The sequence below is a fragment of the Campylobacter rectus genome, assembly GCF_004803795.1.
In the GTDB taxonomy this organism is placed as follows: Bacteria; Campylobacterota; Campylobacteria; order Campylobacterales; family Campylobacteraceae; genus Campylobacter_A; species Campylobacter_A rectus.
Genome location: NZ_CP012543.1, coordinates 1 through 57508, shown reverse-complemented (window position 1 = coordinate 57508; position 57508 = coordinate 1). Strand labels below are relative to the sequence as shown.

53 protein-coding genes, 5 tRNA genes, 1 other RNA gene and 3 pseudogenes are annotated in these 57508 nt (G+C 43.2%); 35 read left to right on the top strand and 27 right to left on the bottom strand.

Annotated features, from left to right (window positions below):
- Nucleotides 1–154 precede the first annotated feature (154 nt).
- From CRECT_RS00305 to CRECT_RS00295, 3 genes and pseudogenes are all read right to left on the bottom strand, one after another.
- Nucleotides 155–358 (bottom strand): annotated as a pseudogene (locus tag CRECT_RS00305) (CRISPR-associated endonuclease Cas1); the annotation flags it as partial.
- Between the two features lie 3 nt (nucleotides 359–361).
- Entirely contained in the window at nucleotides 362–1546 is a 1185-nt protein-coding gene (locus tag CRECT_RS00300; RefSeq protein WP_002943301.1) for a replication-associated recombination protein A, read from the bottom strand.
- Between the two features lie 316 nt (nucleotides 1547–1862).
- A complete protein-coding gene (locus CRECT_RS00295; RefSeq protein ID WP_002943074.1) occupies nucleotides 1863–4010 on the bottom strand; it encodes a TonB-dependent receptor domain-containing protein in 2148 nt (715 codons plus the stop codon).
- Between the two features lie 157 nt (nucleotides 4011–4167).
- Here CRECT_RS00295 and CRECT_RS00290 point away from each other — a divergent pair, with 157 nt between their 5' ends.
- Nucleotides 4168–4437 (top strand): DUF5339 family protein, encoded by a 270-nt coding sequence (locus tag CRECT_RS00290; protein ID WP_002943553.1) that lies wholly within the window; start codon nucleotides 4168–4170, stop codon nucleotides 4435–4437.
- Between the two features lie 675 nt (nucleotides 4438–5112).
- Here the strand turns inward: CRECT_RS00290 and CRECT_RS00285 are convergent.
- The gene (locus CRECT_RS00285) at nucleotides 5113–5631 is read right to left on the bottom strand and encodes a pyridoxamine 5'-phosphate oxidase family protein (protein WP_002943507.1); all 519 of its coding nucleotides are present in this window, start codon (nucleotides 5629–5631) and stop codon (nucleotides 5113–5115) included.
- A 79-nt stretch (nucleotides 5632–5710) separates the two neighbouring features.
- Here CRECT_RS00285 and CRECT_RS00280 point away from each other — a divergent pair, with 79 nt between their 5' ends.
- Nucleotides 5711–6016, top strand: coding sequence for a hypothetical protein (locus CRECT_RS00280; RefSeq protein ID WP_002943140.1), 306 nt, complete (start codon nucleotides 5711–5713; stop codon nucleotides 6014–6016).
- A gap of 172 nt (nucleotides 6017–6188) precedes the next feature.
- Here CRECT_RS00280 and ung read toward each other — a convergent pair whose 3' ends face one another.
- Entirely contained in the window at nucleotides 6189–6875 is a 687-nt protein-coding gene (gene ung, locus CRECT_RS00275; protein WP_002943069.1) for a uracil-DNA glycosylase, read from the bottom strand.
- 469 nt (nucleotides 6876–7344) lie between these two features.
- On the opposite strand from ung, the gene CRECT_RS00270 reads away from it, so the two are divergent.
- From CRECT_RS00270 to CRECT_RS00265, 3 genes and pseudogenes are all read left to right on the top strand, one after another.
- Nucleotides 7345–7833, top strand: coding sequence for a YbaK/prolyl-tRNA synthetase associated domain-containing protein (locus CRECT_RS00270; RefSeq protein WP_002943474.1), 489 nt, complete (start codon nucleotides 7345–7347; stop codon nucleotides 7831–7833).
- A 26-nt stretch (nucleotides 7834–7859) separates the two neighbouring features.
- Nucleotides 7860–8300 (top strand): annotated as a pseudogene (locus CRECT_RS13295) (DUF7380 domain-containing protein); the annotation flags it as partial.
- Nucleotides 8301–8468: 168 nt separating this feature from the next.
- The gene (locus tag CRECT_RS00265; protein WP_171992653.1) at nucleotides 8469–9638 is read left to right on the top strand and encodes a DUF4209 domain-containing protein; all 1170 of its coding nucleotides are present in this window, start codon (nucleotides 8469–8471) and stop codon (nucleotides 9636–9638) included.
- A 132-nt stretch (nucleotides 9639–9770) separates the two neighbouring features.
- On the opposite strand, the gene CRECT_RS00260 is transcribed toward CRECT_RS00265, so the two are convergent.
- The 5 genes from CRECT_RS00260 to CRECT_RS00240 all read right to left on the bottom strand — a co-directional run bounded on the left by CRECT_RS00260 (nucleotide 9771) and on the right by CRECT_RS00240 (nucleotide 10331).
- Nucleotides 9771–9860: transfer RNA gene (locus CRECT_RS00260), tRNA-Ser, on the bottom strand.
- A 29-nt stretch (nucleotides 9861–9889) separates the two neighbouring features.
- On the bottom strand, nucleotides 9890–10045 hold the full coding sequence (locus CRECT_RS00255; RefSeq protein WP_002943534.1) for a hypothetical protein: 156 nt from the start codon (nucleotides 10043–10045) through the stop codon (nucleotides 9890–9892).
- Between the two features lie 17 nt (nucleotides 10046–10062).
- Nucleotides 10063–10136 (bottom strand) — tRNA-Cys (locus tag CRECT_RS00250).
- Nucleotides 10137–10146: 10 nt separating this feature from the next.
- A tRNA-Leu gene (locus tag CRECT_RS00245) sits at nucleotides 10147–10233 on the bottom strand.
- Nucleotides 10234–10256: 23 nt separating this feature from the next.
- Nucleotides 10257–10331, bottom strand: a tRNA-Gly gene (locus CRECT_RS00240).
- 116 nt (nucleotides 10332–10447) lie between these two features.
- Here CRECT_RS00240 and CRECT_RS00235 point away from each other — a divergent pair.
- From CRECT_RS00235 to CRECT_RS00150, 18 genes and pseudogenes are all read left to right on the top strand, one after another.
- Nucleotides 10448–10523: transfer RNA gene (locus tag CRECT_RS00235), tRNA-Ala, on the top strand.
- 211 nt (nucleotides 10524–10734) lie between these two features.
- Entirely contained in the window at nucleotides 10735–11430 is a 696-nt protein-coding gene (locus CRECT_RS00230) for a response regulator transcription factor (protein ID WP_039887700.1), read from the top strand.
- Nucleotides 11414–12838 carry an ATP-binding protein gene (locus tag CRECT_RS00225; RefSeq protein ID WP_002943441.1) on the top strand — a complete coding sequence of 475 codons (1425 nt, stop codon included), beginning with the start codon at nucleotides 11414–11416 and terminating at the stop codon, nucleotides 12836–12838. The genes CRECT_RS00230 and CRECT_RS00225 overlap by 17 nt, the downstream gene beginning before the upstream one ends.
- Before the next feature lie 95 nt (nucleotides 12839–12933).
- Nucleotides 12934–15000 (top strand): cytochrome c3 family protein, encoded by a 2067-nt coding sequence (locus CRECT_RS00220; RefSeq protein WP_039887669.1) that lies wholly within the window; start codon nucleotides 12934–12936, stop codon nucleotides 14998–15000.
- A 56-nt stretch (nucleotides 15001–15056) separates the two neighbouring features.
- Nucleotides 15057–15869 carry an FKBP-type peptidyl-prolyl cis-trans isomerase N-terminal domain-containing protein gene (locus tag CRECT_RS00215; RefSeq protein WP_002943470.1) on the top strand — a complete coding sequence of 271 codons (813 nt, stop codon included), beginning with the start codon at nucleotides 15057–15059 and terminating at the stop codon, nucleotides 15867–15869.
- A gap of 30 nt (nucleotides 15870–15899) precedes the next feature.
- On the top strand, nucleotides 15900–16586 hold the full coding sequence (locus CRECT_RS00210) for a 4Fe-4S dicluster domain-containing protein (protein WP_002943255.1): 687 nt from the start codon (nucleotides 15900–15902) through the stop codon (nucleotides 16584–16586).
- Nucleotide 16587: 1 nt separating this feature from the next.
- A complete protein-coding gene (gene nrfD, locus CRECT_RS00205; RefSeq protein ID WP_002943552.1) occupies nucleotides 16588–17559 on the top strand; it encodes an NrfD/PsrC family molybdoenzyme membrane anchor subunit in 972 nt (323 codons plus the stop codon).
- Nucleotides 17560–17574: 15 nt separating this feature from the next.
- Nucleotides 17575–20274, top strand: a complete 2700-nt coding sequence (gene ccsA / locus CRECT_RS00200; RefSeq protein WP_002943250.1) for a cytochrome c biogenesis protein CcsA — start codon at nucleotides 17575–17577, stop codon at nucleotides 20272–20274.
- Nucleotides 20275–20285: 11 nt separating this feature from the next.
- Entirely contained in the window at nucleotides 20286–21161 is an 876-nt protein-coding gene (locus tag CRECT_RS00195) for a tetratricopeptide repeat protein (protein ID WP_002943405.1), read from the top strand.
- A 36-nt stretch (nucleotides 21162–21197) separates the two neighbouring features.
- A complete protein-coding gene (locus tag CRECT_RS00190) occupies nucleotides 21198–22334 on the top strand; it encodes a nitrous oxide reductase accessory protein NosL (protein ID WP_002943058.1) in 1137 nt (378 codons plus the stop codon).
- Nucleotides 22331–22519, top strand: a complete 189-nt coding sequence (locus tag CRECT_RS00185) for a hypothetical protein (protein ID WP_002943236.1) — start codon at nucleotides 22331–22333, stop codon at nucleotides 22517–22519. Before CRECT_RS00190 ends, CRECT_RS00185 begins: the two co-directional genes overlap by 4 nt.
- On the top strand, nucleotides 22509–23618 hold the full coding sequence (locus tag CRECT_RS00180) for an ABC transporter permease (protein ID WP_002943555.1): 1110 nt from the start codon (nucleotides 22509–22511) through the stop codon (nucleotides 23616–23618). The genes CRECT_RS00185 and CRECT_RS00180 overlap by 11 nt, the downstream gene beginning before the upstream one ends.
- Nucleotides 23615–24289, top strand: coding sequence for an ABC transporter ATP-binding protein (locus tag CRECT_RS00175; RefSeq protein ID WP_002943282.1), 675 nt, complete (start codon nucleotides 23615–23617; stop codon nucleotides 24287–24289). Before CRECT_RS00180 ends, CRECT_RS00175 begins: the two co-directional genes overlap by 4 nt.
- On the top strand, nucleotides 24286–25239 hold the full coding sequence (locus tag CRECT_RS00170) for a hypothetical protein (protein WP_002943360.1): 954 nt from the start codon (nucleotides 24286–24288) through the stop codon (nucleotides 25237–25239). Before CRECT_RS00175 ends, CRECT_RS00170 begins: the two co-directional genes overlap by 4 nt.
- Complete coding sequence (locus CRECT_RS00165; RefSeq protein WP_002943414.1) at nucleotides 25236–25745, top strand: hypothetical protein; 510 nt, start codon at nucleotides 25236–25238, stop codon at nucleotides 25743–25745. Before CRECT_RS00170 ends, CRECT_RS00165 begins: the two co-directional genes overlap by 4 nt.
- Nucleotides 25746–25951: 206 nt before the next feature.
- The gene (locus tag CRECT_RS00160) at nucleotides 25952–26188 is read left to right on the top strand and encodes a helix-turn-helix domain-containing protein (RefSeq protein WP_002943114.1); all 237 of its coding nucleotides are present in this window, start codon (nucleotides 25952–25954) and stop codon (nucleotides 26186–26188) included.
- 194 nt (nucleotides 26189–26382) lie between these two features.
- On the top strand, nucleotides 26383–26565 hold the full coding sequence (locus CRECT_RS00155) for a hypothetical protein (protein WP_002943363.1): 183 nt from the start codon (nucleotides 26383–26385) through the stop codon (nucleotides 26563–26565).
- A gap of 168 nt (nucleotides 26566–26733) precedes the next feature.
- Nucleotides 26734–27457 (top strand): annotated as a pseudogene (locus CRECT_RS00150) (IS1595 family transposase).
- Nucleotides 27458–27617: 160 nt separating this feature from the next.
- On the opposite strand, the gene CRECT_RS00145 reads toward CRECT_RS00150, so the two are convergent.
- From CRECT_RS00145 to rsmA, 5 genes are all read right to left on the bottom strand, one after another.
- The gene (locus tag CRECT_RS00145) at nucleotides 27618–27818 is read right to left on the bottom strand and encodes a hypothetical protein (RefSeq protein WP_002943371.1); all 201 of its coding nucleotides are present in this window, start codon (nucleotides 27816–27818) and stop codon (nucleotides 27618–27620) included.
- Nucleotides 27819–27900: 82 nt separating this feature from the next.
- The gene (locus CRECT_RS00140; protein WP_002943582.1) at nucleotides 27901–28674 is read right to left on the bottom strand and encodes a pseudouridine synthase; all 774 of its coding nucleotides are present in this window, start codon (nucleotides 28672–28674) and stop codon (nucleotides 27901–27903) included.
- Between the two features lies 1 nt (nucleotide 28675).
- Nucleotides 28676–29635, bottom strand: a complete 960-nt coding sequence (locus CRECT_RS00135) for a KpsF/GutQ family sugar-phosphate isomerase (RefSeq protein WP_002943141.1) — start codon at nucleotides 29633–29635, stop codon at nucleotides 28676–28678.
- Between the two features lie 9 nt (nucleotides 29636–29644).
- On the bottom strand, nucleotides 29645–31795 hold the full coding sequence (locus CRECT_RS00130; protein ID WP_171992652.1) for a ribonuclease J: 2151 nt from the start codon (nucleotides 31793–31795) through the stop codon (nucleotides 29645–29647).
- A complete protein-coding gene (gene rsmA / locus CRECT_RS00125) occupies nucleotides 31743–32606 on the bottom strand; it encodes a 16S rRNA (adenine(1518)-N(6)/adenine(1519)-N(6))-dimethyltransferase RsmA (RefSeq protein WP_002943425.1) in 864 nt (287 codons plus the stop codon). Before rsmA ends, CRECT_RS00130 begins: the two co-directional genes overlap by 53 nt.
- 259 nt (nucleotides 32607–32865) lie before the next feature.
- Here rsmA and hisF point away from each other — a divergent pair, with 259 nt between their 5' ends.
- From hisF to CRECT_RS00105, 4 genes are all read left to right on the top strand, one after another.
- On the top strand, nucleotides 32866–33741 hold the full coding sequence (gene hisF, locus CRECT_RS00120; RefSeq protein ID WP_002943329.1) for an imidazole glycerol phosphate synthase subunit HisF: 876 nt from the start codon (nucleotides 32866–32868) through the stop codon (nucleotides 33739–33741).
- Between the two features lie 37 nt (nucleotides 33742–33778).
- Nucleotides 33779–34528 (top strand): nucleoside phosphorylase-I family protein, encoded by a 750-nt coding sequence (locus tag CRECT_RS00115; RefSeq protein ID WP_002943157.1) that lies wholly within the window; start codon nucleotides 33779–33781, stop codon nucleotides 34526–34528.
- On the top strand, nucleotides 34525–35775 hold the full coding sequence (gene rlmN, locus CRECT_RS00110; protein WP_002943050.1) for a dual-specificity RNA methyltransferase RlmN: 1251 nt from the start codon (nucleotides 34525–34527) through the stop codon (nucleotides 35773–35775). Before CRECT_RS00115 ends, rlmN begins: the two co-directional genes overlap by 4 nt.
- Before the next feature lie 405 nt (nucleotides 35776–36180).
- The gene (locus tag CRECT_RS00105) at nucleotides 36181–37080 is read left to right on the top strand and encodes a DUF6985 domain-containing protein (RefSeq protein ID WP_002943495.1); all 900 of its coding nucleotides are present in this window, start codon (nucleotides 36181–36183) and stop codon (nucleotides 37078–37080) included.
- A gap of 44 nt (nucleotides 37081–37124) precedes the next feature.
- On the opposite strand, the gene CRECT_RS00100 is transcribed toward CRECT_RS00105, so the two are convergent.
- The 3 genes from CRECT_RS00100 to CRECT_RS00090 all read right to left on the bottom strand — a co-directional run bounded on the left by CRECT_RS00100 (nucleotide 37125) and on the right by CRECT_RS00090 (nucleotide 38530).
- Nucleotides 37125–37328 carry a hypothetical protein gene (locus tag CRECT_RS00100; RefSeq protein ID WP_227932308.1) on the bottom strand — a complete coding sequence of 68 codons (204 nt, stop codon included), beginning with the start codon at nucleotides 37326–37328 and terminating at the stop codon, nucleotides 37125–37127.
- A 14-nt stretch (nucleotides 37329–37342) separates the two neighbouring features.
- Nucleotides 37343–37486, bottom strand: coding sequence for a hypothetical protein (locus tag CRECT_RS00095; RefSeq protein ID WP_171992650.1), 144 nt, complete (start codon nucleotides 37484–37486; stop codon nucleotides 37343–37345).
- Between the two features lie 132 nt (nucleotides 37487–37618).
- Nucleotides 37619–38530 (bottom strand): pseudouridine synthase family protein, encoded by a 912-nt coding sequence (locus CRECT_RS00090; RefSeq protein ID WP_002943044.1) that lies wholly within the window; start codon nucleotides 38528–38530, stop codon nucleotides 37619–37621.
- Nucleotides 38531–38656: 126 nt separating this feature from the next.
- On the opposite strand from CRECT_RS00090, the gene purB reads away from it, so the two are divergent.
- Genes purB through CRECT_RS00065 form a run of 5 tightly spaced genes read left to right on the top strand, consistent with a single transcriptional unit; the run spans nucleotide 38657 to nucleotide 45957 of the window.
- Nucleotides 38657–39988, top strand: coding sequence for an adenylosuccinate lyase (purB, locus tag CRECT_RS00085; RefSeq protein ID WP_171992651.1), 1332 nt, complete (start codon nucleotides 38657–38659; stop codon nucleotides 39986–39988).
- Between the two features lie 17 nt (nucleotides 39989–40005).
- The gene (locus tag CRECT_RS00080; RefSeq protein ID WP_002943461.1) at nucleotides 40006–40569 is read left to right on the top strand and encodes a hypothetical protein; all 564 of its coding nucleotides are present in this window, start codon (nucleotides 40006–40008) and stop codon (nucleotides 40567–40569) included.
- Nucleotides 40570–40590: 21 nt separating this feature from the next.
- Nucleotides 40591–42966 carry a ribonucleoside-diphosphate reductase subunit alpha gene (locus tag CRECT_RS00075; protein ID WP_002943163.1) on the top strand — a complete coding sequence of 792 codons (2376 nt, stop codon included), beginning with the start codon at nucleotides 40591–40593 and terminating at the stop codon, nucleotides 42964–42966.
- Between the two features lie 5 nt (nucleotides 42967–42971).
- Entirely contained in the window at nucleotides 42972–43910 is a 939-nt protein-coding gene (locus CRECT_RS00070) for a HamA C-terminal domain-containing protein (RefSeq protein WP_050771466.1), read from the top strand.
- Nucleotides 43903–45957, top strand: a complete 2055-nt coding sequence (locus CRECT_RS00065) for a DEAD/DEAH box helicase (protein ID WP_002943564.1) — start codon at nucleotides 43903–43905, stop codon at nucleotides 45955–45957. Before CRECT_RS00070 ends, CRECT_RS00065 begins: the two co-directional genes overlap by 8 nt.
- A gap of 140 nt (nucleotides 45958–46097) precedes the next feature.
- Here CRECT_RS00065 and tpx read toward each other — a convergent pair whose 3' ends face one another.
- Entirely contained in the window at nucleotides 46098–46622 is a 525-nt protein-coding gene (gene tpx, locus CRECT_RS00060; protein WP_002943364.1) for a thiol peroxidase, read from the bottom strand.
- 148 nt (nucleotides 46623–46770) lie between these two features.
- On the opposite strand from tpx, the gene nrdD reads away from it, so the two are divergent.
- Nucleotides 46771–46932 carry an anaerobic ribonucleoside-triphosphate reductase gene (gene nrdD, locus CRECT_RS00055; RefSeq protein WP_002943222.1) on the top strand — a complete coding sequence of 54 codons (162 nt, stop codon included), beginning with the start codon at nucleotides 46771–46773 and terminating at the stop codon, nucleotides 46930–46932.
- A gap of 17 nt (nucleotides 46933–46949) precedes the next feature.
- Nucleotides 46950–47636 (top strand): anaerobic ribonucleoside-triphosphate reductase activating protein, encoded by a 687-nt coding sequence (locus CRECT_RS00050; RefSeq protein ID WP_002943320.1) that lies wholly within the window; start codon nucleotides 46950–46952, stop codon nucleotides 47634–47636.
- Nucleotides 47637–48427: 791 nt separating this feature from the next.
- Here CRECT_RS00050 and CRECT_RS12290 read toward each other — a convergent pair.
- On the bottom strand, nucleotides 48428–48622 hold the full coding sequence (locus CRECT_RS12290) for a hypothetical protein (RefSeq protein ID WP_198400766.1): 195 nt from the start codon (nucleotides 48620–48622) through the stop codon (nucleotides 48428–48430).
- A gap of 117 nt (nucleotides 48623–48739) precedes the next feature.
- Nucleotides 48740–49174: a hypothetical protein gene (locus CRECT_RS00040; protein ID WP_002943126.1), complete on the bottom strand. Its 435-nt coding sequence runs from the start codon at nucleotides 49172–49174 to the stop codon at nucleotides 48740–48742.
- 53 nt (nucleotides 49175–49227) lie between these two features.
- On the opposite strand from CRECT_RS00040, the gene ffs reads away from it, so the two are divergent.
- Nucleotides 49228–49325: signal recognition particle sRNA small type (gene ffs / locus CRECT_RS00035), an RNA gene on the top strand.
- Nucleotides 49326–49329: 4 nt separating this feature from the next.
- Here the strand turns inward: ffs and CRECT_RS00030 are convergent.
- The 6 genes from CRECT_RS00030 to dnaA form a co-directional block, all read right to left on the bottom strand.
- A complete protein-coding gene (locus CRECT_RS00030; protein WP_002943300.1) occupies nucleotides 49330–50559 on the bottom strand; it encodes an HD domain-containing protein in 1230 nt (409 codons plus the stop codon).
- On the bottom strand, nucleotides 50556–51263 hold the full coding sequence (queF, locus tag CRECT_RS00025) for a preQ(1) synthase (protein WP_002943227.1): 708 nt from the start codon (nucleotides 51261–51263) through the stop codon (nucleotides 50556–50558). Before queF ends, CRECT_RS00030 begins: the two co-directional genes overlap by 4 nt.
- A gap of 9 nt (nucleotides 51264–51272) precedes the next feature.
- The gene (locus tag CRECT_RS00020; protein ID WP_002943068.1) at nucleotides 51273–52664 is read right to left on the bottom strand and encodes an EAL domain-containing protein; all 1392 of its coding nucleotides are present in this window, start codon (nucleotides 52662–52664) and stop codon (nucleotides 51273–51275) included.
- Nucleotide 52665: 1 nt separating this feature from the next.
- Nucleotides 52666–54975: a DNA topoisomerase (ATP-hydrolyzing) subunit B gene (gyrB, locus tag CRECT_RS00015; RefSeq protein WP_002943456.1), complete on the bottom strand. Its 2310-nt coding sequence runs from the start codon at nucleotides 54973–54975 to the stop codon at nucleotides 52666–52668.
- A gap of 16 nt (nucleotides 54976–54991) precedes the next feature.
- A complete protein-coding gene (gene dnaN, locus CRECT_RS00010) occupies nucleotides 54992–56059 on the bottom strand; it encodes a DNA polymerase III subunit beta (RefSeq protein WP_002943479.1) in 1068 nt (355 codons plus the stop codon).
- A 138-nt stretch (nucleotides 56060–56197) separates the two neighbouring features.
- Nucleotides 56198–57508, bottom strand: coding sequence for a chromosomal replication initiator protein DnaA (dnaA, locus tag CRECT_RS00005; RefSeq protein ID WP_002943473.1), 1311 nt, complete (start codon nucleotides 57506–57508; stop codon nucleotides 56198–56200).

Sequence of the window (57508 nt, the reverse complement as noted above, 5' to 3'; positions counted from 1 at the left end):
AAAACCAATACCGCAGCCAAAGGCGCATAGGTCAAATTTGACCGTAAATGCGTAGCGGTTTTTATGCCACATTTTAATGAAGTCAAGGCGCTAAAATCAAATCATCAAAATGCAACCAAGATACTTGCTGCCTCTTACAGACAAAATATCAAATTTATCCCCACCTAAATCCCTCATAAGGCGCATCTTCGCAGATACATTTTTTGATCTGATTAGCCTCGCGGCGGATCACCTGCCGCCACGTGAGGTTTTGCCCGTTTAGCAAGACCGTTTCGCCAAGCCTCGCGATCATTTTTAGCTCGATCTTTTGCACGGCGTCGTTGCTAAATTTTATCCGACCGGCGTCAAATTTAAGCTCATTTTACCTTTTAGACTTTATCTTTGCCAGCCACTCGTCCAGCGTTTTTTCAAAGCCGATACCGTTGCTCTCGTAAAATTTAAGCGGCCTTTCGAGGTATTTTTGCTCTACCCAGCCGCCGAAGCTATGCGGATACAGATAGTCCTTGGCCTCGGGTGCGGTGTTGATGAGATATGGCGGGATGGCTAGCGGCTGCTCGGTTTTTACGTAGGCTAGCGCGGCGTTTATGGCTTTGTAGCTGGAATTTGACTTTGGCGAGTGAGCCAGATACATCGCGCATTGAGCGAGGATTATGCGCGCCTCGGGGAAGCCGATCTTGCTAACGGCGGCAAGCGCGTTAGCGGCTAAATTTAACGCGTTAGGGTTAGCGTTACCGATGTCCTCGCTGGCAAATATCGCCATCCTTCGCGCGATAAAATCAGCGCTCTCGCCAGCGTCGATAAGCCGCGCTAGATAGTATATGACGGCATTTTCGTCACTTCCCCGCAGGCTTTTTATAAATGCACTCGCCAGCCCGTAATGCACGTCGTCCTCGCTAACTCCTTCGCTAACGGCGTTAGCTCGCAGTGTTTTTAAATTCGCTAACGTTATTTCTTCGCCCAGACTCACGGCAAATTCGAGCAAATTTAACAGCCCGCGCGCGTCTCCGCCGCTACTTTTTATGAGATAGGCCTTGGCTTCGTCTGAGATGTCAAATTTAACCTCGCCCCTCACGCGCTCAAGCAGTTTTTCAAAATCCTCGCTCGCAAGCGGTTTAAACTCAAATAGCATCGAACGACTGCGGATACCCGAGCTTAGCGTGAAATATGGATTTTCCGTGCTGGCTCCGATGATGGCGGCGCGGTAGTTTTCCATCGGTATCAGCAGGGCTTCTTGCTGCGTTTTGCTGAGGCGGTGGATCTCGTCGATGAAAAATAGCGGCTTAGAAAGCGCATTTTCGTGATTTTTTAGGATTTTGCGAAACTCCTCGATCTTGAGATTTCCGCCGTCAAATTCGTAAAAATCATACTCCATCGACCGCGCGACGACGCGAGCGAAGCTCGTCTTGCCACAGCCTGCAGGCCCGTAAAATATACTGTGCGGGATTTTTTTATTTTCGATAAATTTTTTAAAAACGCCCACCAGCTCGCGCTGTCCGCAGATCTCGTCTAAACTGCGCGGGCGAAATTTCAAGGCGAAATTTTGCAAATTTGCTCCTTTTAAATTTTAAAGTATTATAGTCAAATTTAAATTAAGAAGCGGATTGCGAGAGCGGGCTGGTCAAATTTGAGCCGGCAAGAAAAAGCAAATGCGGGATAAAATTTGACGCCCTAGCACCGCCTATAGCAAACGAAAAATTTAAACAAAACAGTAGTCAATTTAATGTCGTTGCGATTTGATACCCGCACAAACGAGTATCTAAAAATAGTAAAATTTGCCCTAAATTTAGGGCAAATTTAAAGGCGGATACGAACCGAATTTAAGCTAAATTTAGCTTGATTTTAGCTCGCCTACCATAATAAACTTAAAACGTCTTTTCAAAATCTACGTAGAAGTTTCTGCCTTTGCCAACTCTGCTAGTTTTCTTAAGTCCGTTTGCGAATATATATTCTTTGTTAAAGATGTTATTCACACCAAAGCTGATTTTAAGCCCTTTGTTTAGCAAATAGCTGTCGAAATTTTTAGGTTCCCATTTACCCTTGAAATTTACAATGGTAAAGGTCTCGTCTACATTTTCGTATTTTTTACCGCGTACGATGAAATATTTCTCATCGTTATTAGGCTTAAACCAATGCGTCATATCACCTCCAAGGCTCAGCCCCCATGGCTCATATCTATACATAGCACCCAAAGTTAGCTTGTCTGCATAGACGGTGAGTATTTTTTTAGTCGCTTTGTCGTAAATTTTCGTGTGGTCGTATCCGAGCGAAAACGTAAGATTGTTTATAGCGTATTTGGATTCGATCTCGATACCTCTACGCTTTGCGTTATCTACGTTTTCATACATTCCGTAGCGCCTAAATTTCGCATCCGGATCAAATGGCGGATTACTCGGCTTCGCTTTTAAATTTATCATATCCTTGACATTACCGTCGTAGTAGGTGGCCTTAAAGTATAGCTCGTCATTACCCGCAAGACCTTGTTTGTCGATAGAAAAGCCTACCTCGTACTCTTTGGCTATCTCAGGCTTTAGGCTTGGATTTGGGATATACCAGTAGTGCGGATTTAGCGGACCTGCCGACGAGGTTTCGTTCGGAGTAGGCCCTCTAAAGGTTTCGGCATATCCTGCGAGCAAATTTATACCATCAAAGATTTCATATGCAAGGCCCAGTTTCGGAGAAAATCTCGACTCGGAGTAGGAGTTACGGTCGCCGACTTTAATCCCACGTTTAAATTTATCAAATCTACCGCCGAGAGTAAATTCGAATCTGCCTATGTTAAATACGTCTTGTGTATAGATGCCGAGGTCTTTATAAAAATTCGGAAACGAACCGAAATCGTTAAGCTTGCCGTTAAACCAAAATATCGCATCCTCTTTTCTATGCTCATAGTCGATACCAGTAACTAGTCTATGCTCCAGCCAACCCGTGTTAAATAGACTTTCATTTTTAAGCCTGACGCCCCATCTGTCATCTTTGTTTTTATAGTCGATATAGACTGGAGTGCCTCTATCAAAGCCAGTTCTAATCCTATGATTTAGCGCTTTAGCGTTGTAATACTGAGCGGAAAGATTTATCCATCTGTTATTGAGCGGAGTATATTTATACGTTATGCTGTAATCTCGCTGTTTTAGCCGTCCTGAAGTAGGCAACTCTTCATCCTCACTCCAGTAAAGCGACTGCCAAGGAAAAGAGGAGAATTTTTCGTGATAATTAAATACACTGGCCTCCAAAGCGTGTTCGTCGGTTATCGCCCACTCTGTCTTAGCGAAGACGGTGTTTATCTGCTCGTCATTCGCTGCATATTTCACACCCGAACGCTTGCCGTCTTTAGCCATCTTTATTTTGCCGAAGTCCGCGTGCTTACCGTAAAGCAAAATTCCGAAATTTTCTACCGGCTTGGCTGCAATAGCAGCACGATTTGAGCTCATATGGTTGCTCTCTTGACGATGGCCGATCGTAACGCCATAGTTGCTGCCGGAGTTTATAAAGTCACTCACATCTTTAGTCCTCATGCTCACGATACCGCCAACTGCGCCGCTACCGTGCAAAACCGAGCTAGCGCCCTTTACGACCTCGACACGCTTTAGCAGGTCGTTATCCACGCGAAAGCTTGAAATTTGATTTGAAAAAAGCGAAGGCGAGCGCTTGATGCCATCTTGTTCGATGATGACGCGCGCTTCGCTTTGGTAGCCGAAACCGCGGATGTTGTAGTATTGGCCAACTTGCCTGCCGTAGTCGTTTCCAAGCATAACACCGGGCACAGAGCCCAGAGCGTCGATGACAGACGGCGATTTTATCAAGTCGCTTTGATTTAAAACACTAACCTGGCCGGCGTATTTAGCGACGTCGGTTTCGCTCCTGTTTGCCGTGACCGAAACCATATCGAGCTTTACAGATTCGGTCGCATTGCTATCGGTGCGCTTAAACTTGGCGCCCGAATCTCCCGTTTGCGCGAGAGCCGAGCACGCTCCAAACAAAACCGCAGCTGCGATAACACTAAATTTACTCATGACTTATCCTTTACATTAAGATAGAAATATTGATAGTTGGTATAATTTTAGCACTTTTTATTTAATTTAAGTTTTATTTTTAACAAAATTTTTAAATTTTACTTACAGATAAAGAAAAAATGTTATAATGCGACTCCATTTCATCTAAGGAGAACATATGAAAAAGTCATTGTTAGTAGTTGCCGCTCTTGGCATAATGGGCGTTAGCGCATCTGCGGCAGATCTTGCGCCCGCTTGCGAGGAGTATTTCAAGCTAGTTGATCAATTTGTCGAAAAAACAAAAGACAACCCGCAAATGGCAGCTATGAAATCTACTTACGAGAGCCAAAAAGCTCAGTTTGCCCAGCTTCCAAAAGATGCTCAAGAGGCGGCTTGCAAACCCGCTCTTGAACAAATGAAACAAGTTATAGCTACATTACCTAAGTGATTTTTCCCTCCTTTTGGAGGGGTTTTGTTTTTAATATACATAAATTTTCCTATTTTATTTAAATTTCAATTTTATTTGTAAATTCGGCGGTTTGACGTCTGTAAATTTGCCGCAAGCGAGATAGTCGAGCTATACGCCGCCAAAGACGCGAACCTGTTAACCGCGACTCCGTGGAAGAGACGTGAAAGCATCTGTTGCCTGGCGCAAACTCATAGGTTTATTTGGCGTATGGCCTCGCCTGAACTTATAGGTCCGTTTTTAAACCACATAATGGCGACAAATTCGCTAAAATTTGCTTGGACAATTTTAGTGGTAATTTAAGATAAATTTGAGAGGCAAAATTTCAGATATTTAAATTTGGCTCGTAAAGCCTCTGTTTTTCGCAACCATTCTCCGTGCGAATTATTAACTAAAAGCATTAACGTTAAAGCCGTTAAAATACCCCCACAAATCGCCTCGCCGGCTAAATAATGGCTATCCATCAGCTTAAGATTTAAAGATTTAATAAATTTTTAAAATTGGCTTAAAATTTTGCCCGCTCGCGCCCGGATCGATTTTTAAAATTTTAATGTCAAATTTGGCGCCGCAAGCCGTCCTGCTAAGCTAAATTTGATGCCGTAAAGCCGGCTTGCAAGTCAAATTTAACGCAGCGATGCCGTCTCATAAACGCAAAATTCAGTCCCGAATGATTTTTGCTTTCGCCGTTATGCTTTCGATTTTTAGCTCGTAGATATTCGTCGCTTTTAGTCCATGAGCCGCCGCGACGTCAAATGCGCTCATATACGCCGGCGTGTATTTTTCGCAAAGCAGCCTCAGCGCGTGCAGCCGCGCTACCTCGTCCGTCACGAGATAAGCCTTTACTTTGGCGACGGCGGATTTGTATTCGGTCGTGAAAACTTTCGCAGCAAGCGCCTTGCCGTCATCCTTGATCGCGTCCAGCTGCTCGTCCGTTAGAACCGGCACCCGCGCATAGCTAACGCAAACCAGCGTCGCCTCTTTGCCACCGTTTAGCAGCTTTGCCTTGGTGCCTGCGGGTGCGCCGTGTAAAAATAGGCTCGCGCCCTCGCGCACGACCGAAACGGGTACGCTAAATATCTCGCCGTCATCCGCGATACAAGAGATCGTGCCGTATTCGCTCGCATCGATGATCGCAAGCCCGTCTTGCGCGCTTAATTCTCTATCTTTTCGTCTCATTTTTCACCTTTAAATTTTTGAAAATTATAAAATTTAAACCCTAAAAAAGTGTATAATTTTGCAAATTTAAAGGACGACGATGAGAAAAATATTGACATTTTACGCACTCAGCGCGCTGGCTTTAGGCGCTCAAAACGCATGCGAGGAGTACGTGAATCAAAGCAAAATTTACCTAAACGAGCTTTACGAAATAAAATCTAAGCAGCTAAAAGACGATCCGCAGGCCTTTAGGCTCTTTGAGCTTAAATTTAGCGAGCTACAAAAAGCGCAGGATGGCCAAGCGGCGTTAATTATACAAAGCGGCGACGAGAAATTTTGCGAGCGCGAATCGGCCAAGATAAAATCTATGCTAGACGAGATGAGGGCGGAGAAAGCGCAAAAGTAGGCCTGCTTTATAGAAAATTTGAGCCGCTTTTGCCAAGTAAAGCTAAAAAGCTCTACGGGCAAATTTTAAATCCGCCAGAGCTAGTTTGACGAGCTTTTTATTGCAAATTTGACGTAGCCTATTTAGCCCAAATCACAAAAATGCGCTTTATCGTAGCCAAATTCAAACCATCCTAAACCGCATTGTTTAGATCCCAGTCTATCGGCGCTTTGCCGTGCTCGGCGAGATATAAATTCGCCTTTGAAAAGTGCCTGCAACCAAAAAACGCGCCGCGCGCTAACGGGCTTGGATGAGCCGCCGTTAGTACGAGATGTTTGTTGGCGTCAATGAGAGGGATTTTGGCCTTAGCGGGGTTGCCCCAGAGCATGAAAACGACGTTCTCGGCGCATTCGCTAAGCCTCCTGATAGCAGCGTCCGTGAACTCCTGCCAACCGAAATTCGAGTGCGAGTTGGCCTGCCCCGCGCTAACGCTTAGCGTCGCGTTTAGTAGTAGCACGCCCTGCCTCGCCCAGTAGCTCAGATCGCCCGAGTTTGGCTCCGCGATACCCAGATCGTCGCGGATCTCCTTATAGATGTTGGCCAGGCTCGGCGGGATTTTGACGCCGCGCGGCACGGAAAAGCTTAGCCCCATCGCCTGCCCCGCACCGTGGTATGGGTCTTGGCCCAGGATCACGACCTTGACGGCGCTAAACGGCGTGAGATTAAAGGCGTTAAATATCAGCGCATTTGGCGGATAGACCTCGCCCGCAGCCTTTGCTCGCAGGAAATTTTCCTTCACGCGGGCGAAATTTTCGCTCAAAAACTCCTCTTTTAGCGCCTCTTTCCAGCCGGCTTCGATTTGGATTTTATCGATTTGCATTTGCATGTTTTTCCTTTGTTAAATTTTGCCGATTTTGTTTGGCCGACTCTATTTTTGCCGCGCCTTTAGGCTCCAATGGCATAAATAAGTCGCCGTAAATTTGCGTTCGCAAGCCGATAAAATCAGCTAAATTTATATTTACTCGGCGGCTTAGATCCGTTTACACGGATGCGACAAACCTGCTCAAATTTGACGCTAAACCGGGGCGGCGGCGTTCCCGGCCGTTTTGTTTCAAATTTACCGCCTTGCTTAGCTTATTTTAAGACAAATTTGAGAAATAATAGCCAAAAAATATTTAAAATTTAGGGCGTTAAGATACGGTAAAAAATTTAGGGCGCACTACCCAAGCGTTTTTTGCGCAAAAACGGCTACGAATTTTAAATTTGCAAAAAGGACGAGTGCGGTAAAAAGGCGAACATTTTAAAATTTGCTGTATAATTTAAACTAAATTTTAAATAAAAGGAAAGCGATGTCGGAGCAAATTTTCGAGAAATTAAAAGAGCTGCTAAGCACGCAAAATGCGGACTTCCGCGCGGTATCTCACGCTAGCGCTAAAACCTCGGCCGAGGTCGCCGTAGCGCGCGGAACGGAGCTAGGGCAGGGGGCTAAGGCGCTCGTTTGCGTCGTAAAAGGCGGGGTCGCTAAACGATATGTTTTAGCCGTACTGCCGGCGGATTACAAGGCTGATTTACAGCTCATCGCACAGGCGCTTGGCGGCACTAGAGCAAGCCTAGCAAGCCCCGATGAGGTCATACGACTAACCGACTGCATCTTTGGTAGCGTTCCGCCGTTTAGCTTTCATGAGGAGCTAGAGCTGATCGCCGATCCGAGCCTGTTTGTGCGCTATGCAGAGCTCGCCTTTAATGCAGGCTTACTGGATCGCTCTATCATTTTAAACACGAAAGATTATGAACGCATCGCACGGCCGAGATTGGTCAAATTTGCAACGACGGAGTGAAAAATTTTGTTTAAAAAGGCTGAAATTTGATCGAAGAAATACGGCAAACAACGATAACCAAAGATGATTTTTCGAGCATAAATTTGACGGAAATACTCAAAGATACAAAATATTTTCATGATTACAGTTCTAAATTCGCGGACTTGTGCAAGGAAAATTTTAGCAATGGAAATTTAAAAGCTAGCAAAGTGTTTTATTTACTAAGAAATGCTTACTCTATGGCTTTAAAACCGGGAAGCTTAAACGAACCATATGAAGCTGGATACATCTGGGGCAATAGCAGATCAGCGATATTAGAGGATTTTACCGAGCAAGATTTGGAATTTTTCGAGAGTATTTTGGATGAAATAACCGATTGCAGATTAAAATCAAGGATGGCGGATATTTTATGGATTTTAAAAATTCCCAAAAATATAAAATTTTTAGAGATCGCCATAAATGAATACTCGAAAATATCTCTAGAGCCAAAGTCGCTAAACCAATTTAATATAGATGCGTTTGAAAGGGCTATCAGGCTATCGCTATTATCCAAAATCACAAAAAATCAATACGCCGAAATACTAAATAAAATTTTAGAATGTTTTAATAAGGCGGAGCCGACCGATCAATACTACTGCTTAAGGATGTCGTATTTATTGGATATCGCGGAGCTGAACAGAAAACTGCAACCAAGCGTAGCTGAAAAATTAGAAAATTTTGCCGATACTTTTGCCAAAGGGGAAGAATTTATAGCGGCGATAGACTATTATCAAGAGTCGCAAAAATGGTATAAGAAGCTCAAAAATAGCCCCAAAATAGCCGAAACTGCACTTAAAATAGCTAATATCTTAATAGAAAAAGCAAAAGAAAGCGGCGCTATATCGTCAAAAATATACCTAGAGCAAGCACTAAAAGAGCTCAGAAGTATTCCTGCAAAAGATAGAAATGAGCTCGGAATCGATCAAAAAATAGACGAGATACGCAAGCTGATAGAGCAAAATAACCAAGATATTAGAAGCGAAATGAGCTTGATTGCTGTCGATAAGATCGATATTTCGCGTTATCAAAATAATGCAAAGCTAGCAGTAAAAGGCAAGCAACTATCTGAAGCGGTATTATGCCTAGCTAATATCACAGCAAATCCACTATATGAAGATATCAAAAAGTCATCCGAGAACCTGCTAAAGAAACCCCCGCTTTCAAATTTTATTACTCAAACTTACGTAGATGCCGACGGAAGAAAATTGTCGCAAATAACTACAAAAGATGACCGATTAAAACATGAAATGTACCAGCAATACCATGTATATGTCGAGTTGGCGGTAGACTGCAGGATACTGCCTGCATTTTGGCAAATTTTAGAGGAACATAGAGTGTCTATGTCCTGCATTTATAATATTTGCAGAAATTCTAGCGTAGTTCCTGCTGACAGGGCAGATATCTGGGCGCAAGGTTTGTATTACGGTTTTGATAGAAACTTTTTGGTTTCAAGCCATTTGTTGATACCTCAAATAGAGCATTTGGCGAGAATTTTATTGCAACAAGAAAAAATCCCTACGACTACTATCGATAAAAACGGCGTAGAATCGGAAAAAAGCATAAACTCGCTTTTGCAAGAATCAAAAATATATGAATTGCTCGGGAGAGATTTGACGGAAGAGCTAAAATTTTTACTAACGGAGCCGATAGGCCTAAACTACAGAAATAAAATATGTCACGGACTGGTCGGCGGATCTCCAAGCGATGCCGATATTTATATTTGGTGGCTTTGTCTTAAACTGGTGGTTAATAACTGCGTTTTATTTGGAGACACTTGCCGGAATTAATCGCCTTAGCTTGCGGATAAATACGTAATAAATTTTATAATTAAGCAAAATAGTCCCAAATTTGAAACAAAAATATGGCTAAAAAATATTTAAAACATTGAAAAATGGATAATTTGAAAGGTGTTTAGATAGTGGCCGGGAGATAGGGATTCGAACCCCAGGAGGCTTTCACACCTCAACGGTTTTCAAGACCGCCGCTTTCGACCGCTCAGCCATCTCCCGTAAAAATATGCGGCTAATTATAGCCAAATTTATTCGGTTTTTTCCTTAATATAAGAAGCGCCTTTATTGACTTTTTCCTTTGACCACTCGACGGCGTTGTTTGTGTCCTCTTTGACGCCGTGCCAAGTGTTTGAGCAGCCGACCACAAAAAAAGCAGTAGATAATAGCATTAATAAATAACGCATTTTCTCTCCTTAAATTTTGGAGGCGACACCCGGATTCGAACCGGGGATCAAAGCTTTGCAGGCTCATGCCTTACCACTTGGCTATGTCGCCTAAAAGTCAATGGTGCCCGAAACCGGACTTGAACCGGTACGGTAAAAAATACCGAGGGATTTTAAGTCCCTTGCGTCTACCATTCCGCCACCCGGGCAAATTCCCTAAATTTAAAACCGATGGAGCGGGAAACGAGATTCGAACTCGCGACCCCAACCTTGGCAAGGTTGTGCTCTACCCCTGAGCTATTCCCGCATTTTTTGAAAAAGATGATTTTAGCCGATTTTTGCTTAAAATTTTATTTTATTTTATCAAATTTCAAAATTTCGTAAGATAAAAATGATATAATTCCAAAATCTTTTTCGACGATTGGGGTTATAGCTCAGCTGGGAGAGCGCTTGAATGGCATTCAAGAGGTCGGCGGTTCGATCCCGCTTAACTCCACCATTTATTTTTCCCGTTGATTTTACAGCCGAGTCGTCAAAAAACACTGATACGCCGCTCTCAGACGAATTTGCAAATTTCGATCAAATTTAGAAATTGTAATTAATATTATAACCTTCAAAACGATACTTCATACTATTTTATATAAATTTATAATAATTTCATTTTAAGCTTGCTTGTGATAGTATCGATAAAATTTAGCACGAGAAATAAAATGCAAGACTACTCCGTTTTAGACGTTTTATCCAACAAAAAAGTCCTTTGCTTGGAGGATGAGCCTTACATATTAAAAAATATGATAGACTCTCTCGAGCTGTTTTTCGCCGAAGTAAAAGGCGTAAAAGACGGTCTAGAAGCACTCGATGAAGCTATGAGCGGCTCGTACGACGCGCTCATCCTAGACGTCAGCGTCCCGCACGTGGACGGTCTTGAAGTAGCTAAAAAAATCCGCTCTACAAACCGAAAAATCCCTATCATCATCATCTCAAGCCACACCGAACAAGAGTATTTGTGGCGAGCGGTCGAGCTAAAGATCACGAGATACCTCTCAAAGCCTTACGACAAAAACGCATTTATAGAGGCGCTCAAAGACGTTGCGCTAGAGCTCATCGACCACACGCCAGTGTTTAACATAAACGATGAACTAAAATACGACTTTAGTAAAAAAATCATATATATAAAAGATGAGGCCTGTCACCTCTCCAAAAGCGAGAGCAAGCTTTTAGAGTATTTTTTAAACAACAAAAACCAAACCGTAACCTACGAGCAGTTATTTGACTATATGTGGGAATTTGAGCAACCCACTAAAGAAGCCATCAAAACCATCGTAAAAGAGCTACGCCGAAAGATCGGCAAGGGCACTATCAGAAATTTATACGGCGTAGGATATCTATGTGAAGTCCAAATTTAAATTTATCGTCCTGCTGCTAGTCGTTTTATACGCCGCCGTGACGGTTTTAGTGTTTAACTTTTACCGAGATCTCGCACTAAAAGACGCCAGACAGGAGGCCTTTTACGTGCTTGATGCTATGAACGGCGTGCGCGACTACGTCTCAACGATCCAGCGCCCGCTCATAGAAGAGCTAAAAGAAGAGGGTGCGATAGACAAAGACCTTTTTGATCCCAGACTGATGTCCTCATCCTATATCACGCGTCAAATTTACAAAATCCAGCTCGCTAAAAAAAACATAAACTACGACTACAAGCTGATCGCAACCGATCCTCTAAATCCCGAGCACGAAGGCACGGAGTTTGAAAACGAAATTTTAGAAGGGTTTAAAGAGGGCAAATATGAAGTTTACTCCGACGTCATCGAGGATGAAAACGCCTCGTATTTTTTCGTCGGCCTTCCTATAAAAAATTCTCAGCCCTCTTGCATCGAGTGTCACAACATAAACAGCGCGCCCAAAAAAATGCTCGAACAATACGGAAATTTGAGCGATTTTAGAGGCAAGGTCGGCGACACGATAGCGATGATTAGCTTTAAAATTCCTATAAAAAGTATTTTACTTTATCATAAACAAGAATTTATCGTTAGCGGTATCGCGATCACGGCGATATTTGCGGCTTTTTTATTTTTCGTTTATAAAATTCACAAAAGTAACGAAAAAACCAAATTTCAAACCGAGCTTTTGATGATAAATCAAAGCCGCCTAGCCTCTATGGGCGAGATGATCGGCAATATCTCGCACCAGTGGCGCCAACCTCTAGCGCAGATTAGCTCGGCTCTAGTAAATTTAGAGCTTTATTCCGAGCGAGGAAAGCTAAGTCCCGAAAAGCTAAAAGAGGCCATCGAAGAAGCGGGTGAGCAAGTCAAATTTATGTCCGGCACGATCGAAGATTTTAAAAATTTCTTTAATCCGAATATGCCAAAGAGCGAATTTACCGCGTGTCAAGCGATCGATCAGGCTTATAAAATTTTAAACGCTTCTCTTAAAAAGCATGTCATAGATATAAAGGTAGAGATAAAAGAAAATTTCGTGCTTTACGGAAATATAAACGAGCTTATTCAAATTTTAATAAACATCATAAATAACGCCAAAGAGGCCTTTTTGGGCGCGCCCAAAGAAAATAGGCGAATTTTGATCACGGCGTTTAAGCAAGGCGGCGAGCAAGCGATCACCCTAGAAAACAACGCCGGGAACATCGACGAAGCACTCATCGCCAAAATTTTTGAGCCGCATTTTACGACGAAAAAATCGGGTAGCGGCCTTGGGCTATATATGAGCAAGATCATAGCCGAAAAAAACAATGCGACGATAAAAGCCAAAAACATAAATCAAGGTGTAATATTTACAATTAGTTTCAAAAATTCATAATTTATTAATTTTCCCCTTTTTTTGCCCTTTTTTCTCGGTAATATTCTCAATACGAAATCGTTTTGATTTTAGACCCACATTTTAAAGGAGGACACATGAGAAATTTCAGTAATGTCTTACTCGGTTTACTCATGGGCGTTAGCATCTTCGCATCGCAAGCCTGTTGTGAAGAGCATAACATGCAGATGTCCCAAAGCGCGCGAGATGTAATCGCGAACCCCAAGGGCACACTGCAAAGCAGAGGCGTCATATCCTTGCAAGACTATATCTTGGAAGAGCAAGAGATGTATGACTGGTTATTTAAAAACCACCCTATTTTTACAAAATACGGCGGTAAAACGGTCGGTAAGCTTAGCGTTCACGACCGCGGACTGGAGTGGCTTGCCGAAGGACATGGCTTTGATATGTCAAAGGCCAGTAAAAGAGAGGGCGGTAAAGGCCTCAGCTCTATGATGTATAGGATACCTGCAGCTTCTTCGCTTCAGTTTCCGAATAAATTCATAGGTCCCGAAAAGTGCGGCGAGTGTCACCCGGCTCAATACGAAGTATGGAGCAGATCGCGCCACGCCACCACTATCCGCTTTCCGGGCGAGCACCCGGAGGTTAATAACAACTTAACCGATCCGGTATTTAGTCCGGACACCGCGTCTATCTTGCCTCAAGGCATTACTCCGGACGTCATTTACGCAACCGTCGGACACTTAAGAACCAAATTAGGCTTTGTCGATGCATGGCTACTACGCGGTACTTACCACATCGAAGGCGGTAATCTAAAAGACGGTACCGGTAAAGTCGTAGCCGGCGGTAACCAATTCCAAAGAACATGGGCGTTAAATTTAACCCCTGAAGTCGTCAAGAAAATCAAAGAATTCGTCCCGGAATTCCCCGAAACTCTTGAAGAATACGGCGATAACGGCGGTTACGTAAGAGGTCTAGCCTCATACGCCGCTAAATACAAAAAGTCGATGTTTTTCCAAGCAAACGGCTCTTACTGCGAGGTTTGCCACCCGTTCAAATTCGACTTTAAAACCAAGAAAGAATTTTATGCCGCTCTCGGTAATGCTAAAGAGCTTCGAAAGCACACGATCTCTAAAGGCATAAGCTGCGAGGAGTGTCACGGAGCCGGCGGTCACCTTGACGGTGCTACGAGTTTTAGAACCTCAAACTGCGAACGCTGCCACCAAAGATTTAACTATAGCCCTGATCTTGCTCGCGCTAATCCGCTAAACAACGGTAAGCCCGACCTATCTCTAAGCTCTAAATTTAAATCAATGGGACCGGGATGCGGATCAGAGGGTTCTCAATCATACTTCACCGCTCACTATGATAAAGGTATGCGCTGCACCACTTGCCACGATCCTCACGACAACACAGGTCCGGTCGTAGGCGATAAGACGATTAAAGGCGTAAACTACAACTCAGAGCAAGGCTATCTAAGTGCGCTTTACACTAAACCAAAGATTAGAAAAGACTGCAAAGATTGCCACAAAGAGCAAGCTTATATCGCCGCAAGAGCCGATACGCATAAGGACAACACTTGCGCATCTTGCCATATGCCGTTTATGATGAGCTGCGAAAACTTCTACGCTATCCAGTTCCAAGACAACGCGGGATTTGATACTCAAAGAAGATCTCACATCTGGAAGATCGATATCGATCCTACTCGCAAAACTCTAGTCCCGGGCGACGCTGCTAAAGGACCGAGAGATACGAAAGATTGGCACTTCCAAAGAGATAAAAACGGACACAACTTCGTCGATCTTATGTGGGCGTGCGCTAGAACATCTTGGGCGGATAAAGATATGCAAGATACAAAAGGTTGCCACAGCCCTGTCGTTTCAGAGCTAAAACCTACCCTTCACTTCAAGAACCAAAAACAGGTTTATGACGAAGTAATGGGATGGCAAAATCCTGTTAAAAACGACTTCTCTCAAGTCAAGATCGGCATCGAGGGAATTTACGCTATCTTAGAGACTAAGAAACTAGGTTCTACCGATAAGACAAGAGTCTATGAGCTAATCGAAAAAGCGCAAGACACTATCGACTTGTTACAAAAAGACGGCTCATGGGGTATGCACGGCTTTAAATACACCAAACAAAGACTTGACGCTTCTAAAGAATACATCAAAGAAGCTCAAAGAATCATAAACAACAATTTATGATAAATTCGCAGGGGTCGCGTTCGCGCGACTCCTTCTAAATTTAAAAGGTAAAAGCTATGCAATTTAAATTTTATAAACGTCTATTTCCTGCCATTTGTATCGCGGCCAGTTGCGCTTTGTGCGTAAGTGCCGCCGAAAAAGAGGCGATGACGCAAACTCAAAAAGAATCATACGGTATCGGATTTTCAACGGGAACTTATATCGCAAATCAACTGGTAAAACAAGAGAAACTAGGCGTCAAATTTGACGCAAATTCCTTGATTGAAGGCTTTATGGACGCCTTTAGAAAAGAGCAAAAACTAAAAGACGAAGATATTATTTCGCTTTTAAACGAGCGCGACGAGAGATTAGACAAGCTAACCCAGATCGCTCAAAAACAAGCGCTTGAGACAAATTTAAAAAACGGTAAAGAATTTATGGCCAAAAATGCCAAAAACAAAAAGGTCAAAACGACCAAATCCGGACTTCAATACGAAGTTCTAGCCCTCGGCGACGGCGATAAGCCAAAGCGCGAGAGCATCATAGTAGCGAACTACAAAGCGTATTTGATAGACGGCACGGTGTTTGAGGACACCGGCGACAACAAAACGCCGGCCCATCTATCTATGATAAATTTAATAGACGGCTTACAAGAAGGGTTACTTATGATGAACGGCAACTCAAAATACAAATTCGTCATCCCGCCGGAGCTTGGATATGGAGATGAGGATATAGAGAGCGTGCCTCCGGGCTCGACGCTCGTGTTTGAAATCGAGCTGATAAAAGCATTAAAGCCGGGCGAACTAGCCGGCGAAGCAAAGAAGCTAAGCGAAACTCAGCCGCGAAATTTTCACGGCGCGCATAGCCACGGAAACAGCGTAAGCAGATGAGGTAAAATCCATACAAATGGAGAAAATAAAATGAAAGAGCAAAATTCAAGAAGGACGTTTTTTAAATACCTAGCCTCGGGCACAGCCGCACTCGGCGCGGCTAGCGCGTTTGGCAAGAGTATAAATTTAGACGCCGAAGCGAAAGAAGGCGGGAAAAAGCCGCACTACGGTATGATATTCGATCAAAACAAATGCGTGGGCTGTACCGACTGCGAGATTGCGTGCAGGAAGGTAAATTTGGTCCCGAAAGGCCAGATGAGGCTTTTTATCCAGGACAAAACCGATCCGCTAAATTTGAAAGAAAAGCGCTATGTCAGGGTATCTTGTCAGCAGTGCCAGGACGCACCGTGCGTGAGCGTGTGCCCGACTAAAGCCTGTCACAAGGACGAAAAAACCGGCATCACGACGATGAACACCGATGATTGCATCGCCTGTAAATACTGCATCGTCGCCTGTCCTTACGACGTGCGCTTTATAAATCACGAAACAAGAGCCGCAGAGAGCTGCAACTTCTGCTTGGATACGAATTTAAAGGACGGTCACGAGCCGGCCTGCATCGAGGCGTGCAGATACGAGGCGATCGTGTTTGGCGATCTAAACGACGAAGAGTCGCACATCAGCAAGCTACTTCGCGTAAAAGATAGCCTGCGCATGCATCCTGAGTGCGGCACGAAGCCTAGCCTGCGCTATATTCCTGCGGTTAGATTGGGGGTGTGATATGAACGGAGCCATAAATTTCACTGCGACCTTCTCGCACGGCGTGGAGTGGGGCTGGCCGATCGCAGTTTATCTTTTGCTAGCGGGTATGAGCGGCGGCGCTTTAGTAGTTGCGATCCTTGTTAAGCTTTATAAAAAGCAAACCGAAAGCACGCCGCTGTTTAAGGCTGCGTCGTTGCTTTCATTGGTCACTATTTTGCTCGGTATGGTTTGCCTCGTAGCCGATTTGGAGCGGCCGCTACTTTTTTGGAAAATTTTGATCAATTACAACTTCACCTCGGTTATGTCCGTGGGCGTGGCGGCGCTTTGCGTTTATATCCCGCTTAGCTTCGTAGCCTGTCTTTACGCGCTTGAGAGCGAGTTAGGGGAGTTTTTGACGCATAAATTTACGTTTTTAAAAGGGCTTTTTGCGCTTGTGATGAAAATTTTAAACGCGCTTCGCCTGCCGCTTCTTGCGCTCACGCTTGTTTTTGCGATTGCGATCTGCGCCTATACGGGATTTTTGATCTCGGTTTTAGTTAGATTTCCTATCCTAAATACCGCCGTTTTGCCGGCGCTTTTCGTGGCATCGGGCTTATCGGCGGGGATTGCGGGCTCAAGCTTAATAGCCGCATTTTTCTTTAAAGAAGACTTGCACGGCGGCGATCTTAAAATTTTACACGCCGTCGAGTGGCCGGTTTTAGCGATGGAAATTTTACTTATCGGTATGATTTTCGTTTCGCTAGTAACGGGCAGCGACGTGCAAAAAGCCGCCAGCATCGCCTTTAAGAGCGGATTTTATGCGAAAATGTTTTGGCTAGGCGTCGTTGGCATAGGCTTTTGCGTGCCGCTCGTTTTAAATTTTATGCTCGGCAAAAAGGTCGCGCATTCGCCGTTTGCATTTTATGCGAGCGCGCTAGCTAGCGTCATAGGCGTGCTGCTTCTTAGGATGTTTATTTTGTATGCAGGACAAACTTACGATATAATTATGTAAAATTGCGGAGGGTCAATGAGAGCGCTAAATTTATTAAATTTTTTTATATCTTATAAATTTGCGCTCTTGTTGCTCTTCATTTTGGCCGCCGGTGCCGGCGTCGCAACCTTTCTAGAGAGCATTTACGACACTCCGACGGCTAAAATTTTAGTCTATGAGGCGCTTTGGTACGAGATCGTTATGAGCGCGCTTGCGCTTTGTCTGCTCGGCATAATCATAAAAGCAAAGATGTGGCGCCGTTTTGGCTCATTTGTTCTGCACGCGGCATTTATCGTCATCTTTATCGGAGCGGCTCTGACGCGATATCTGGGCACCGAGGGCATCATCCACGTCAGGCAGGGAGAGAGCAAAAACGAGATGGTGAGCGTAAAGCCCTATCTGCAGATCCGCACTAAAGACGCATTTTTCGAATATCCACTAAATTTATCCCAAATCGGCGATAATAACTTCAGCTTTACGCAAAACATAAATTCCAAAAGCTTTACCGTCAAATTTGACTCCTACAAACCCGCTCCAAAGGGCGAGCAAGGCACTCTCGCGATAAAAGCGGGCTTTGAAGGCGGGCGCGAGCAGTCGGCTAAAATCCACGGCGGCGTGGGCTGGCTGGGCGAGCCTAGCGTGCTAAATTTCGACGGCGAGGAAATAATGCTAAGCTGGGGCTCAAAGCTAGTTAGCTTGCCTTTTTCGATAAAACTTATTAAATTTGAGCTTGAGCGCTACCCCGGCTCGCAAAGTCCGTCATCCTACGCCAGCGACGTCGAGGCGGTCTCGGATGCGGGCGAGATTTTAAAAAGATATAAAATTTATATGAATCATCCGCTAAATTTCGAAGGTTTTAAATTTTTCCAGTCTTCTTACGATACGGATGAGCTAGGCAGCGTGCTAGAGGTCAATCGCGACCCGGGCAAAATTCCGACTTATATCGGCTATTTCTTGCTTTGCGTCGGCGTAGTGGGAAATTTTTTCACCAGGCAAAGCAGATTTTTACGGCTCATAAATTTTATCAAAAACAGCCGCTTTTCGCTCATCGCGGCTTTTGTCACACTTACTTTTTTAAATTTTAATGCAAACGCGCAGGAGCGAAACGAGAGCGAGATTTTAAAAACTTTTGCCACAAACACCGCCGTTCATACAAAAGGCGCATTTGCCGAGCTTCTCGTGCAAGACTATATGGGTAGGATAAAGCCCCTTAGCACCGAGGCAAGCGAGATCGTAAATAAAATCTCGGGCGCAGACTCGCTTTATGGCCTAAGCGCCGAGCAAATGGTGCTGGGGATGAACATAAACCCTGCGTTTTGGCAAGAGCTAAAAATCATCAAGGTAAAAAATGCGCAGATAAAAAAGCTCTTAAATTTAGACGGCGATTATGCGAGTTTTAGAAGCGTATTTGACGCAAACGGCGAGTACAAGCTAGCCGCGCGGGTCGAGGCCGCGAACGAAAAACCGCTCCGGGAACGAGGCACGCTCGATAACGATCTCATCAAATTCGACGAACGGTTAAATATCGCCTATCTTACGTTTAAGGGCGCGTTTTTTAAATTTATCCCGATCCCAAACGACCCGCAAAACGCGTGGCTCTCGCCAAACGACGCCTTTAACAACGAAAAAGTGGGCATCGACGTAAAAAGTGCGCTAAACGACTATCTGACGGGTCTGCAAGAGGGCATAGCGGACAACGACTGGAGCAAGGCCGACGCTGCACTAGCAGAGCTAAAAAACTACCAGCGAGCGGCCTCGGGCGAAATTTTACCAAGCGAGCGTAGAATAGAAGCCGAGGTTTTTTACAACCACGTTTCGATATTTAAAAAGTTAGTTTATTTTTATTGGATTTTAGGCTTTAGCGCGCTGGGCCTAGGGCTTGCCTCGATATTTTTATCGCGCAGGATTTTATCGCTCGAGAGGGCTATATTTGCCGCATTTACGATAGGCTTTGCGGTGCACACGGCGGCTCTAGCTCTTCGCTGGTATATCTCGGGACACGCGCCTTGGAGCGACTCGTATGAATCGATGATCTATATCGGCTGGTCAGGAGCGCTAGCCGGGATGATATTTTTTAGGCGTTCATTGCTGGCTCTAGCGGCGGCAGCGCTACTGGCGGGCATCGTGATGCTCGTGGCTCATATGAGCTTTGTAAATCCTCAAATCACAAATTTAGTGCCCGTGTTAAAGTCGTATTGGCTTAGCATCCACGTCTCGGTCATCACTGCCAGTTACGGATTTTTAGGGCTTGGTTGCTTGCTGGGGTTAATCGCGCTAGGGCTAATGGCGTTTAAAAACAAAGCCAACGAAGTCCGCCTAAACGAGCAGATAAGATATATCGCCGCGATCGATGAAGCGAGCCTGATTATCGGCATTTGCCTACTGACGCTGGGGAATTTCTTCGGCGGGATCTGGGCAAACGAGAGCTGGGGGCGCTACTGGGGCTGGGATAGCAAGGAGACTTGGTCTTACGTCTCGATCCTGGTTTATGCGATAGTATTACATCTACGCTTGATACCTAGGCTAAATTCGCTCTATGTCTTTTTGACGGCTTCGGTGTTTGCCTACGCCTCGATCGTGATGACGTATTTTGGCGTAAATTTTTACCTAACAGGTATGCACTCTTACGCCGGCGGAGATCAACCGCAAATGTCAAATTTAGTCTATCTCGCGCTTGGCTTCGTGCTTTTGGCAACGGCGCTAGCCTTTAAAGGGCGCAACGTAAAAACAATATGAAAAGGAAAAAAATGTTTAAAAACTACGCTAAAGCCGCAAATACCGGCAAATTTAAGAAAATTTTGCTAGCTGCGAGTCTTTTGTTTACCGGCGCTAATGCGGGCTTCATCCAAGAGGGCATACAAGCTCAGCAAAGCGGCGATCACAAAAAGCTGATAGAGATCTACGAAAAAGCCTGCCACGAGGAAAATAAAGCTTCGGGCTGCTATAATCTTGCCGTGGTGTATTTCGAAGGCACGGGCGGCGTGGAGAAAAACTACGAAAAGGCGATAAAGTTATACCAAAAAGCCTGCAATGCCAAATTTGCGCTTGCTTGCAACAACCTAGGCTATATCTACGAGAGCGGCAACGGCATAGATCAAAATTTCACCAAAGCCGCAGCTTATTACGAAAAAGCATGCCAAGATAACGAAGGCTGCACTTCGCTAGGGCTTTTATACGCAAACGGCGCAGGAGTCAAAACCGATATCAAAAAGGCGATCTCGCTCTATACCAAAGCCTGCGACTACGGCGATATGATGGGCTGCAATAACCTAGGCTACCTCCACCTTGAGGGTATGGGAGTAGAAAAAGACTATGGCAAGGCTAAAGCCTTTTACGAAAAAGCCTGCGCCGGCGGCATAGGTATCGGCTGCGACAATCTAGGCTTTTTATACGCATTCGGACAAGGCACGGAGCAAGACTACGGCAAAGCTAAAGAATTTTACGAAAAAGCCTGCGCTCTAAGCTATGACAAAGGTTGCAACAACCTAGCCATAATGTACGCCGAGGGCAAGGGCGTCAAAGCCGATAACGCAAAAGCCAAAGAGCTCTTTGAAAAAAGTTGCGAAAAAGGGCTAAAAATCGCATGCGAAAATGCGGAGTTTTTAAAATCGATAAGTAAATAAGGTTTAAAAAACCAAATTTTATTTTAAGGAGACAATATGATTTTACGTTCTGTTTTAGGTTCTGCGCTACTGGCGGCGCTACTTTTCGGTGCCGGAGCAAATGAACAAGCCGGCAAAATGAAACCGATGTTTCAAAGCGTAGATCCGAGCAAGGCTACGCTTGTAGGAAGTGGCGAAGATAAAGAATACTGCGCCGTTTGCGGAATGAATTTGGTAAAATTTTATAAAACCAACCACGTTTGGAACGGCAAGCAAGTAGCTTCTCTGCACTGCTTGTACGAGCTAACTGAGGGAAAAATTCCAAGCGATGCGCAAGTCGTCGATACGAAAAATCTAAATTTGATCGATGCAAATAACGCCTTTTACGTCGTGGGCAGCAAGATCGGCGGCACTATGACGCGCAATAGCAAATACGCCTTTTCAACCGAGGCCGACGCGAAAGAATTCCAAGCCGAAAACGGCGGCGAGATAATGAGCTTTGCCAAAGCCTACGAGATCGCGGGGCAGGACTTTGAGGGCGACAATAAAATGATAAAAGCCAAGCGCGAGGGCGGCGTTTACGCGCACGGTAAAGAATTTTACGAAACAAACTGCGCTAAAACCGAAGCGAAAAATTTCAAAGCCATCTCCGAGCTTAAGGCTCATCTCAAAAAAACTTGCGACGCAAAGGGCGCAAGCAAGGCGCCTGATTACGACAAGCACATACAAGCTGCGGCGCTGTATCTATGGGATGCGCCGGCTAGCTTAGGCGCGGGCGATCAAAGCTCAAAATCTAAGCAAAAAATGCAAAAATCCGAAAGAATCGTCGTTCCAAAAGGCGCACGCTGCCCGGTCTGCGGCATGTTAGTGGGCAAAAACCCAAACTGGGCGACGATGATAAAAACGGATAAAGAGGAGTTTTACTTCGACGGCGTCAAGGATATGATGAAGTATTATTTTGAAAAAGGCGGCCAATTTGAACAAATTTACGTCAGCGACTACTACAAGCTAACTAAAATCGACGCCAAAAGCGCTTTTTACGTCTCGGGCTCAAACGTGTTCGGACCGATGGGCAACGAACTTATACCGTTTGCCAGCGAAGAGGATGCTAAAACCTTCGCCAGAGATCACGGCGGCAAAAAGATTGTTAAATTTGACGAAATAACGGCGCTTATGCTCGAAGGGCTGATGTGAAATTTATCTGTGTTTTAGCAGGCTTTTTTGCAGCTCTTTACGTTTTTATCGCGGTGCACTATTTAAGCTTTGATAGAGCGGGCAAAGAAGCCGGGCTAAATTTGATCCAAAAATCCGTCAAAGACGCGCAAATTTCAACGAATTTTATTTCAAAAGAATACGGGAAATTCGTCTATGCTAAGTAAAAATTTTATCGATTACGCCGTAGCGCTACTTTACAAAGACCGTGCCGATCACGCTTTTAGTTTTTTTATTTTCGCTTTTATCGTTTTTATTTTGAGCTCCGTTCTTCTTGTCTCAAGCTCCATCCAAAGCGATCTTATAAATTTAACCAACTCAAAACCCGAGGTTGTCGTCGAGGCTCTGCGCGCGGGCAAACGCGACCTGATGCACGACGGCTATATCTACGACGCCTCGAAGATCACGGGCGTAGCTAGCGTAGAGGGCGCGGTCGAGGGAGAGTATTATTTCGGACAAAAGAGGATATGGTTTCGCATCGTGGGCGATGAAAATTTAGACGAAAACGAGATGATCGTGGGCGAGGGCGTGAAAAAAGAGATGGCGGAGCTTTATTACGAGGACGTTTTCAACTTTCTAACGGAAGAAAAAATGATCTCTATTAAAATAAACAAAACCGCGCCGCATGAGACGGGCATCGTCTCAAACGATGTCATTTATATGAATCCGGTCACCGCGCGTGAGGTGCTAAGCCTAAAAGAGGGCGAATACACAAGGCTCTACGTCGAGGTGCCAAATCCTAATGAAATCAGCGAAGTGGCTCTAAAGATCCAAAATCTCTACCCAAATACCGAAGTTACCAGTATCGAGGACGGAGTAGCGAAAATAAGGCATCTTTACTACTACAAAGGCGGCATTTTTATGGTGCTTTACGTCGTGGCGATGGTTTCGTTTTTTATCCTACTGAAAAATCAAATTTCGCTCGCTTACGGCGAGAAGAAAAAGGAGATCGCGATACTTCGCAGTATCGGCTATTGCGTCAGAGACATCATCGCGCTTAAATTTATCCAAAACATCGTCGTCTCTTTTAGCGCGTATTTGCTAGGAGTCGCAGGAGCTTATATCTACGTGTTTTTGTTTGGCGCGCCGTTTTTGCGTGGTATTTTTCTAGGAGGCGAAATGGCGAATTTTACCGAATTTACTCCGGTGATAGACTTTAATATGCTATTTTTGCTCTTCGTTTTCAGCGTGATTCCATTTTTGGCATTTGTCATCATCCCGTCGTGGCGTATTGCCGTTAATGATATGAGCGAGGCGGTAAAATGAACGCGATAGAAGTAAAAAATCTCTGCAAAATTTATAATCAAAACAAACCCAACGAATTTTGCGCACTGAAAAATATAAATTTAAGCGTCAAAAGCGGCGAGCTAGTTATCCTAAAAGGCGTTAGCGGCAGCGGCAAAAGCACGCTACTTGGAATACTCGGCGCTCTTAGCAAGCCAAGCAGCGGCGAAGCGCTAATCAACGGGCGCAACGTCTCAAAGCTGCCCGATATAATGAGCTCAAATTTCAGGCACAGCGAGGTCGGATTTATATTTCAGTCCTTTAACCTGCTTGAGGGTCTTAGCGTCTATCAAAACGTGCTGGCGCCGCTTAGCCTAACCGGTCTTAAAAAGGCCAAGCTAAATTCGCAGATAGAGCGAGTGCTAAATCTCGCCAACATCGCGCACAAAAAAGATCAAATCGTCTCCAAACTAAGTGGAGGCGAAAAGCAACGATGCGCGATAGCAAGGGCGCTGGCGATGGATCCCGGTATCATCCTGGCCGACGAGCCGACGGCAAATTTAGACAAGCAAAACTCACTCATTTTCATCGAAATGTTACAAAAATTTAAGGAGCTAAAAAAGACCGTCGTCGTCGCTACGCACGATATTTTATTTGACGAGCTGGGCTTCGTAGACGGCTACATCAAAATGCAAAACGGAGAGATATCGTGAGTGTATTTTTATCCGACGAAGTCATCGCGTTTTTGCTGATCGAGCTTATTATCATCGTGCTGATGGGTATTTCGCAGTATTTTGTCGTGCGCATTATGCGCCGCTGGGACTTTAACTCGACGTCTGTTTTACAATACGACCTTGAAAAGCGCAACTATCTCGTAAATACGATTTTGTTTTTCACCGTAGTTTGCAAGATCGTTTTGTTCGTATTTTTCGCACTCTCTTTAAACGAGCTCGCAGACGTCGTGCCCGGCGCTATGTGCTCGGCCGGCGTCATCGGCTCAAATGAATTCGGCGGCATATTGCTGCTACTAAAACTGCTGCTCATTTTTGGTTTCGGACTGTGGCTTATTATAAATTCGCTTGATCTAAAGGCGACGAATTTTCCGTATTTAAAGCGAAAATACGTGATATTTACCGCGCTTTTTATCGGCGTTTTGATCGAATTTGCAGCAGAAGTTCTGTTTTTTAGCAACGTGCCTTTAAAGGTGCCCGTCTTTTGCTGCTCGGTCGTTTTTCAGGCGCCAAAGCTGCCTTTTGGCTATACGAAGTTAAATTTAGTCATCTTTTACTACGCCGTTTTTGCGGTCATTTTAACGCTAAATTTGCTCAAACAGACGATGGCGAGCTTTGTTTGCAACCTGCTGTTTTTATTTATCGCATACTACGCGATTACTTATTTTTTCGGGCTTTACGTTTATGAACAGCCAAATCACAAATGCCCTTACTGTATGCTAAAGGGCGAATATTTTTACATCGGCTATCTCATCTGGGGCTCGCTATTTTTGGGCATTTTTTACGGTATTGCGGCATTTTTAGTCGAGCTTATAACGAAAAATCCTTACGAGCATTTGCTTAAATTTTCCTCTTTTTGGCTGGCGGTAAATGCTCTTGTTTGTAGCCTTTTCGTCGCCAAATACTACCTTTTACGAGGAGTTTTATTATGATAAAGCAAATTTTCGCCGCGGCGCTGCTTATCGGCGTGGTGGCGCTACTTGCGTTTTCAGTCGATACCAGCGAGGGTAAAATCGTCGTTCGCCACGACAATGTAGAAAAAAAGCCGCTTGAAATCGAGCTTGGCAAATACCTCTGTTTTGAGAGCAAAGCCCTCATTACCGACCTAAACAACACGGCTCAAGCAGTGATGCCAAACGGCGATACATACTTTTTCTACGACATAGCAAACTCGTTTACGTGGCTGATGCGGCAAAAAAACAAAGACGACGTCGTATTGTGGGTCTATTCTCAAGACACCAGCCGCTATATCCTCGCTAAAAACGCCTGGTATTCACGCGTAGACATCACGCCGATGGGATATGGATTTGGCGCATACGAATTTCATACTTATAGCGTAAATGACAACTATTTTGAGGATGTTTTACTCTATGCGGCGCGCGGCGAAACATTGATAAATCCGCTTATTTTTATTTTGCTTTCGGAGAATAAAATTTAGCCTCGCTCTTTGCTTTAAAATATACGGAAAAATAGCAAAATTTAAGCGTTATTTATGGCATTTAGAGTATCATTATAGCAAGTTGACGCATGGGCGTTTTGCCTGTTTGTAATGCTTAAGCCTATAGCTTCGCTACACACTCGGCGCAATCACTACGCGCCGTGAAATCTCTCTAAATAATTTAAAATACCGAAAAAGGAACAGCGATGAGCGATAAAAATATTGTTAAAAAGGTCTGTGCCGAGCTTGAAATCACGCAAAAAGAGCTTGCCGTAAAACTAGGAGTGCACATAACCGCCGTGCAAAAATGGGTGGCGAACGCACAAAATTTACCGCTGCAAACGCAAAAGACGCTTGAGCTCGTGCTGGAAAATCATAAGCTAAAACAAAAAACCGAAAAAATCGATCAAATTTTACGGCTAATAGACGAGCTAAAAAGCTAATAAATTTTATTTTATAAATTTTAATTCATACAATCATTAATCTTTTTTATATTTTTAAATCTACGTTTAAGTTTTTACTAAAGAATTAATCTATATAATACCAGCCTTAATACATAATTAATATGTATTAAAAGTAAAAAATACCGCAAAAATTTTACTACTATTTGCGAGCTAATTTTCAAAAGGGGGCAAAAATGAAAATTTGTAAATTCGAAGAAGCCATTGCGCGACTTGGCAAACACTATGAATTTAAAAAAGAGTATGAGATATTTGAATATGAAATTTTAATGATAAAACAAAAAATAAGGATAAATTTTGGACTTGTAAAAGCCAAAAGAAAATGCGAGATAGTAAAGATAAGAGCAGTCAAGAAATAAATCGGGGAAGCTAAATTTCACGGATTTATTAAATTTACCCGCATTTTGGGAATTTTGTACGACAAGTGCAAAGCCACGAATCTCGCCTTGCGCTTAAAGTAGAGTAAAAAATTATGGCTCTCTTTAACTTAAGCTCACACAAAGGAGTAGTAAGTTACGATGAGAACTATGAAAAATAAGTATATAGTCCGTTCCCGAATTTCAGAGAAGAAATTTAGAGAAATTTTAAAGTATTTTGCGCAAGATATAGAAGCTACTAAAATAGCAAATTTAACCGGGATTTCTAGAATTTCCGTCAACAAAATTCTAAAAAATATCAGAATTTTAATGGCTAGTGAGTGTGAAAAAATTAGCAAGTTTAGTGGTGAGATTTCCAGCTCGCAAGCTCGCCTAGAAGCTTCGCTTTGAGATTGACGAAAGTTACTTCGGATCTAAAAGAGTAAGAGGAAAAAGAGGTAGAGGCGCAGCAAATAAAACACCGGTATTCGGTATGCTAAAGCGTGATGGTAAGGTCTATACCCAAATAGTTAAAAACTGCTCTGCTAGCGAGTTGATACCTATATTATCGCAATTTAGCGAATTAGACGAGAGCGTTAAATATTTAGATTGTTGGAAGGCCTATGATGGCTTGGTAGATTATGGAGCCAAAGCACACTACAGGGTAAAACACTCAAAGAATGAATTCGCTAACGGTAAAAATCATATAAACGGTATAGAAAACTTCTGGGGATATGCTAAACATAGATTATCTAAATTTAAAGGCATTAAGAAAGAGAATTTTTTGCTTCATTTAAAGGAATGCGAATTTAGATATAATACTAAAACTACACAGGAAAACTTATATCAGAAACTGTTGAAATTGATAAGAGAAAATCCGCTTAAGTTTAATTGAGCCAAAATTTATTATGCATTTAATATTTGCGCCGCCGATCAAATTTGCAAATCAATGCTCGTTCGCGCCGTCTCAAGTCTGTGTTTCCCGCCTAAAACGCCCAAATTTGCCGAATAAATTTAGCTCTCTACGCCGATTAAAACCACGCTTTTTAGCGGATTTACGCTGTTTTATACGTCTGCCGGCTAGAAATTTCGGCAAGATTGCGGCTGATGCTGTCTTCCGAGACGACAAAATCGTCATCGCAGAGCAAAACCAGCCTATGCGTAGAAGCGCATCCAACATCGCTTGACGCGGTTTTAAGACCAAGCTTGACGGCGCAGCCTATAAAACAGTCAAATTTACAAGTCTTATTTCGCATATAGCGCTATGCCAAACGCGCATAGCATCCAAATGCCGACCGTCTCGGTGCGTGGGTAGCTAACTACTAACTCCTTGCGAGGTTAGTATCTAACGTTATTAACCTTCAAAAAATCCCTCAACGCTTCGTATTCGCCGTTTTCAAAATATCGCCATTTGCCGGGCTTTAGCATGCCAAGATCTACGCGACCGAAACTAACGCGTTTTAGATCCATCACCTCAAGGTCGAAATATCCGAAAAAGCGGCGTAGTTCGCGGTTTTGTCCCTCGTTTATCACGACTTTTAGCTTCGTAAAACCGCCGCTTGAGCCAAAAATTTTATAGTCCAAAAACGGCCTAAATTCCATTGATTTTATTGCGGTTTTAGCATGCGCGCCCTTGGTGGCATCCGCAGCGAAAAAGCCCTCGTTCATCGCCGTTATCACCTCCGGCGTTATCTCGCCTTTTACCTTTAGATAATATTCGCGCTCTACGTCGCTGTTCATAAGCGCAGTTGCGATCGCCGGGGCGTCCGTTAGTAAAAGTAGCCCCTCGCTAGCATAGTCAAGTCGCCCGATACTAACAAATTTAGCAAACTGTCGGTCCAAACTATCATAGATCGTTTTGCGTCCGCGGTCGTCTTTTTTACTAACCAGCTCGCCTTTTTGTTTGTGATATACGATCACGGTAAATTCTTTTTTTAGCCTCACTATGCGGCCGTTTATTTTTACTTTATCCTCATCACTAACGCTAGTAGCCAGCTCGCTAACGACGCGGCCGTTTATGCTAACTTTGCCCTGCTTTATGAGCTCGTCGGCCTCTCTACGCGAATAACTCGTGTTATGCGATATAAATTTATTTAGTCTGCTTTTTTGCATTTTATAGTCCTAAATTTGCAAGGTCGTGGATGTGCAGAACGCCGACGGGCACGCCGTTTTCTACGATGGCCAGGAGCTGTATCTTGTGCCGCTCGATGAGCGCTAACGCATCGATCGCCAACATCTCTTTATCGTTTAACTCTTTTGGCTTTAGCGTCGCGTATTTGATCGCAGCGTCGTTTAGATCAAAGTCCTCTCTCATCAGCGCGCGCCTAAGGTCTCCGTCGCTTAAGATCGCGTCTAAAACCCCGTCTTTATCGACGATGAGGACGGTACCGAGTTTGCCGTGCGTCATAGTGTCGATCGCCTGCTTTAAGCTCGCATTCCAGCGAACTATCGGTAATTTTTCGCTTCTCATCACGTCTTTTACTTTTAAAAATAGCCGCTTGCCGAGGCTTCCGCCGGGATGAAAATTTGCAAAATCCTCTTTTTTAAATCCGCGCTTTTCCATCAGACAAACGGCTAACGCATCGCCCAAGGCTAACGTTAGCGTAGTCGAGCTAGTCGGTGCAGCGTCTAGCGGGCAAGCCTCCTTACTAACGTCAAGCTTCACAAAGGCGTCGCTAAATTTACCCAGCGTGCTAAATTTATCCCTCGCCATAGCAACTATCGGTACGCCGAAACGCTGCACGTGAGGTAGGATTTTGGTTAGCTCCTCGCTCTCGCCGCTAAAGCTGATAGCTAGCAGCGTATCGTCCTTGCCGATCATACCCAGATCGCCATGCATCGCCTCGGTCGGATGCATGAAAAAGCTAGGCGTGCCCGTGCTAGCAAGCGTCGCGGCTATCTTGGCGCCCACGTGTCCGCTCTTGCCCACGCCCGTGACTACGACTTTGCCTTTGGTTTTGTATAAAACCTCAACCGCTTTTTCAAATTCGCCGTCTAAAATCTCAGCATTTCTCGTTAGCTCGTTAGCTTCCGTTTTTAGCACGTTAGCGGCTATTTTGATTGTATCGCTCATTTTGCGCCCTTACATCAGGTAAATGATCGGCACGATGGTCGGATACTTTTTAACTTTTCTAAAGATATGTTTTCGGATGACCTGGCGCACCTGCCCCTCGAGCATCCTGCCGTCTTTTAAAAGCTCCTCCTTGACGTTGCTTAGATACTGCTCCAGCACGCCCTCCATCTCTTTTCTAAACTCGCCGTCTTGCTTATCGCCCACGAGTCCGTAGCTGATGACGCGAGGCTTGTTTATAAGCTTAGCGCCGTGACGGGAAATTTGCGCGATGATCATCACGACGCCCGCTTCGGCCAAATTTTGCCTATCGATCACAACGTCGTCTGAAATTTGCTTGTTAATTTGGTTATCGATAAAGACCTTGCCCGTTTTTACCGTCTTGGCGCGCTTCATATATTTTTGGCAAATTTCTATCTGATCGCCGTCGCTCATCAGGTAGATGTTTCGCTCGTCCACGCCGCAGGCTACGGCCGTTTCTTTATGCTTTGCGATGTGGTTGTATTCGCCGTGGACCGGGAGGAAAAATTTAGGCTTTATTAGGCGCAGCATCAGCTTTTGCTCTTCCTGTGCGGCGTGACCGCTCACGTGTATCTCGCTAAAGTCCTGATACGCGACGCTAGCGCCTGATTTGATGAGGAAATTTAGCACCGTCGAGACGCTGCTTTCGTTACCCGGGATCGCCTTTGAGCTGATGATGATCTGATCGGTCGGCTTTATTTTTATATATTTGTGCTCGTCGGTAGCCATTCGGTATAGCGCGCTCATCGTCTCGCCCTGAGAGCCGGTGGTGACGATCAGCACTTCGTTATCTTTAAATTTGCCGACTTCGTTTGCGTCGATGAAAATTTTCTTATCAAGCTTGATATAGCCAAGCTCCATCGCCGTGTAGAGGTTACGCTCCATGCTACGGCCGATGACGCAGACCTTGCGGTTGTATTTTAGTCCCCAATCAATCGCCTGATAGACGCGGTGGATGTTGGAGCTAAACGTGCTCATTATCACGCGGCCTTTGGCTTTGGAAAATATCGCGTCAAAGGTCTTGCCCACGCTGCTTTCGCTTTTAGTAAAGCCCTCTCTATAGCTGTTCGTGCTATCGCTCATGAGGCACAGCACGCCGCGCTCGCCGTAGTATGCGAGTCTACCAAGATCTGTTGGGTAGCCGTCGATCGGCGTGTGGTCGATCTTAAAGTCGCCCGTATGGATGATGGTGCCCGCCTTTGTCGTGATAGCAAGCGCGCTAGCGTCGATGATAGAGTGAGTGATATGTATCCACTCGACCTCAAAATCCCCTATCAAATACGGCTTGCGCTTTTCGACCGAGCGGAAAAGCGAACGCTCCTGCTTTAGCCCATGCTCTTCAAATTTGTTATTTATCATACCGAGCGGTAACGGCGTGGCGTAAATCGGAAATTTAAACTCTTTGTAAAAGTAGGGCACCGCGCCGATATGATCCTCGTGGGCGTGCGTGATGATGACGCCTTTTATCTTGTCTTTTATCTTGCGAACGTAGTCAAAGTCGGGGATCAGGATATCCACGCCGTGCATACTCTCGCTAGGAAAGCTCATACCGATATCCACGATGATCGCGCTCGTGTCGGTCTCAAATATCGTCATATTTCCGCCGATCTCGCCTAGTCCGCCAAGAGGCGTGACGCGGATCCTGTGATCGGTCGAGTTTAGGTATTTCATCGGCTCGAGACGCAGTTCATGGACGGCTTTGTTCGCCTCCATAGCGCTAGCTATATCTTGCTGCCACTGCTCGTTGCCGCTTAGCTTAGCGGGTAAATTTTTCTTCGGTTTTTTTTGCTTTTTTTGTTTAGCTTCGCCTGTTTGATTTTCGGCGTTAGCGGCTTGTTTGTTAGTGTTTTTATTTTCACTTTGCGCACTATTTTGGGTGTTTTGTTTGTTGTTTTTGCCACGATTTTTCTTGCCGTTTTGTTTGTTAGCGTTAGTTTGTTCGCCGTTTTGCGCGTGCTGTTCGCCGCCGTCAAAAGGTTCTAAAAAGAAATTATCTATCACGCTTTGGCTGGCTTTTTGCTCGCCGTTTTGCATATTTTGGTCTAAATCTTCTTGTTTATTTTTATTTTTCGGGCGAAATCTGCGCTTTTTATTGCTCTTGCCCTGAGAGACCACCGCTTTTTCTTCGTTTTTGTCGTTCATTATCTTCCTTTAAATTTTTAAATATTTCTAGATAAAGATCGACATTTAGCTCGTGCGGACGGATATTTGCGCTCAAATTTAGTAGGCTAAAAATCCGCTCTATTTTAGGTTTTTCAAAGCCTTGGCTTAAATTTCTCATCAGCGTTTTTCTAGGCGCATTAAAGGCAATTTTGAGATAAATTTTAAATTTTTCGTATTCGAATTCGCTCTTAAATACGCCTGTTTCGCCTATCAAATTTTTACTTTTTTGCAGTTTTATGACCGAGGAAGTTACCTTCGGCGGCGGGTTAAAGCAGCTCGCATCCACGTCAAAAAGTAGTTCGCAACTGCCTTGAAGCGAGGCCAAAATCGCCAAAGAGCTAAAATCTCTATCGCCGCTTTTTGCGCTAAATTTAAGCGCGACTTCTTTTTGTATCATCACGACCATGCCGCGACATCTCTCGTCTTCGACCGCGCTTAGGATCATCTTCGTAGCGACGTAATAGGGCAGGTTTGCCGCTAAAAAATACGGCTCATCGCTTAGGCCGCTTTCATCCCACTGCACTAACGCGTCTTTGCAAAAAAGTTTCAATCGTCCGTTTTGAATTTCGTTTGCGAATTTTTTCTGCAGCAACGCAAAAAGCTCGGTATCTATCTCGTAGCTAGTTACGCCGCAAATCCGCAAAATTCTAAATGTCAAATCACCTAAGCCAGCCCCAATCTCGACTATATTTTGCGTATCTTTGGGGATCGCTTGGATGATTTTGTTTAACGTCGCCTCGTCTTGTAAAAAATTTTGTCCGAAGCGCTTTTTTGCTTTAATGCTTTCCATTTTTATTCCATAAGAGCGACAAAGCTTTTTCGCCGCCATAAGCCGTCCAGCTCTACTTCGTTGTTACTACTGCCGCTTATTTGGCTTTACACGGCCGCTTTTTAGGTATGCAACGAGGAGTTAAACACATCCGTTTTGGGCGCAATTTTGCTTTATTTTTCCTAAAATTTCGCCGATTTTACCCAAAAATATCTTACGTAATGATTAGATAAGTCAAATTTAGCTAAAATCAAGCCAAATTTTAGCTAAAGAAAGAGCGATGAATCATTTTGCAAAACGTATAATCCCGTGCCTCGACGTCAAAGACGGGCGCGTCGTAAAGGGCGTAAATTTCGTAGGTCTCGTGGATGCGGGCGATCCGGTGCAAGTCGCCAAACGCTACAACGAGGAGGGCGCGGACGAGCTGTGCTTCCTCGACATCACGGCGTCGCATCTGGGGCGCGATACGATCGTGGACGTCGTGGAACGGGTCGCGCGCGAGCTTTTTATCCCGCTGACCGTGGGCGGCGGCATCCGCACGATCGATGACATCTCTCGCCTGCTAAACGTCGGCTGCGACAAAATAAGCCTCAACTCCGCCGCGATAAAAAATCCGAATTTGATAGACGAGGCGGCGAATAAATTCGGCTCGCAATGCGTCGTCGTCGCAATCGACGCGAAACGAAATTCAAGCGGCAATTTACGCGACGCGACACGGAATTTGAACGCAAATTTACGCAATAAAGCACAGAATTTTGGAGAGACTTCACGCAGCTTGCAGGATGAAATTTTAACTGAAAACAGCGAGCCTTGCGGCTATAGCGTGTTTATAAACGGCGGTAGGCTGGACACCGGCAGGGACGCGCTTGCTTGGGCGAAAGAGGCGCAGGAGCGTGGCGCGGGCGAAATTTTACTCACATCGATGGACTGCGACGGCGTTAAAAACGGCTTTGAGTTAAATTTGACGCATATTTTTAGCACGCTTGACATCCCCGTCATCGCAAGCGGCGGCGCGGGCAAAATGGAGCACTTCAAGGACGCATTTTTAGCAGGTGCGGACGCATGCCTAGCGGCGTCGATCTTTCACTTTAGAGAGATTGAGATTAAAGCGCTTAAAACCTATCTCAGACAAAACGGTATCGAGGTCAGACTATGAATTTGAGCTCAAATTTAGCGAACAAAAAGAGCAAATCGTGATTATTTCAGCGGGGCAAAACGAGATATTTCCTTTCGCGCTACCAATGGGCGTAGGGCTGGTGGATATGAGCATGAATTTAACTGCACTTTTGCAAAAACGAGCTATGACGAGCGGATACGGCAGCGATAGATACGGCCGGGATTTTATGAGCGAGCGTGGATTAAATCAATCAAATTTTACGGCAGATAGGCAGCCTGAGGGAGAGCTAAATTTACCGACTTTAACGGCAACGGCACAGGCCGATAAAAGGCTAAATTTGATAAATTTGCCCGTTTTACAAAGCGTGAAATCCTCTCAAAATCCGGATAAAATTTTAAACGCACTGCCGAGCGAAATCATTTTTGTAGGCTCGGCGGGGCTATATAAAGAGGGCGAAATTTTTGAAATTTACGAGAGCTCGATCGCAGCAAATATCGAAATTTCAAGCCTAGAAAACAGAAGCTATTCACCGATAGAATGGGAGATTGATTCGAGTGTTCCACGTGGAACATACAAGGTAAATTCCTCAAATTTCATCACCACCGATCAAAATTTAGCCCACAGGCTTTTTGCGCGTGGATATTTTTTAGAAAATATGGAATTTTTCGCGGTCCTTAAAGTCGCGCAAAAATTTCAAATCCCCGCTTACGGCGTATTTGTAGCGACGAATTTTTGCGACGAAAACGCGCATACCGATTTTGTTAAAAACCACGAGCGAGCCAAAAAAGAGCTCGAAAAATATTTAAAACAAAAGGAAATCATTTGAAAAATTTGCTTGATTTTACGCTAAATGAGCTAAAAGAGCAGCTCTCGCCGCCGTTTCGCGCAAAGCAAATTTTCGAGTGGCTATATAAGAAAAACGCAACTAGTTTTGATGAGATGCTAAATTTGCCGAAGGATTTGCGCGCAAATTTGGTGCAAGAGTTTTACTTCGACCCGCTAAAATGCGTCAAATTTGAGCAGAGCGCAGACGGCTCGATCAAATATCTTTTCGAGCTCAAAGATGGACTGCGGATCGAAAGCGTGCTGCTGCCGATGAAGGAGGAGCAGACGAACGAGCAGGGCAAAATCAGCCGCCATGCGCGCTACACAGTGTGCGTGAGCTCGCAGGTGGGCTGTAAGATGGGCTGTGCGTTTTGCCTCACGGCCAAGGGCGGACTGGTGCGAAACCTCACTGCAGGCGAGATCGTGGGTCAAATTTTATGGATAAAAAGAGAGAACAAAATCCCCTACGAGCGGCGTATAAACGTCGTGTATATGGGTATGGGCGAGCCGCTTGACAACCTCGCTAGCGTCAGCAAAGCGGTTAAAATTTTGACCGAAAACGACGGACTGGCTATCTCGCCACGCCGCCAAACCGTCAGCACGAGCGGGCTCGGCAACCAGATAAAAAAGCTCGGCGAAATGGATCTGGGAGTGCTGCTCGCTATCTCGCTACACGCCGTCACGGACGAGCTGCGCAGCCGTCTGATGCCGATAAACAAGGCCTATAACATCGAGGCGGTGATGGACGCGGTGCGGGGCTTTCCGATCGATATGCGAAAGCGCGTGATGTTCGAGTATCTCGTGATCCGCGGGCTAAACGATAGCCTCGCCGATGCAAAAAAGCTCGTGCGGCTACTGCACGGCATCAGGGCGAAGGTAAATTTAATCTACTTTAACCCGCATGAGGGCAGTGAATTCGAGCGCCCGGAGCTTAGCGATATGGTGAAATTCCAAGACTATCTTTGCGCTCACGGCATAACATGCACGATCCGCCAGAGCAAGGGGCTCGATATCAGTGCGGCATGCGGACAGCTCAAGCAAAGAAGCGAAAAAATAAATTCAAGGCAGGATGGAACTAACATGAGTAAAATTTCAAGCTCGAAAGCACAAAAAACGACTAACATAAACTTGCTAACAAACAAAACCAACGACAGAAAAAATCAAATTTCGCTAACTAATCTCGGCCGTAACACCAGCCCTGAGAGCGCGGCTGCAACGCAAAATTTAACTAACGCCGAGAAAAAATGACCGCACTTGATATCGCTCAAATTATTTTTGTTAGCATTGTCGTATTGCTCGGGCTTGGACTATTCATAAAGGTGGCTTTTAACGACGAACACAAGCGATGATAGCCTTTTTAAGAGCGCAGGTAGATAGAGGCAACGACGGCTCGTTTTTCGTTTTTGCTCTATGATTTTTGCTATTTCTATAAGAAATTTTCAAAAAATTCTAAAAATTTGCCTACAAACCAAGATCGAGGATAGAAATTTGAGGGCCGAAATTTTAGATATTTTACACTTTACAACCTATTTAATGCTCTGTCATCGCGATAAAAAGGATGCGTATAAGATAAAAATTTCAAAAATAGAGAAAAATTCGGCGATTATTTTTAGATCATAAGGCAGATCGGCAAAAATTTATAAAGGAGTAGCAATGAACGCGCAAAAAATAATGGATGAGATCGGCATCTTCCTGGACAGATCGCTGCTTAAAAAATCCAAGATTACAAAGGCGGAGATTATCCGCTTTATCGAGGCAAAATGGGCGGGGGCGGACGATGAGAAATACCGCATCTACGCCTCATACATCTATGCGGCGCGCATGGTGAATGAGTACAAATGGGCGGGCGACACCCCAAATATGCTGCGCTGGCTAGGCGAGATGGACAAGCACGCCAGAAGCAATGAAAATCCGCCCTACGTGAGCGATTATTACAAGGGCGAGTGCTGCTTGGAGTGCGGCGCAGAGCAGGAGGCGCTTAAATTTTTGCACAAAAGTTACGAAGCGAATGAGGAGTATCTTTTCACCCGCAGCCCAAAGGTCGCGGAGTTTTTTAATGCACATCTTGCGGAGCCTAAAATTTTGCCTAAATTTGAAGATGAGGAATACGAGGACTTTAGTTTTCCGCTGCGGCTGGAGTATTTCGGTAAAACTTTAGAGCAAGAGGGCGAGTTTCGCTGCGCGTTTTTAGATGAAGACGGCGAGGAGACGGACGAGCCAAGCCAGGCGCAATCGGACGCGCTAGAGTTTCTAAAGCAAAATCAGGAAGAAATTTTAACGGGCATCTTAGCTGAAATTTTAAAAAACTACCCAAAATGGCAGAAAATTTACGACTATCCGAGCGAGACGAAAAGCGATTTCATGCCAGGCATCTGCACGCCGCAGGAGCTTAGCGAACTATTGGAGCTGCAAAATATCTATATCCTAGGCGACACAGCGAAAATCGGCTTTGAGTTTAGCTGCTCGTGGGACATAGAACACGGCTTGGGCGTGATGACGCGCAAAGGCAAGGTCGTAAAAATCGGCGAAGCAGAGACGGCGTTTGTTTTTTAACGTTTTGAGCGCAAATTTATCTTGCCGTCCGTCCGCAAACAAAGCTACTCGTCGAAAGTTTTATTTTTCGTGTGATAAAAATATAGATAAATAAGCCCAAGCGGCGCGATAAAAACGGCGAAGCTCCAGCAAATAAGCATCGTCATAAATTTAGCAACCAGTAGATAAACGGCATTTACGAAAAAGACGTTGTCGCCAAAGATGAAGCTCACGATACTCTCATAAACAAAGCGAGAATACGGATACAAAAAGGTATTTCCTATCAAGAGAAGATAAGTAAAAACCCGCTTATCGCCCATACTATAAAAAGTGCAATATATAAAGCCATAAAAATCGCGCCGAAAAATAGATGTCTCCTATAATAAGACGCGCTAAGCCCGCCAAAAGTCTTCTTGATAAATTCCATAAATACCCCTTAAATAAAATTTAAGGCATTTTACCCCCCCCCCCCCCTAAATTTTGACTTAATTTAGTTGGTCTGCAATAAAATTTTGTATATTTAATCGGTTTTTTCCTAATTTCAACCGCACATATAATTTTATTTATCGCTTTTTACCGACTGATAAAATTCATTTCGCGCGTCAAATTCGGACCTAATCTCATACTCTATGCCGTCAAATTTAAAGCGAATTTCATCCGCATGCAGCAGCAGTCTAGGCGCTCCCGTCGTCAAAATTCGCTCGGCTTCGCTCATCTCTTTATCTAAAATTTTCTCGATTTGCGATCGCATTAGACCGTAGAGCGGTTCGCCTAAAATCTTATGTTCCACGTGGAACAAATGTAAGCGAATTTGATGCTGTCTGCCCGTGAGCGGTACGGCTTGCACCAGCGTCGCATCGATATCGGCAAAATACTCTATCGGCGAAATCTCCGTCACTGCGCTTTTGCCGTCCTCGCAAATTCGCATTCGCATTTTTACGTCGTCGTAATCGTTTGCCAGATCCATATTTGCCTCGATACGCAAATTTTCGCTTATCTTTCCCTGCGCGAGCGCGACGTAGCTTTTATAAACCTGCCGATTTTCAAAAAGTTTTTTCAAATTTACGACCGTATTTTTGTCTTTGCCTACGACGATGAGTCCGCTCGTTTCGCAGTCTAGACGGTGCGCGACCGACGCTTCGCGACCGTAGAGCGACCAAATTTCGTCATTTAGCGAGTACTCGCAGTGCCTGCCGTTTGGGTGACTGAGCACGCCGTTTGGCTTATCAAAAACTGCAAATTTCTCGCACTCAAAAATCGGCCTTAAACCTCGTGGATTTGTCTCATACTCTATCAGACAAATTTCACCGCTTAGCAAAGCATTTTTCTCGCCAACGACCGCGCCATCGCAGGTAAGCCGCCCCTTGTCGATGAGGCGCTGGGTTTCGCGCATCTTATAGCCGTTTTGCAATAAAATTTCATACGCTTTTTGTCCTTTGGCATGCGCAATAAATTTATGAATATAAGGCAATTTTCACTCTTTAAATCTAAAATTTAAGGGCAAATTTAGCGGATACTAACCGCCTTTTCAGCCCAGTTTTTATATAATCTTTCCTTAAAAAATTATACAAAAATTCGCATAAAAAAGGCTAAAGAGATGGTAGAGAGATATTCGCGCGAGCAAATGGCGCAGAAGTGGGATATGCAGGCAAAATACGGTGCGTGGCTGGAGGTCGAGCTGGCCGCGGTCAAGGCATGGAATAAGCTTGGCTTTATCAGCGATGCGGACTGCGAGAAAATTTGCAAAAACGCGAAATTTGACGTAGCGCGTATCGATGAGATCGAAAAGACGACCAAGCACGACGTGATCGCGTTTCTAACGAGCGTGAGCGAGAGCCTGGGCGATGAGAGCCGCTTCGTGCACTACGGCATGACTAGTAGCGACTGCATCGACACCGCCGTCGCGCTTCAGATCAAAAGCAGCATGGAGCTCATCATAGAAGACGTAAAAGGCCTAATGAGCGCGATCAAAACCAGAGCGCAGGAGCACAAAAACACGATGATGGTCGGCCGCAGCCACGGTATCCACGGCGAACCGATCACCTTCGGACTCGTGCTTGCGGTCTGGTACGACGAGGTGGCGCGCGCGCTAAAGTTGCTACAAGACGCCAAAGAGGTCGCCGCCTACGGCAAACTAAGCGGCGCGATGGGAAATTTCGCTCATGCGCCGCTCGAGTTTGAGGAGCTAACCTGCGAGCAGCTCGGTCTAAAACCCGCTCCCGCGTCAAATCAAGTCATCCAGCGCGATCGCTACGCCCACGTCATCAGCGCGATCGCCGTTCTAGCCGCTACCTGCGAAAAGATCGCCGTCGCCGTGCGCCACTTCCAAAGGACGGAAGTTTACGAGGCCGAGGAGTACTTCAGCCCAGGCCAAAAGGGCTCCAGCGCGATGCCGCACAAGCGCAATCCCGTACTTAGCGAAAACATCACCGGTCTTTGTAGGATGCTGCGCTCATACGTGACGCCTGCGCTCGAAAACGTCGCGCTCTGGCACGAACGCGATATCAGCCACAGCTCGGTCGAGCGATTTATCTTACCGGACGCTTTCATTACGGCCAATTTCATGCTCGCGCGCATTGCGAATTTGATCGCAAATTTGGTAGTTTATCCGGAAAATATGATGAAAAATCTAAATTTGACCGGCGGGCTCGTCTTTTCTCAGCGCGTGCTTTTACAGCTTCCGCAGCGCGGAATTTCACGCGAGGACGCGTATAAAATCGTACAGCGCAACGCGATGAAGGTCTGGGCGGATCTGCAAGAGGGCAAAAAAGCGATAAACGAAAACGGCGAGAGCCTATTTTTGCAAAATTTGCTCGCCGACGAGGAACTGCGCGCAAGCCTAGGCGAAGCAGAGATAAAAGAGTGCTTTGATTATGCGTATTACGCCAGGCACGTGGATGGGATATTTGCGAGAGTATTCGGAAAGTAAACAATTTAGAGGTAAAAATGGCAAATCAAAACCAAGTTAAAATAATAAAAAAAGATATTGAGATAGCACAAAAAATACTGGATAAAAAAAATATTGATGAAATTTACGAATATTTCATTAAACTAGAAGGTAAATACGAAGGTATTAAAGTTTATACCTCTGGGGCCTATGATTATAATATGAGAGAAATTGATTATAGTAAATTTATAAAATTTCTAGAATTATTTATTGAAAAATTAGAACAACTAGCAGCCAAATTGCAAGATGAAGACGAGAGATTAGTAAATACAAATCCATCAAATTCCGTTACAATAAATAATAACAATACAAATACAGCTAAGTCGAATATCACTCAAAATATTAGCATTAAAAGCGCGATGGAAAAAATAGATCAAATTCCAGATGAGATTTTTGCTAAAAATTTGAAGTATGAATTAAAAGGAATACTTAGTGAGCTTGAATATTGCAAAGATGATCAAGAAAAAAAATCAAAGCTAATGGAAGTTATTAAATGGCTTGGAGATAAAACAGCTGATGCTTTTATCGCTTGTTTGCCGTATTTTGCCGGACTTGGTTTATAAAATATACATAAGGAACAAAATTTGAAAGTAATCAAACGAAACGGACGCACCGAGGAGCTTGACGTAAGCAAGATCAAAAAATACACGAGCGAAGCGGTCGCGGGGCTAGCAAACGTGAGCCTAAGCGAGCTTGAGGTGGACGCGAAAATTCAATTTCGCGATATGATAACGACCGAGGAGATCCAGCAAACCCTCATCAAAACGGCCGTCGAAAAGATCGACATCGACCGCCCAAACTGGACCTTCGTAGCGGCAAGGCTGTTTTTATACGACCTTTATCACAAGGTCACGGGCTTTAGCGGCTACAACCACCTACGCGACTATCTGCAAAAGGGCGAAAAAGCAGGCCGTATCATCCCTGGACTAAAAGAAAAATACGATCTAGATGATCTAAACGACTACATCAGGCCCGAGCGCGACTTGCAGTTTGCATATCTAGGCATCAAAACGCTATATGACCGCTACCTCATCAAAGACCGCAGCGGCGCGCCGATAGAGCTGCCGCAGCAGATGTTTATGGCCATAGCGATGTTCCTAGCGCAAAACGAACTAGACTGCCAAGGCTGGGCGAAGAAATTTTACGACCTCGTATCTAAATTTGAAGTCATGCTCGCTACTCCGACGCTCTCAAACGCTCGCACGACGCGCCATCAGCTAAGCTCTTGCTACGTGGGAAGTACGCCCGATAATATCGAGGGGATTTTCGATAGCTACAAAGAGATGGCGTTACTTAGCAAATTTGGCGGCGGTATCGGCTGGGACTGGTGCAAAGTGCGCGCTATGGGCGGCAGCATCGACGGACATAAAAACGCGGCCGGCGGCATCATCCCGTTTCTAAAAGTCACGAACGACATCGCCGTCGCCGTCGATCAGCTAGGCACGAGAAAGGGTGCGATAGCCGTCTACGTCGAGCCGTGGCACATGGACGTGAGCGACTTCCTGGATCTGCGCAAAAACTCGGGCGAAGAGCGCCGCAGAGCGCATGAGCTATTCCCTGCGCTTTGGATAAACGACCTTTTCATGAAACGCGTCAAAGAAAACGCGCGCTGGAGCCTATTTGACCCCGCAGAGGTCGCCGATCTGTGCGATCTATACGGCGATGAGTTTGAGGCTCGCTACATAGCATACGAAAACGACGAAAAGATCCAAAAAAACGTCGTCATGGCAAAGGAACTGTGGAAGAAAATTTTAACTAGCTATTTTGAATCGGGCATGCCGTTTTTGTGCTTTAAAGATAACGCAAACAAAACCAATCCAAACGACCACGACGGCATAATCAGAAGCTCAAATTTATGCACCGAAATTTTCCAAAATACGCAGCCCAACTACTACAAGATCAAGATCACGTTTGAGGGCGGCTCCGAGCGGTTATTTGACGAAGAAGAGGACGTGCGCGTAGATAGCGGTATCGTAAAAAAGGCCAAAAAATTAAGCGCGCTAGATAGCATCGGCGGCGAGCAAATTTTCATCGTCGAAAAAGAAAGCCTCGAGGGCAAAACCGCCGTATGCAACCTCGCGAGCATAAATTTAAGCAAAATCAACAAAAAAGAGGACATCGAGCGCGTCGTGCCGATCGCCGTACGCATGCTAGACAACGTCATCGATCTAAATTTCTACCCGCACAAAAAGGTCAAACACACCAACCTAGCCTCCCGCTCGATCGGCCTTGGCGTCATGGGCGAGGCACAGATGCTAGCCGAACGCGGCGTAAAATGGGGCAGCTACGAGCACCTAGCGCTGATCGATAGCGTGATGGAAAATATTAGCTTTAACGCCATCTACGCCAGCTCAAATTTGGCGGTAGAAAAGGGCGTGTATCCGCTTTTTGAAGGCTCAAAGTGGAGCAGGGGAGTGATGCCTATCGACACGGCAAACGCAAACGCCAAAGCGCTTCTAAACGACAGAGGCGGGCTATTTGACGAGAACGCCTGCGACTGGAGCAAACTGCGCGAAAAGGTCAAAAGAGACGGTATGCGAAACGGTTATCTGATGGCGATCGCGCCGACGTCGAGCATCAGCATACTCGTTGGCACCACGCAGACGATCGAGCCCGTGTATAAGCGCAAGTGGTTCGAGCACAACTTAAGCGGTATGATACCAAACGTCGTGCCGAATCTAAGCCCTGAGACGTGGCAGTTCTACACGCCTGCCTATGAGCTAGATCAGCGCGTACTCGTGCGTGCCGGCGCCATCCGCCAAAAGTGGATCGACCAGGGACAGAGCCTAAATATTTTCATGAGTCTAGACAAAGCTAGCGGCGGCTATCTGAGCGAAATTTACATGCTTGCGTGGGAGCTGGGACTAAAATCGACCTACTATCTACGCTCCGAAAGCCCGGATAGCGAAAAGCTAAACAACGTCGCCGATCGCTCGATCGAGTGCGAAGGGTGTCAGTAAAATTTATGAATCCTACTTTTACTAATTATAGTGAGCCGGAGTTTGAAGTAATTACTGATGAGTGTTTGTCTTGTAATGGAGATATTATAGATAAACACTATTTTTTAATAATAGCGAATGATTATGAAAGCTATAAATGGAGATACGATAAATTCATTGATTTTTTACTTGATTATATTTCACACGATGCTCTTAGCGCAAAAGAAAGAGAAGCATGCATTAATAAGCCCGGTAGCATGCTTAGAAAATCCCTTAGAAATCTAAGAACTGTTCAAAAAAATCAACAGGATGAAATAGATGAAAAAGGTGGTGAAATTGGTGAAATTTTATTATACGGCATAATGAAAAAATACTATAACGCTCTTCCGGTCGTTCCAAAGATTTTTTATAAACAGAATAAAAATGATTATGCAAAAGGTGCCGATAGTGTACACATTGTAATTGAAGATAACGACAAATTTAGTCTATGGCTCGGAGAATCTAAATTTTATAAAAATATAGATGATGCAATAAACAATGCCATTCAATCAGTAAATAATGGTTTGCAAGATGATAAGCTAAAAAAAGAAAAAAGTATAATTACAAATATAAGCGATTTGGATGAGTTATTAAAAGATAATACAAATTTACTGGAACAAATTAAGACCAAGCTTAATGACAATAGATCACTGGACGAATTAAAGCCATTTTTGCATATTCCAATATTTTTGTTATATGAGTGTAGCTTAACTAAACAAAATAAGGAATTTAACAAGGAATATCAGGATAAGATAATTGAAAATACCAAAAAAAATACTAAAAAAATATATAAGCGTCTAAAAGATGAACTAAAAAACATATCGTATATTGATAGAATATATTTTCATATAATATTTTTTCCAATCCCAGATAAAAATAAGATAATAGAAGATGTAAATAAATCTATGGAAGGTTTTAATGACTGAAGAAAATATTTTTAATAAGTGTGCTAGAATATTTCAAATAAATAATAAAACAGAACAAAGAAATGAAACTATTAAATTACTCAATGAAATAGATCAAAGCCAATATATGCCAATTGTAAATCACCTAATAAGAGAGGTGGGGCTTTATCCATATATGCAATATGATAGTTGTAAATGGTTTGATAAAATCCTAATAAATAGTTTCACAATAAATATAGGAGAAAAAGAACCTGTTACTCTACACTTAAAACAATCCGAAATTTTAAAACAACTTATAGAAGGTAACGATTTGATACTAAGCGCACCAACTAGTTTTGGTAAAAGCTTTATAATCGATGCACTGATAAATTTTAAAAAACCAGATAATGTTTTAATTATAGTTCCTACTATTTCACTTATGGATGAAACAAGGAGAAGACTTAATAAATTTAGTAAACAATACAATATTATCACAACGTCAAACGCAGATATTAAAGATAAAAATATTTTTGTCTTTCCACAAGAAAGAGCTGTCGGATATATCGATAAAATTAAGGAAATTGGATTAGATTTATTCATAGTCGATGAGTTTTATAAAATTTTATCTAGTGATAATAGAGCATTAACTCTAAAAATAGTTATATCAAAGCTATCAAAAATTTCTAAACAAAAATACTATTTATGTCCAAATATAAGTAAAATAAATCTTTCACTCTTTGGAATTAATAGAATGAAATACGTAAAATTGGATTTCAATACTGTATTTTTAAATATAAAGAAGGAAATATGCAAAAGTAAAAAAAATAAGGATAATCTAGTATTAAATATTATCAATAATAATAAAAATAAACAAAATTTGATTTATGTAAACCAGCCGAGTACAGCAGATAAACTAGCAACATTTTTATCAAGTGGTTTTAAAAAGAGCGATTCTAAAATTCTACAAAACTATGAGAAATGGTTGATCAAAAATTATTTTAAGGATTGGCCTTTGGCCGATAGTGTATCAAAGGGCATTTGTATACACTATGGAAAAATACATAGAACAATTACTCAAATGAATGTTAAATTATTTAATGAAAATCAAATATTCACTACAATATGTACCTCATCCTTAATAGAAGGCGTAAACACAAGTGCAGAAAATTTAATAATTTATAGCAACAAGATTGATCGAAAAGATCCATTTGATAACTTTACTTATAAAAATATTATTGGTAGAAGTGGTAGAATGTTTAAATACTTTATCGGCAATGTATATATTTTAGAAGATACACCAAAAGAAGAAGAAAAGAATTTAGAATTATCTCCAATTGTCGATGATATCTTTAAAATGGATGAAGAGTTACAAATTACGGAAGAGTTAAACACTAAAGCAAATAAAATTAAAGATGAAATTTATAATTGTGTAGAGGATAAAAATAAAGTAGACTTAATATTAAAACTTATTAAATCTGGAAAAATAAACTCAAATATGGAAGATGTTGTTTACATTTTAAAAAAGTTAATTAACCTGGATCCTAATGCCTTTAATTACTTAAAAACCAATGAAATATCACAATGGAGTGCTTTTAAATATTTCATGAGCAGCAAACACCATATTGACTTTAACCATCTTGAAATTATAATGAAAAGTTGGAATAAAACAATACCAGAACTCATAAAAGAGCTTAAAATAGACAATATCTTAAAGTATTTCGAACTAGAAAATAAAGTAACATACAATCTATCGGCATATTTTTCTGACATTAATGAACTGCAAAAAATTATATTTAGTAAGCAAAATATTGATATTTCAGATTTTGTAAATAGACTTTCCAGTCTTTTTATGCCGGCAAAAGTTTTGCAGCTAGAAGAATATGGATTGCCAAGAATGATTTCCAAAAAAATTAGTAACCTTAAATTGCTACCTATTGATAATAATGAAATCACAATAACTGAACTTTTAGATCATTTTAGATGTATTAGTAAGGAAAAATTAATAAACAAACTAATAGAAGCTGAATTATTAGAACCTTTCGATCAAAATTTCATAGATTATTTTTATGATGGTATTATGATTATGTAGTAGAGGTTAAAATTTGAGATAAAATCAATTACTTTTTTAAGTAAAATGTAAATTTAAGTCCAAGATTTTACTGTTTTTTAAAATACAAATTTTATAGATTTACAAAAAAGACCGCTCTCGCGGTCTTTAAAATTAGCGGCTCATATGCACCCGCAGCTGCAACCTCCGCTTGATTTTATCGCGTCAAATACCGCGTCGTAGTTTGGCTCGTCGGCAATATCTTGAACGATTTGCTTGTGGATGACGATGCCGTCTTTGATGACGAAAACGGCTCTGGCTAAAAGCCCCGCAAGCGGCCCTTCGCCGATGATTACGCCGTATTTTTCGCCGAACTCTTTAGCTCTAAAGTCGCTGCCGACTTTTAAATTTTTGATACCCTCCGTGGAGCAAAATCTACCCATCGCAAACGGCAGATCCATCGAGATCACGCTTAGCTTGATCGCCTCTTTCGCCGCCATTTTTTCGTTAAATTTACGCGTTTCCGTCGCGCAAACGCTAGTATCCAGAGACGGGACGGTGACTAGTATCTCGATGCCGTTGTTGCCGCCGACCTTAAACTCGCCAAGATCCTGCCCTACAAGTGCAACTTCGGGCGCATATGAGCCCACGAATACCTCTTCGCCTTTTAGCGCGACGTCCGCGCCGTGAAATTTGACTTTCGCCATGTTTTTCCTTTGTTTTAAATTTAATCGTAACGCGGATATTACCATACTTTTAACAACGGCTGAAAAACAAAAGTAGGTCGCGGAATTTAAGACGGCAGTTATATACAAAGTGCTATACTATTTAATATTTATTATTAAGGAGTGACAAATGAGCGACAAAAATATCCTCGAAAAACTACAAGAAAAGCGCACTAAATGCGTCATTTACACGCGCGTGATGGGTTATCACCGCCCGGTAGAGAGCTTTAACCTCGGTAAAAAAGGCGAGCACAAAGAGCGCGTCAAATTTTGCGAGCCCAAGGCCCGCTAAACTCCTGCGAGTAAAACGTGAGAGACGCCGATTTTCCGCTTTACTCGCTCACTCCATTTACGACCCTAGACTACCCTGATAAAACAGCCTGTATAGCGTGGTTTGCGGGCTGCAACATGCGCTGCGCCTACTGCTACAACGTCCCTATCGTCACGGGTGCCGGACAGATCAGCTGCGCCGAGTTTATCAAATTTTTAGACAAGCGCAAAGGCAAGCTTAGCGGCGTAGTTTTTAGCGGCGGCGAATGCACGCTTAGCCCCGCGTTTTTGCCGCTAGCTAGCGAAGTAAAGTCGCGCGGATTTTTGCTCAAAGTCGATACCAACGGCTCAAATTTGACCATCATTGGGCAGGCTATCTCGCTAAATTTGATCGACTATATCGCGCTTGATTTTAAAGCTACGAAGGAAAAATTTCTAAAGGTTAGCGGCTCGAATTTGTATAAAAATTTCTTGCAAACGCTTGAGTTTTTGCTGCAAACCGGCTTTAAATTTGAGGTTAGAACGACGGTGCACACGGACTTGCTAAACGAGGCCGATATCTCAGAGATGAGCGAGATTTTATACGAGCACGGATATAGAGGCGTTTACTATCTACAAAATTTCCTCGACACGGGCGAAAATTTTGGAAATTTGACGCAGGCGAAGGCTAAATTTGATCCAAATTTGATCCGTTCAAATTTAGAAATAGGACTTAGGAATTTTTAGTAAATTTTATAAAAAATAGCGGAATTATTAAAGCCGCTACTAAATTTAAAGCATTTAAAATCCCGTTAAATTCCCTTCTATCGCTATAAACAACTTCAAAAAACAAATTTTCGATTAGAAAGATCACGATACCGACGCAAAAAATATACGCTACAATAGGTTTTGGCGATCTTTTTTCAAAGATGCACAGCGTAAAATGGATGCCGGCAACAAAGGATATAATCGGAATTACAAACATTGAAAAAACAAGGATAAATCCGTTATTATTGGGATTAAACCCGCCTAAATCAAATACAAAAAAATACACTCCGCTTATACAAAAAGATAGGTTCATTATAGATGCGGCGATACAAACGTAAAATACAATAAATAAAGAAAATTTTAAAATAATATTCATTTAATTGTCCGTCATTTTCAGTTGTAATATTTGCTAATTTTAATAAACGTCGCGATTTTTAGCTCTGGCAGGTCGCTTAGAGCCTGCGCTTTTGCGTTATATTCGCCTTTTTAGCTCTGCGCGGAGTAAAATTTTACCGTGCAAAGCCTCCGTTTGGTGTGCCGTATCATAAAGCGGCCGCCGTATTTTGATAGATCAAACGTTTCTGTTATAGCACTCAAATTTTGCTTTAGCTAGTTCATTTCACCGCCTTTTACGTAGTTTATTTACGGTTTTATAAAGATTTCGGCGCGACTTTTAACAAGATTTTTTTGCCGGTGCAGGTCACTTTTTCCTTTTCGCTCGTGCCTATGGGCGCAGGAACGCCTTTTACATAGGCGTATGCTCGACTAGCTTAGCAACCGTAGCTTTCTCGCAAAACCACTTCGTAAATCCATCGCTGCCGTATCCGGGGAAGGCCTCCTCGCTGAGTTTTTTGCTTTTTGTGGATCTTTTGCGCGTAGATGAAACTTATCTCGTAGATACCGTCTTTTTGACGGTGAAATTTATATCCGTAGCGCTGCCGGCCTCCGACTATCGACCTCTTCATAAATGCCGTCATCAAGTGCATCGCCTGCAAAGAAATCAAACATCAAACAAGAAGCCGCAAAAAACGCCGCTAAAAAGCAGTAAAAATAGGCAAAATTTGACCTTCAAATTTGACGTTTTATCTGTTTGGCGCGTAGGTTTTTACCTCGTAGAGTAAAAAATCATACACGCGCTGCTGCACGAGACCTTCGTATTCGTCGGCGTCAATGAGTCTGCGCAAGTGCTCGAAATCGATCTTTAGCGCGTAGTTTTTATTCGCTTTGATAGCCTGATCGATCGCTAAGAGCAAGCTATCAAGAGTCAGCGGGTCTTTGCGCTTGATGCGGGAGACGTATTCTTTGGTCGTTTCGATGAGTACGCGTTTGCGGTTCTCGTCACTAGCGTAAATTTCGCTCGAGATGTCGTATAAATTCGCAAAATCGTCCTCTTCTGGATTGAGTTTGGCCGAGATGACGGCCGCAAAGACCTTCGCGCGAAACTCCAGCGAGCGGTGGTGATAGACCAAAAACTCCCTAAACAACGACAAAAATTTACATTTTATATCAAATTCCATGTTGCCGCCTAAAATATATTTAAGTAAAATTTGAGTAAAATCGCTCTTGCCCTTTCTTAGACCTGTGCAACGTCTCTTCTAGGCACCGCTTCAGGGTGGGAACACAGCAGAGCACTTAGGCTAGGCGTGTGCCGCAGTCATCTGAGAGAGGGTTTTTAAACCTGCAAAAGCGAAAAATACTCCTTAAAATCATCGCAAATTTTTAAAAAATTCACTCCGTCCAAGCTCTGATTTTTCTGAAAAAATTTATCCATATTATTAAAGCCTTCAATTAGTTCGTTTGACTTCACGCCGTAGCTGATCGAGATCCCAGCCTCAAAAAACGCAGCGAGCTTGTCGCAAAATTTGAGCGCTTTGCCGTCGATGGCGTTAAATTTATCCTCGTTTACGTTCTCCATCGTGCCCTCGTGATGCAGAGGCTTTTTCTCGCAGATCCTGTTTTCAAACTCGTTTTTGATAAATTTGCCCTCTTTCATACGGATGCCCAGGATATAGCTAAACTCGTCTCTAAAATTTTCAGGCACGAAAGGCAAAATTTTCTCATCTATCAGGCGCATTTCGTATTCGCTAATTATCTCGTTTAGCCCTTCGATACCGTATTTTACGGGGCTAATGATATCGCGCGTTAGCGACTCGGGTAGGTCGTGAAAAAGCGCGCAAAAGAAGTTATTTTCTAGCCTTGATTTGCAGGCCTTAACCTCAAGCGAGTAAAAATAACTCAAAATCGCAACGACTAACATATGGCCTAAAACCGCCGTTTCAGGGATACGCGGCGTCTGCGCCCAGCGCTTTTGAAAGCGCAGTCTGCCGGCTAGATCGACTAGCTTTGCTAGCTTTTGATTCATCACGATTTTACGCACGCCTATTAGCTCGTAATAATCCTCCAACTCCTCCTCCACGCGCGCTTTTAGCTCGTCTATGTCGCTTAGAAATTTGCTCGTTTGATAAACGATCGAGAACTCCCAGCGCGTCGCGAGATAGCTAGCGGCTTTTAGGATCAGGCGCTCTTTGGCGTGAGCTTTGTCTTTGTGCGTGAGATAGCGGCGCATCCGCTCTAAAAATTTACCGCCCTCTACGTCTTTTACGAGCCCTTCTAAGACCTCAAGCACCCAGGCGTTTATCTGCTCGTTTTTGGTTTTTTGCATCTGATGAAACACGTCCGGGCGTATATCCGTGACCACGACGCGCGCGAGAAACTCGAAAATACCGGCCTCGATGATGTAGTTCATATCGACGTCCCGCTCGAGCTTTGCGATGAAATACGCGATGATAAATTTATGCGCTTGCTTATCAAGCTCGACTAAATTCGTCATCTTCGGATAGTCGTTCCAACGCGAGATGGATGCGGCTTTAAAGATATGTTCGATCAGCTGCGCGCTTATCATTTATCTTCCGATGATTTTTTCACGATGCGAGCGCGCTTTTCGCCGGCAAATTCAGGCTTTTTAAAGCCCTCTTTACTGCCCGTTCTTCGCGGTTTGTCGTCAAATTTATCTTTACTCGCGCGAGGTTTTCTATCGCCGGTTTTTGCGTCTCTTTTATCGGCTCCGAAACTCTTACCGCGAGAGCCGTCTTTGCTAAATTTAGACTCGCGTGCTCCGTAACCGCCTCTATCGAAACTTCGCTCGCTATCTCGCGCAAATTTCTCAAATTTCGGCGTTTCAAAGCTTTGTTCTTGCGTTTTTTTGATTATCTCGTCCGAGCAAATTTCGATTACCGTATGGACGTTGCCGCGCGGGTTAAAGTCGCCCGTGATCTTCATCCATTTTGGCGCCAGTTTTCGCTCTAAAACGTCGTAAATTTCGTTTATACTGTCTTCGTGGCTGATGTTACGAGTCATGAAACTGTTGATATAGAGTTTAATCGCTTTTAGCTCGACGACGAATTTAGCCGGCACATACTCGAGATAAATCGTCGCAAAATCAGGATACCCCGAGCGCGGACATAGGCAGCAAAACTCCGGCAGCGTGATCTTGATCTTATAGTCGCGTTCGTGCTTGTTTTCCCAGATTTCCAGGTCTTTTTCTATGTCAAATTCGCTTATTATTTTCTCGCCGTATTTTGGCTCGCTGACTTCATTTTCTTGCATTTTTTTCCTTTAAATTTCTTTTGGTTTTTCTATGAAAAAGCCCTGCGCGAAGTCGGTCTGATAGCGCTCTGCAATGTTGTAAAATTCTTCGTCTTCAACGAATCTGATGATTGATTTTACCCCTACTCTTTTTGCGGTCAAATTTAGATTTTCAAACAGCGTCTTAAATTTGTCGTTTTTGATATTTTTGTTAAATTCGATATCGTAAATAACAAAATCTATCGGCAAATATTTAAAATATTCAAAGCCCGCGTTGTTGCCGCCGAATTTATTAAGCGCGAAACGAAAACCTAGATTTTTATACTCCGTCAAAATTTCCCTAAATCTATTTATCTCGTCATATACTAGTTTCTCGCTAAATTCGAAAATAATATGACTTGGATCTATTTTATCCAGTCCGACGAACTCTTTTATAAAGTTTATAAATTTTAAATTCCTAATCGAAACCGACGAAATTTCGATCACAAACGGCTCTTCGTCTTTAAAATTAAGCTCGGATAGCTTTTTGATGACGTTTATGTCAAAAAGCACTTCATAGCCGTTTTTGTTTGCGATATTTTGCACTTTGGTTTTCGAGACGAGACCTTGTTTGTCGGTATAAATTTTGACAAAAATATTTTTCAAATTTTGTCCGAAACGAAGGCTTTTTACGGTCTGAGCTTGAAAAATAAATCTTTGCATATCGATGCAGTTACAGATATCTTTTTCCATATCGTCGGTGATGTCTATTTTGTCGTCATTCTCATCTAAATTTAGCTTTTGGATGAGATAAGAGATCGAATTTTTAAGGCTCGCCGAGTGATTTATGTCTATGGCGTCAAATTTAATCTTTAGTTCGATATTATAAATTCCGTCGTTTAAAATACTTTTTTCAAAAATATTTAAAAGGTGGATGAGTTCGGTGCTTTTACTCTCGCAAAAGATTAAAAAATATTCGTTTGAATATCTGCCGATGAGAGTATTTTTGGAGACTTTTTCGTTTAGAAATTTTTCCAACCTCTCGACTAATCGTTTGAGCAAAATATCGGTACTAACAAAGCTGTAACGCTCATTTAGATCGTTTAAATTTTCGATCTTTAACATCACCATATTGCCGCTGCTTTTACCTTTAAATTTGGAAGCTTGTTTTGAAAAAAGCCTTAAAATTTCATCTCTATTATAGACTTTCGTAACCTGATCAAGGATACTTGTTTTAAAGCTTTGATAAATTTTATATGCCGTAAAATAAACCTGACACAAAACCAAAATCGTGATCAAAATAACATCGTCAACGTCAAATTCTATTTCGTCTTTTTTAACGAAAATATAAACTAAAATGATAATACTAAAAATGAATGTCGAAGAAATCTCAAGAGCGGTTTTAAATCTGTTTGATCTTTCTTTCAGCTCTGATTTTAGCATCTTACACGTCCAAATGTTTCACGTCTTTTGCGTGCTCTTGTATGTAGTTTCTTCGCGGTTCGACTTCGTCGCCCATAAAGAGATTAAACGTATCCGAGGCGCTGATAGCGTCGTTTATATTTATTTTTAGTAAACGGCGATTTTCTGGATTCATCGTCGTTTCCCACAGTTGATCCGGATTCATCTCACCAAGACCTTTATAACGCTGTATATAGGCGCCTTTTTTGGCATTTTTTTCGATCTCTTCGAGCACGTCTATCACGTCGCCTTTTAGCTCGACGCCGCGCTCTTTTATCTTTTGGCTGATATAAAGTGCCTCTTCATAGAGCGGATTTGTAAATAAATTTTCATTTACCAAAAGCTCTTCCAGACCGCTTTCGGTTTGTACGTAAATTCGCGCTTCTTCTTCGCTGACGTAAGAATTTAAAATATTGTGCCCCTGAGCCTGTAAATAATCCCTTAAAATTTCAAAAATTTCAACATAGCTTTTAGAAATAATATCTGGATTTTCTATCATATAACGAATAGCCGAAATCACGTTAAAGCGTTTTTCAAGCTCTTTTAATACGCTTCTATAAGCTGCGACTATCTTTAAAAAGTCTATGAGATCAGCGTTTCCGATGCCTTCAAACTCAACCCCTTCGATGCCAGTTTCTATTAGAAATTCATTTAGCGCTCTTTCGTCTTTTAGATAAATCTCTTTTTTACCCTTTTTATAGCGGTAAAGCGGCGGTTGGGCTAGATAGATATGACCGTTTTCCACGACTTTGTGTAAAAATCTAAAGAAAAACGTTAAAAGCAGCGTCTGGATGTGACTGCCGTCTACGTCGGCGTCGGTCATAATGATAATCTTGTGATAGCGAAGCCTCTCGGAGTCAAATTCGTCGCCGATACCGCAACCTAACGCGGTTATCATATTTTTTATTTCGTCCGATTTTAAAATTTTATCTAAACGCGATTTTTCGACGTTTAAAATTTTACCTTTTAACGGCAAAATCGCCTGAAATACTCTATCGCGTCCTTGCTTGGCCGAGCCGCCCGCTGAGTCGCCCTCCACCAGATAAAGCTCGCTGATAGTAGGATCTTTGCTTTGACAGTCGGCTAGTTTGCCAGGTAGCGTTCCTATGCTTAGACCCTCTTTTTTACGCGTTAGATCGCGAGCTTTTTTAGCAGCTTCGCGTCCGCGCGCCGCCATAAGCGCTTTTTCCATTATCGCGCGAGCTTCGATCGGATTTTCTTCAAAATACTTGCTAAGTACCTCAAAAACCATCTTTTGAACGATCGGTTTTACGTAGCTTGAGCCTAGTTTTCCTTTCGTTTGGCCCTCAAATTGCGGCTCTGGTACCTTTACGCTGATAACTGCAATGAGGCCTTCGCGGATATCTTCGCCCGTGATTTTGGTATCTTTTTCACGTGCTGCGGCGTTTGCGGCGATATAGTTTGTTATCACGCGAGTTAAACCGGCGCGAAAACCAGCCTCGTGCGTACCGCCGTCAGGAGTCTTGATGTTATTTACGAAGCTTAGTAAATTTTCACTATAAGTATCGTTGTACATCAACGCAAAATCGACTAAAACGTCCTCTTCGCCGCCGCTAAATGATACGGCTTTGCTAACTGCTTCGTTTTTATTTAAATCGGTTACAAAGCTCTCAAGTCCGCCCTCATAGTGAAAGCTCTCATTTCTACCGTTTCTTTGATCTTTAAAATTTATCGTGATTTTCGGGCTTAGATAGGCTAGCTCTCTAAAGCGTTTGGTTAAAATTTCATCATCAAATTCCATAACTTCAAAAATGCTGTCATCCGGCCAAAACTCTACCTGCGTGCCTGTTCTATTGGTCGTTTTTATGATCTCAAGATCGCTTTGCGGGATACCTTTTGAAAACTCTTGCCTGTGCAGTTTACCGTCGCGTTTGATATTTACGACCAATTTTTTAGAAAGAGCGTTTACGACGCTAACGCCTACGCCGTGCAGACCGCCTGATACTTTATAAGTATCTTTGTCAAATTTACCGCCTGCGTGAAGTACCGTTAAAACGACCGTTGCGGCTGAAATTTTCTCCGTAGGATGCATATCGACCGGTATACCGCGGCCGTTATCGCTGATGATCGCCGAGCCTTCGCGCGTTAGCTCGATATCGATCGTATCGCAGTAGCCGGCCATAGCCTCGTCTATGGAATTATCGACGACTTCGTAGATCATGTGATGTAGACCGCTTATGTTAGTGTCGCCGATATACATACCCGGGCGTTTTCTGACCGCTTCGAGCCCTTTTAAAACTTTAATATTTTCCGCGCCGTAATTTTGCTGCATTATTTACCTTTTTATTTTATAAATTTATCGGCATTATGACCGTTTTTAGCTCGTTTGAGCTCACCGTAAAGGCTAAATTCGAGTCGTTAAAGCCAAATTCGAAATGATCCTCTTCGATGCTTTGTAAGAAATCAAGCAAATATCTATTTTTCACGCCGACGTAAATTTCCTCTTCGAGTCCGGTTGCAAATTCTATCGTAGTTTTAGCCTCTGAGTTATCCTCGACGATGCTTTCAAAGCTTATGGTTTGAGGCGCAAATACGATTTTCGTGCTCTCGGAGATGATTGAGACGGTTTTGATGCCCTCTATCATTTTATCTCTGCTTAGTCTTAGTCTTCGCTTTATCTCTTGCGGGATTACTCTGTTGTAGTCGGGGAATCTTCCGTTTATCAGCTTTGTGAAAAACTCAAAATTTGCGCTTTGAGCGATCAGAGTCGTATCGTCGTAATAAATTTCGATCTTGTCAAAAAATAGTTTTTGTATCTCGCTAATGGCTTTTTTCGGGATTATCAGCGAAAATTCGCTCTGAGTCGGCGTTTCAAATCTAAATACGCTAAGCCTTTTAGTGTCGGTACCTACGATATTTATGTAGTTTTGCTTGATGTCGATGAGTGCGCCGTTTAGCTCAAATTTAGGGTTGTTATTATCGATGCTCGTGAAAATTTTCTTTAAACTTCGCCCGAGCATTACGGCGTCGATTTCAAATTTGTTTTTATTTTCTATGGCCGGGAAATTTGGAAAATCCTCAAATTTATACATCGGGAGTTTATATTTTGAGTTTTTTTGTTTTATGTAGAGGTAATTATTTACCGTCTCTAGCGTGACTTCCTCGTCTTTTAGACTCCTTATGATATCAAGCAGCTTTTTACCGTTTGCCGTCGCGTTTCCCTCGTCCATTATTTTGACATTTGAGAGTTTATAGGCTAGACCGATCTCGTGGTCGGTAGCTTTGATATTTAAGATACCGTCTTTTGCGCTAATAAAAATATGCGAAGTTATAGCGCTTAGATCCTTTTTTTCTAGGTAAGGATTTGTATTTGTTACGATGCTCTCAAGAGCGTTTTTGTTAATCGCGACTTTCATTTTTTTTCCTTTATTTTTAAATTTCTTTTAGTAGCATTAGTAGGTGGTGTGAAAAGTTTAAAACTGTTTTCGTTTGCTTTAGTTAGGGCATTTGCGGCGTTAAAAAACTGGTTTATTTTTTCACATTTATTCACGGTTTTATTCTTTGGTTAAAATTTTGTTCTTTAGCTCTTCGACGCGGATTTTAAAGTATTCGTTCGTTTCTATTAGCTCGTTTATTTTTTTGATGCTGTGGCTCACGGCGGAGTGATCTTTCATATTAAAAAACTGTGCGATTTGCGGCATCGAATTCGGCGTTAAATTTTTAGCCAGATATATCACGATGCGCCTGGCTTCTACGATATTTTTCGAGCGGGATTTGCTTTTCATCTCGCTTGGCTTTACGTTTAGCTCTTTACTCACGATTTCGACGATGCTTTCTAGATTTATATTTTCGCGCTTTTCTTTTATCTGATCGCGCAGGATGTTTTTTGCAAACTCGAGCGTGATCTCTTGTCTCATCAGCCTTGCATAAGCGTTTAAATTTATTATCGCGCTTTCGATTTCTCGGATATTATCTCCCATGTTGGTTGCGATGTAGTTTATCACTTCTATACCGAGATAAATTTTATCAAATTCGCATTTTTTTTTGATGATGGCGATTTTGGTATCGAGCTCCGGCGGCGTGATATCTGCGATGATACCCCACTCAAAACGCGTTCTAAGCCTATCTTCAAATCCTTTTAGCAGCTTTGGCTGACGGTCGGATGTCATCACTATCTGGCCGTTTTTGGCGTGAAGTTCGTTAAAGGTGTGAAAAAATTCTTCTTGGATTTTATCCGTTTTGCCTAAAAACTGCACGTCATCGATGAGCAAAACGTCGCAGTTTCGGTATTTTTCGCGAAAACGCTCCATCGAGTGGTTGTTGAGATTATAGGTAAAGTCCGTGATAAACTGCTCGCTCGTGACGCAAATGACCATTTTGCCGCCGTTTAGACAAAAATTTCCGACCGATTGCAAAAGGTGCGTTTTGCCAAGTCCCGTTGGACCGTAGATAAAAAGCGGATTGTAAATTTTACCCAGCTGCTCGGATACGGCTTTCGCGCTTAAAAATGCAAATTGATTCGAGTCGCCGACGACGAAATTTTCAAACGTATAGCTTGGATTTAGCAGGCTGCTTTGCGCTTTTATCTCTTTTACGTCCACTTTTTTAGCTGGTTTGCTTTGCGTTTTGCTCGCGGCTTGGACGTTGATTACGGGTTTTTGTCCGGTTTTTACTTCAAAAAGATGAGCGATTTTGGAGGCGTATTTGGTTTGGATAAATTTGGCGATTATTTCGTTTGGCGCGTTAAATACGACATTTGTCGAATTTGAGTTTTTTTCGTTAAATTTAAGCTGCTTGATATAGCATTCAAATTCCGACGGTAAAATTTCTTTGGAAAGTAGCTCCAAAACCTCGTTTGCGACCAA

What these genes read in the sequence shown, in the direction of transcription:
- nrfD (WP_002943552.1), top strand. Translation starts at nt 16,588, where the DNA reads ATGAACGGAGCCATAAATTTCACTGCGACCTTCTCGCACGGCGTGGAG.
- CRECT_RS00295 (WP_002943074.1), bottom strand. Translation starts at nt 4,010, where the DNA reads ATGAGTAAATTTAGTGTTATCGCAGCTGCGGTTTTGTTTGGAGCGTGC.
- CRECT_RS00040 (WP_002943126.1), bottom strand. Translation starts at nt 49,174, where the DNA reads ATGGAATTTGATATAAAATGTAAATTTTTGTCGTTGTTTAGGGAGTTT.
- CRECT_RS00145 (WP_002943371.1), bottom strand. Translation starts at nt 27,818, where the DNA reads ATGCGAAATAAGACTTGTAAATTTGACTGTTTTATAGGCTGCGCCGTC.
- CRECT_RS00215 (WP_002943470.1), top strand. Translation starts at nt 15,057, where the DNA reads ATGCAATTTAAATTTTATAAACGTCTATTTCCTGCCATTTGTATCGCG.
- CRECT_RS00210 (WP_002943255.1), top strand. Translation starts at nt 15,900, where the DNA reads ATGAAAGAGCAAAATTCAAGAAGGACGTTTTTTAAATACCTAGCCTCG.
- CRECT_RS00165 (WP_002943414.1), top strand. Translation starts at nt 25,236, where the DNA reads ATGATAAAGCAAATTTTCGCCGCGGCGCTGCTTATCGGCGTGGTGGCG.
- hisF (WP_002943329.1), top strand. Translation starts at nt 32,866, where the DNA reads ATGAATCATTTTGCAAAACGTATAATCCCGTGCCTCGACGTCAAAGAC.
- ccsA (WP_002943250.1), top strand. Translation starts at nt 17,575, where the DNA reads ATGAGAGCGCTAAATTTATTAAATTTTTTTATATCTTATAAATTTGCG.
- CRECT_RS00195 (WP_002943405.1), top strand. Translation starts at nt 20,286, where the DNA reads ATGTTTAAAAACTACGCTAAAGCCGCAAATACCGGCAAATTTAAGAAA.
- CRECT_RS00105 (WP_002943495.1), top strand. Translation starts at nt 36,181, where the DNA reads ATGAACGCGCAAAAAATAATGGATGAGATCGGCATCTTCCTGGACAGA.
- CRECT_RS00135 (WP_002943141.1), bottom strand. Translation starts at nt 29,635, where the DNA reads ATGAGCGATACAATCAAAATAGCCGCTAACGTGCTAAAAACGGAAGCT.
- dnaN (WP_002943479.1), bottom strand. Translation starts at nt 56,059, where the DNA reads ATGAAAGTCGCGATTAACAAAAACGCTCTTGAGAGCATCGTAACAAAT.
- CRECT_RS00160 (WP_002943114.1), top strand. Translation starts at nt 25,952, where the DNA reads ATGAGCGATAAAAATATTGTTAAAAAGGTCTGTGCCGAGCTTGAAATC.
- CRECT_RS00130 (WP_171992652.1), bottom strand. Translation starts at nt 31,795, where the DNA reads ATGAACGACAAAAACGAAGAAAAAGCGGTGGTCTCTCAGGGCAAGAGC.
- CRECT_RS00020 (WP_002943068.1), bottom strand. Translation starts at nt 52,664, where the DNA reads ATGCTAAAATCAGAGCTGAAAGAAAGATCAAACAGATTTAAAACCGCT.
- CRECT_RS00230 (WP_039887700.1), top strand. Translation starts at nt 10,735, where the DNA reads ATGCAAGACTACTCCGTTTTAGACGTTTTATCCAACAAAAAAGTCCTT.
- nrdD (WP_002943222.1), top strand. Translation starts at nt 46,771, where the DNA reads ATGAGCGACAAAAATATCCTCGAAAAACTACAAGAAAAGCGCACTAAA.
- CRECT_RS00155 (WP_002943363.1), top strand. Translation starts at nt 26,383, where the DNA reads ATGAAAATTTGTAAATTCGAAGAAGCCATTGCGCGACTTGGCAAACAC.
- CRECT_RS12290 (WP_198400766.1), bottom strand. Translation starts at nt 48,622, where the DNA reads ATGAAGAGGTCGATAGTCGGAGGCCGGCAGCGCTACGGATATAAATTT.
- purB (WP_171992651.1), top strand. Translation starts at nt 38,657, where the DNA reads ATGGTAGAGAGATATTCGCGCGAGCAAATGGCGCAGAAGTGGGATATG.
- CRECT_RS00290 (WP_002943553.1), top strand. Translation starts at nt 4,168, where the DNA reads ATGAAAAAGTCATTGTTAGTAGTTGCCGCTCTTGGCATAATGGGCGTT.
- CRECT_RS00095 (WP_171992650.1), bottom strand. Translation starts at nt 37,486, where the DNA reads ATGGAATTTATCAAGAAGACTTTTGGCGGGCTTAGCGCGTCTTATTAT.
- CRECT_RS00030 (WP_002943300.1), bottom strand. Translation starts at nt 50,559, where the DNA reads ATGATAAGCGCGCAGCTGATCGAACATATCTTTAAAGCCGCATCCATC.
- CRECT_RS00220 (WP_039887669.1), top strand. Translation starts at nt 12,934, where the DNA reads ATGAGAAATTTCAGTAATGTCTTACTCGGTTTACTCATGGGCGTTAGC.
- CRECT_RS00140 (WP_002943582.1), bottom strand. Translation starts at nt 28,674, where the DNA reads ATGCAAAAAAGCAGACTAAATAAATTTATATCGCATAACACGAGTTAT.
- CRECT_RS00285 (WP_002943507.1), bottom strand. Translation starts at nt 5,631, where the DNA reads ATGAGACGAAAAGATAGAGAATTAAGCGCGCAAGACGGGCTTGCGATC.
- ung (WP_002943069.1), bottom strand. Translation starts at nt 6,875, where the DNA reads ATGCAAATCGATAAAATCCAAATCGAAGCCGGCTGGAAAGAGGCGCTA.
- CRECT_RS00065 (WP_002943564.1), top strand. Translation starts at nt 43,903, where the DNA reads ATGACTGAAGAAAATATTTTTAATAAGTGTGCTAGAATATTTCAAATA.
- CRECT_RS00190 (WP_002943058.1), top strand. Translation starts at nt 21,198, where the DNA reads ATGATTTTACGTTCTGTTTTAGGTTCTGCGCTACTGGCGGCGCTACTT.
- CRECT_RS00180 (WP_002943555.1), top strand. Translation starts at nt 22,509, where the DNA reads ATGCTAAGTAAAAATTTTATCGATTACGCCGTAGCGCTACTTTACAAA.
- gyrB (WP_002943456.1), bottom strand. Translation starts at nt 54,975, where the DNA reads ATGCAGCAAAATTACGGCGCGGAAAATATTAAAGTTTTAAAAGGGCTC.
- queF (WP_002943227.1), bottom strand. Translation starts at nt 51,263, where the DNA reads ATGCAAGAAAATGAAGTCAGCGAGCCAAAATACGGCGAGAAAATAATA.
- CRECT_RS00255 (WP_002943534.1), bottom strand. Translation starts at nt 10,045, where the DNA reads ATGCGTTATTTATTAATGCTATTATCTACTGCTTTTTTTGTGGTCGGC.
- CRECT_RS00080 (WP_002943461.1), top strand. Translation starts at nt 40,006, where the DNA reads ATGGCAAATCAAAACCAAGTTAAAATAATAAAAAAAGATATTGAGATA.
- CRECT_RS00175 (WP_002943282.1), top strand. Translation starts at nt 23,615, where the DNA reads ATGAACGCGATAGAAGTAAAAAATCTCTGCAAAATTTATAATCAAAAC.
- rsmA (WP_002943425.1), bottom strand. Translation starts at nt 32,606, where the DNA reads ATGGAAAGCATTAAAGCAAAAAAGCGCTTCGGACAAAATTTTTTACAA.
- CRECT_RS00280 (WP_002943140.1), top strand. Translation starts at nt 5,711, where the DNA reads ATGAGAAAAATATTGACATTTTACGCACTCAGCGCGCTGGCTTTAGGC.
- CRECT_RS00070 (WP_050771466.1), top strand. Translation starts at nt 42,972, where the DNA reads ATGAATCCTACTTTTACTAATTATAGTGAGCCGGAGTTTGAAGTAATT.
- tpx (WP_002943364.1), bottom strand. Translation starts at nt 46,622, where the DNA reads ATGGCGAAAGTCAAATTTCACGGCGCGGACGTCGCGCTAAAAGGCGAA.
- CRECT_RS00270 (WP_002943474.1), top strand. Translation starts at nt 7,345, where the DNA reads ATGTCGGAGCAAATTTTCGAGAAATTAAAAGAGCTGCTAAGCACGCAA.